This is a genomic window from Burkholderia sp. HI2714, from assembly GCF_002223085.1.
In the GTDB taxonomy this organism is placed as follows: Bacteria; Pseudomonadota; Gammaproteobacteria; order Burkholderiales; family Burkholderiaceae; genus Burkholderia; species Burkholderia lata_D.
This window is the reverse complement of record NZ_NKFM01000008.1, coordinates 1-54,999: the sequence shown is the minus strand read 5'-3', so window position 1 is coordinate 54,999 and position 54,999 is coordinate 1. Positions and strand designations below refer to the sequence as shown.

The following is a 54,999-nucleotide window of genomic DNA, read 5'->3' as shown; positions in this document are numbered from 1 at the left end:
TACAGCCCGGAGCTCAATCGCATCGAGAAACTGTGGCACAAGATGAAATATGAGTGGCTGGCCTTCAAGGCGCGTGACATCCAAACCCTTGAAGAAGACGTCGATACGGTCCTTCAAGGATTCGGATCAAATTATAGATTTACTTTCTGTTGAGAGCTTAAACGGCAGGGCCACGCACGAGGCAAACGGCCGCAGCTTTTTTGCGCCTGGAGTTCGCTGGAATACGACAGCAATCGGCTACGAGGCGATCATGACGCAGACAGGCATGCGCCGTAAGGACATTCCAAAGGCATTTTCGCTCTTAGTGGCCCAAGAGTTAGCCCGAGCGACCGATGCTGATGACGATCGCGAGCAGGACAAAAGCAAACGCTATCGCATCCTTGGGTTGTATTCGATGTCGAACCAGACCGTCGTACACATTGAATGACTTAGTGCGGGCCGAGTGCGCCAGCCCGCGCACCGACGCAGCCGGATTGACCGGCACGACTTGGCCGGTCACCAGCCAATCGAACAGGCGGCGGGGCCGCCAGGCGCTGCTCGACCGTCGGCGCAGCGTGCGTCGCCATCTGCCGCTCGATCCACGGCGACGTGCATCGGCTGCACGGCCGCAATCGACGACACGCCTATCTCGCTGCACCAGGTCAGAAAGTCACTGGCCGCGCGTAGGCACGGCGGGTGTGCGGGTTGCGGATCGCCGACGCGAAAAAACTCGAGAAAGCGCACCGCGGCACGCACGCCGGCGACTGTCACGAGCGCGGGTAAGGCAACGCTGCTGACTGAGACGGGCAGGCTCATGCCTAGAACACCTTGTTCCCGTCAATGACGTGGCCCGCTGCCTTCAGTTCACGAGCCAAGGCCAGCTTCCAGCCGCCCCCTTCGTCCATCCTTTCCCAGACCACGCCGACGTAATCGCTGGGGAGCTCAAGCTCGCCGCGCTTCAGCGCACATACCTTGTCACGACCGAGACGGCCGATGAAGTACCCAAGCTCCAGCAGCACATTCTGCCGCGCACGGGGCTTCAGCTCGTCCTCTTTGACACTGCGGCCCAGATCGTCCGGCGTCAGCAGCACCACGGCGAAGCCCACTTCGCTGTTGGCTTCGAACTTCTCAATAATCGTGCCGCCCTGGTTCGGTTGCTCGTGCAGGATGATGGGCTCAAAGTCCATCTCCTTCAGAAAGCGGGCGACCATCTCGCGCGCCTCGCCGTCATGGCCGTGGACCACAAACACGCGTCGTGAGAGTGCCGACGTTTCCGGACCTGTAAGCGCTGGCAAGGATGCCGTCGCATGCTGCGCATCTGCCAGATCTTCCCGCAACACGCGCTGCGCGGCCTCGAGAAGCGCAATTGATCGCCCAATGTTCTTGGCCAACTCATCCGGGTAGTACTCGTGGATTGGACGGAGGCCGAAAAAGCCGCCACCCTGCGCCGGAACAACAAGACGCGCCGCGCCTTGGAAGCGCCGATAGGCGGGGGTATTGCGGCCGAAGATCCGCTCCAGGGTATCGGCGATATCAGACTGGAGACCTTCGAGCGATGGCGGATTTCCTTTCGACGCAGTCTGGACGTCAAAAGCACGGAGGTTAGCAATCCGCTCGTCGAGGCGAGCGATCCCGCGTTCGATTTCCTCTTGTGAGAACTGGCCCACGACAGCTCCTAATCTATATGCAATAAAGGACATTATCGGACATATAGAACTCGAGGCATTGTGGCTCGACGAAGCGGTAGTGCTTCGCGAGTACGCACTAACCGTCCTTGGTCATCCGCGCTAGCGCCTGGCCTACCGTTTCGCCGGGACGGCGGCCAAGCAGTTCGCGAGCGTTGGCCCTCGTGATGAACAGTGGAATGACATCGAGAGGGCCAATCTCGTCTATGAGCTTTGGTCCAGGAGCGTCAGACCGATCGGCGAGGGTGTCGCGATTTGCTATCTCCTCCCGGGCACTCAAAGCGTTGTCCGCGAGCACGTGGCTTGCGTTGGCTTCGCCGCCACATGGCTTGGTGCTGAGATTGACGTCTGATTGCTTCTCGTTCCTGTCTGCGATCATAGTCGTCCCAATTTGTTCTGGTGGGCAGTTTTGCAGCCAGCCGCCGACCCGAAATCAACCTCACCATGCAAGTTATCAGGGGTAATGCCATCCAACATACGGGCCAACTCTAGCTCCGCGCGCCACTGGTCATAGTTGCTTTGCAAGGCCATCCAGAAGCGCGCAGAACTGAATCCTGAGCGCTCGAGGCGCATCGCCAGATCGGGACTGATGCTGGCGCGGCCGTCGAGCACGCGCGAAAGCATCGAACGCGACACCCTGAGCCGTTTGGCGGCACTGGCTACATCAAGGCCGAGGCGACGGCAAATATCCTCGCGCAGCAACTCGCCGGGGTGCGGATGATTTTTCACGACCATGCCTTGTCGGCCTCCTTCTCCGAAATAACGCCCTGGCACTTCGAAGGTTCTGCATACTGCTGTAACGCTTGGCGTACGGCCGTCATTGCCTCTCTGAAATCCGAGCGCGTCGCCCGGCCCGTTTCGGCCTGGTAGAAGACGACCACGAATAGGTTTGCAACGGCCTCTGCCATTTGAGATAGATCCTTAGCGGCGTGCCGATCTATGAATTCTAGGGCCGCGAGTTGCATTGCCGTGTGATGGATAACGTCCCGAGCTTCGGTATCATGCATGGTTGCCATACTTCACCTCTCAAGCAGGTGTTGTTGTGGAAGTGCCGGCCGGTTGCCGCCGGCCGGTGCGCTTTCTAGGTTTCCTCTCGCGAGGAACGATCCTGGTTCACGAACGCGGCTACTTCGTCATTCATCGGGTTCTGCTGCTGGTGCCGATCGTTGCCGGCGCCGAGACTGTCGCCGGCGAAGCTCGCCGTGTCCGCGCCAGCTGAGTCCCGGTAATCCGGGCCTCCACGGATTGCCGCCGCGATCCTTCCGCCCGTGGTTTGGCCGATGCGTTCCTTCGCCGAGTCCATCATCGACGCGGCCTTGTCTTTTGCGACCTGGCCGGTGCCTTTCGCGAGGTTGCTCCCCATGTCGGCCGCGAAACGGCCTGCGTTGCTCATGAACGAGCTGAAACCGCCGCTGCCACCGCCGCTGCCGCCCGACGAGCTGCTGGCGCCGCCGCCGAGGCTGCCACTACCGCCACTACCACCACCGAGGCCGCCGGAGCCGCCACCACCGCTGCCACTGAACATGCCAGATCCTTCGGCCATGTTTTGTTGCGCGCTCTGGAAGGCAGCCTTGAGCGCAGATGCGCCGCCGGCGGCGCTCGTGGCACCGGCAATTACTGCCGAACCTGCCGATGCTGCAGCGCCAGCCGTCATAGAAGCCGCAGCCATTAACGAGCCAACGCCAACACCACCGATCGAGCCAACACCGCCAACGCCAACGATGCCTGCGATCCTCGGCGGTATCTTGTTTGTGAGATACATCAGTACAAATGCAGCGATGAGCATGACCGCCATTTCCTTGAGGGCAATGCCGGCGGACATACTGGAGTAGTACTCGTTGATGAAAGTCTTGCCGATGCCGATGAGCAAGAGCATTACCATGAGCTCCGCACCTATCGCCAAGACGTGCTTGTAAAAGCTGATAGCGATATCCGAGGTCCAGCGCGATCCCCCGAAGCCGAGGAAGAACACCCCACCGTAGATCACGATCCAGGCCGATACGAAGACCAGGAGCAAATTGACACCGACGATCGTCAGGACAACCATCACGACCAACGCCATGAGAAGCCCGACGACACTGTCGATGGGTGACCAGGCAGAAGACTGGTCGAGCGCCTTGGCAAAAATGTCGTAGCCGATTTGTACGATGCCGCCAGGTGTAAAGTCGGTTGCTTGGCCGATGGCCTTTGCCCCGATCATCCACATCGATTTGACGATGGCATCTCCGATCGCCGGGACGTTGTACAGAATCCACCAGAAGAAGCCGAGCGTACCGAAAAACCGAATTGACTCGGCAAAGAACTCTTGAATGTCAGCGCGGCGCATCGCCATCATTCCGTACGTCCACACCATGCTGATGAGCGCCAGCCCCCAGAAGAGCCACGATCCGTAACTCACCATGACGTTGCCCCACGCGCCGGCCGCGGTTTGGTACTTTCCCATTACCGAATCAACGACGTTCGCATTCATCGGTGCGGCAAGGGCAGTTGCAACGTGAAGGAAGATCATTGAACCGAGCACAATCAGCTTGCCGCTTTTGAAATACATGGCTCTCATGGCATGGCCCTCATTGATTCTTCTTCGATTGTTGAGAAGGTGCATCACCCCACGTCCAGTTCTTTGGCGGAGAGCTGACGACATTGCTGCCTTCGCGCAATTGCACGACGGAGGCCGCCTGTTTCGCGTCGACCGAAGCCACCTTGTCATCACACCCGGCGAGCGTTGCAAGGGACACGAACGCAAAAATAGCTACTTTCATTTCCGCATCCTTATTCGAAAGTCCAGCTCTTGGGAACGGAGCGCGTGATGTTGCTGCCATCGCGCAATTGAGCACCAGCGGCGGCCTGTTGAGCCTCGCGATCTGCAACGATCTGCGCACGCGTTGCGGCAGCAGCCTGTTGTGCGACGAGCAGTCCACGAAGTTGGAGAAGTTGATTCGTTTGAGCGCTGGCGAGCTGATTGGCTGCCTGGATGGCCTGCAATTGCCCCTGTGCGCTCGAGGCTTGCGCCTGTAACGAACGCAGGTTTGCCGCGTCCGTGACCAGCGTTTGTTGCTGCTGATCGACGCCCTTCAGCACGGCGTCGTTTGCACGCTTTTGAGCTTCCGAGCCGTTCACTTGCGCATCGACCAGAGCTTGCCGCTGGGCGTCCGTGCAGCCAGTCGCGGTGAAACATGGGGACGACCGGTAGTACGCCACGTCCTGATATCGCGACAGATACGCGTCGATGTTGCCGGCCTGGTTCTTGTAGTAATTCAGCATGTCCTGCGCTTGCAGGAGCTTGTTGATCGTGCCGTTCACCTGATCCCACACGTAGGCCGCCGGCGCCAGCGTGTTCTGAAGCATGTTCTGGTACTGCTGCAACTGCGTTGTGTATTGCTCGATTTGCTTCTGAACCGATTGCACGTTGTTTATCGCGCTGATCGTTGTCTGCATGACGTTCGTGACGTCGATCACCGGGATACCGCCAGCATCGGCCGGTTGCGAAAAGATGCAGGAGATCGCGAATGCGACCGTTGTCGTTTTAGCGGCTAAAATTTTCTTCGTCATGACGATAGTCCTTCGGTATGTGGCCCCAGGAACATCGAGTAGCTTCGCCACGATAGCTACCGGTAGGTGACCAGAGCGACACCGATGCCCGGCCTCATTTTTTTTGATGTCACGGTGTCAGCACACTCGACCGTCTATGGACTGCCTAGCGTCTATGCCTTGTCGGCTCTCTGCCTCATCGCGAGCGACCTTTCTGTTTTGTCGAACCGTCCAGAGACGACAACTCACCGCCGCGGCTCTCCACGACTTCGCGGCGCATCCTTGCTAGCTCGATCTCCTGGCGTTCTGGTGGTTGCGAATTGAAACGATCGATCCGCTGTCGCAATGCGTCTGGCAAGTTCTGCCAAGCCTTACCTTGGTCTCCAAAGCCGTTTGCTCGCACCTTCCGACGATTCGCGGCCGCTTTGAATCGGCTAACTGCCTGTTGTGCAGCATGCTCGACCTGTCGACGCGCTGGATCGCCTGCGATCGGCTGCTTGACCGAGTGACGGCTTACCGCTCGATCGCTACCTTTGATCGACAGCACTTCGAGTTGAGACATCGTGCGCAGACGATTCCGGGCCTGTGGAGGAGGTGCCTGGCCAACAGACTTCACCGCCGGACGACTGACCCGCGCAGGTTGACGGGCCGTCACGTACTGTTGGCGCAACCGCTCCATCGATGGATCATCGAACGTGATGGAAAACCGCATATCAATGGCCGCTCGAATGACGCGCGCTTTGAATTCCGCGCTGCCAGCGACCGTGATGCGATCGCCGTATCGCTCGACCGCCAGCCGTAGAGCCTGCTGCACACCCGCTTGGCCTGCCTGTGCAGATACCTGCAAGCGGTCGCCATCATCCCGCACGGCGCTACTGCCGGCTCGATAGATGATCGTTCCGGTCTTGGTGATGTTGTCGATTACGGGCACATGGCCAGGCTGCGACCGTCCCTCGGCCTTTATCGTATGGCCTTGTAGGCCCTGGGCAGCCTCCCTGGCACGCAGCGCCGTCAGGGCCTCTGCGTTACCTTGCAAAGCCTCTTGCTTGAGCCAGTCGGCCCATGTATGCCGGCGGTGCTGCTCGTAGAGGCGCTGGCACTCGACCCGATGCTGCGTGTAGATTGCTTCCAGCTCCGATTTCAGGACACCGCTCGCTTGGGCATACAGCACCTTTTTCGTCAGGCGGCCGCCGCCCAACAGCTTGATTGCCGCGCGCCGAGTCTGCCCTTTCCTCTTGGCGTTCTCAATCTGCTTTTCCTTCTGACGGCGCAGCTCGACCAAGGCAGCCGCGCGCTCGGTCGTCGCACGCTGCTGGGCAATCTGATATTTCGCGTACAACTCCACGGTGTTGACACGCAGCCGTATAGGATCCTTTTGGTACTGGCGCTTCGACGAGACATCGGCCCGCCGCATCGGCAAGGACTCGAATGGACCATACCGGCCTTCCAGCTTCACTTTTGAGAAGTCGCGACCCAACGTGCTTGCCTTGATCTGCGTACCGTTACCGGCCTCGATCACCAGCCCGTTCCCTTTTGCCCGGATTTCCAGCCCGTTGGCACGCATGGCGTGGTGCAGTTCAGCCCAGCTCCGCGCACCTCGAATTTCTTCCAGGCACTCGCGCTTGATCCAGCCGACCAGGCTTTCGATGCCGGAATGTCTTTCCATGTCGGCTGCCCGCGACTCGGCACCACGCCGACGCGGTGCGTGGTTGTCGCATTGCAGTCCGTAGCCCCGCTCGAGCACGTCGCACAGCTCGGCCAACGTCCGGTGTGGGTAATACGGTTCATGAATGGTGTTCCGCGTCGGGTGAATCTTGTTGATGGCGATGTGTATGTGCAGGTTGTCGGTGTCGTGATGCACGGCACTGACGCGCTGGTGATCGCTAAACCCGAGGCCCGCACATATCCGGGCCTCGATAGCTTCCAGCGTCGCAGCATCGGGCTGCTCGCCGGCGCGGAAGCTGACCAGGAGGTGATAGGTCTTGTCGCTCTTCGCCCTCGTGTTCGCCTGCTGGGTGGCGAGTACCTCAGTGACCGCGTCCCGAACCGAATGGGCCGCGCAATTCGTCAGCCGCACCTCCCCAATTCGGTGCTCCTTGGCCTGGTCTGCCGTGATGTACTTCACCAAGCCCGCGAAATCACTTTTGCCGAGGGAACGCATGGGAACGTGCTTGGCAATCATGGCTCGGCCCTTGGCCGCACTACTTTTTCCATGATGCGGCTCATCTCATCCCGTAACGTTTCGATCTTGGACAACAACGCATGGATCGTGGCCGGAGTGAACCCCGCCACGCGGGCATCATTCGTCAGCCAGAGTTTCAAGAGGCCTCCAAGACGACCCAAGTCGCCATTCACGCGAACCATCTCGCGCACCTGCGCGGCGTCGATCACGCCTTGGATGCGATAGCCCATCCCGACCAAGCGCAGATAGGTCGATGCGCTGTGTCCACCCGCATTCGCCAGCGCCTCAATTTCGGCACGTTCTTCCGGCAAGCAGTAGACCTTGATCGGCGAGCAACCCTTCCGGGTCACGTTCTTCGCTTTGACTTCCACAGGTTTCCTCATCACTCGTTGCTGGCTCTGCCGACTTGAGTCGCAGAGCAGGATTTCCGTTGAGCACCGAAGGTGCGAATAAGGAAAGTGAAGTAGGAACGCCGGCTTGTCGGTGGGACTACTTCACACATCCTGCCCGCTAAACCCATCTGTTTTTCTATGCATAGACTTGCAAAACGCTGCAATTGCCTTTGCATTTCCTAGGTCGAATCTGCGAAGAACGCTGTTTCTCGCTGGAACAGCCGGTCCTTTCCGGTAAGACGCCAGGGATGGACGATGCCGCGCGCCCTTCGCTCTTTCTAACGATCGTCGCGAATCTCTGAACCAGCGTCGAGAATTTGAGCGACTGCTTCGATAGGGAAATACACACGACGCCCGATGTACACCTTGTGGGCGTTGAGAAATCGTGCCCATTCGCTCGTCGGCTTTAGCAACGCCATTCGCAGGCCCTCCGGCTTGCGACTCAGGGTTGTCGCAAGTTGCTCCAGCGTCATGACCGCGCCGTACTGCTCTTTCAGGATGTCGAATGTTGTACGCACACACTTGGCCAGACTGGGGTTGATTGATGTCGATATGTGAATTCTTGGGTAAGCAGGGATAGAATTAAAGCGCGAGTAACTAGGGGTTTTCTTACTAGGACTTAAAGACCTATGGCACGACCTGCGAGGACTGATTCAGAGAGGAAGCGAGGCGGAATGCGTGCGGCCGCACTACTGCACGCACTCGCTCGTCACGTCGGCGCCGAGAATCCATATCAGTTCGCCACGCGTTTCGACGCTCGGATGAACAGCACTACGCACACGTCTGGCAAGTGGCGATTGAATTTCGCAGGCGGTCAAGCCTTGTCGATCAATCAGCTCAAGCTGCTATCTCAATTTGACGCCAGAGCTAACTTGTTGCACGAACACGGCCCGGCCGATCTATGGATTGCGTTGTGGGGCGATGTGCATGATCTTTGGCAACTCTGTAGGTCCCGCCTTTGCCGCATGGGGCCGAGTCTTGATGACCGGATCTGGTCAGAGGTCGCCGGCGAATTCGCCGACGAGAAAGCGTTCGATGAGACGCTTGCAGATTTCGAGGGTGAGGTTTTGTTGGCGGAGGCCAACCAAGCGCTGCTTCCGTTGCGTTACCTTTCCGAGGCCGTGGCGTTGCATCGCTTGTTTCAGACCATGAGCACACTAGCCTTGCTCAGTTTCGACGGCGCGGGAACTTACCGTTGCGTGCGCATTTGTCTCGACAACGCCAACGTGGCGGCTGAACTATCGCACCACGGCATATTGGAGAGCATGCGAGACGAGCTGGCTGCTATCGTGACGCGACCGGAGGCTGCAGTACCTGCTGAAGATCGGTGGGAAGCCCTGAGGTCGAGGCTCGATTGGATTGGCTAGCCGTGAGAAATTTTAGCGGCTAAAAAACCAGCATGTTCTTGCATGCGTAAGTCGAGACCCGATCTCTCAGTCAGCGTCAGATCAGGTCTGAGATTGCTTCGCCGTCCCTTCATCAAGGGCCGTGATCGACTCGAAGCGGCCACTGGGTGACCGGCTTACATGCAGCGTTCCGAGCGCATGGCGTTCATCGTTTAATCAGCCCACTGCGCGTCTTTCAGCCAGTTTGTTGGCAAAAGATTGGGGAGCGTCAGACGGCCGGCGTCACGAAATCGTCCCGCATCCTGAACGCAGCGGAAGAACCGCTCTCGACAAGAACATCGAGCACATACAGGATCGCCTCGCGCAGGGCTGGATCGCGCTTGAGTTCCAGCGGCCGTGCGTATACATGCCGCTGGAGAAGAACTTCGAGCATGAAGACGGTGTTGGACTCGCGCAGCATGTCGGCGGGATTTCCGCGCCTGAGCGCGTTCGCGACGCGCACGAACGCTGCGGGCATGGAACGCTCGCCGATGTGGTAGAGGAAGCGGACGTAGCTGTCCAGCACGATCCAGACAGGCGGCAGCGCATCGAAGAGCGCGTCGACGTTGTGGGCGTGGCCTTCAAGGCTTCGCCAGTGACGGACGTTGTCCTTCCACCACGAGGTCAGGAAGATCGTCGAGAGCATCTCACTGCCGTGCGGATGCTCCGTGTCCAGATGCGCGAGCCACTTGGCGCGCTTGACCCGCTCGGCAAACAGGTTCCATAGGAACCAGTAATGCGGCGTATTGGGGTTGCTGTCCTCGCTGCTTGTGAACCCCTGGATGACGTTGTGGACCTCGCGCGGATGCCGGTCAACGGCCTCGAGGATCGGCTGAAGGACTTGCTCGGCATCGGCGTCTGACGCGCGCATCACAAATTGCTGAATGCGGTCGGATATGGCCTGCTCCCTGTGAAAATCCCTGTCGCGCCGGTCGGGAGAACGATCGTGCTCATGGTTCCAGCACTCCACGAGGTCTTCGCTGGCGCGCCGGTGTGCGGCCACGGCCAGAGGCTCGTTAGGAACCTGGCCTAGGATCGCGAGGACCTTCGCGTGCGCCTCGGCTCCGAATATCTCGGTGATGTCGAACCTGACGTGCGCATCTTCGGCAATTTCCCCTTCGGTCCAGAACCACCGGCGGACGTCTTCGGCCGCGGCGGCAGAGATCGTGTCCGGCGTGCGTCGCTTGTCGTAACGCTTCTTCTCGTCGATGTTCCAATCGCGGTCGGCAAGAGCGGCCTCGGTTGCGATGGCATTGACGGCGCGAAGGGCAAGAGCGGGGTTCGCGGCCCATACTTTGTCGTTCATGCCCCAGATGGCGTACCAGCGGACCTCTTCGATCGGATGGGTTAGCGCGGCAATAAAGGCCTGGCGCACGCGCGGCGTCTGGGCTTCCGTCAGGGGCTTGGAGAGCAGCAGCGGCACGACGAAGGCACAGGGGCGATCAGCCAGCATCGAAAACCGCTGCACGCGGTCGATGGTTCCCCACTGGTCCGCGTGTCTGGAGATTTCGGAGCAGGTGACGTCGATGCACCACGCCTTCTCTTCCGGCAACATCTCGTCCCAATGATCGCGGACGCAGACGGCAGCCACAAATCCCGGAGCGTTGCGGCTGTTGTCGGGATGTTCCGCAGTGCGGTCCATGCCCTTGGCACTTGCCAGCTTCTCCCGCCACCGCGCAGGGTCCGCAGAGCCGGCTTCGCGCTGGAAGATCTGGAGGCCCCACATGTAAACACCCAGACGGGCATTCATCTCGCCCATCTTCTTCGCGCTCTCGTCAATGAGTTGCTGAACTTCCGGAGCCGCAGGCTTGGGTTCGAGGCGGATGCAATTCTTCGGCGGCCCCTCGCCGTCCGCTGCCGATGTTTCGCCCGCTGCGGGCTGATCGAGGGCCACGTCGTACTGGCGGAAGTCCATCCGGTGAAGGGCGAGCTGCCATGTGAGGTCGTGCTTGTTGCGTTTGTCCGGCGCGGGCAGTGCCGCGATGTAGCGGTCGATGATGGCGTGAGCCCGCGGGGCCAGAGGACCGAGTTGCAGGTTTGCGATGGCCACTTCAAGGTCGTGCTTGCGGTGCGGCAGCGCGTTCGACTTCTTCCGCTCCTCTTCGTAGATCTTGTTTTCGGCGCGGAGAGTCGGGAACAATCCCGTGAGGCTCGAAGTCTGGTGCTCGCCGGCCATGCGGCTGCGATCGATCTCGATGTAGTCCTGCACCGACAGCAACACCAGAAGGGCCTCGCCTGACCGGTGAGGATGGGCGGTCGCCACGCTTGCGACGACGGCTGCGAGCGCGGAGGAATCGCTGCGCTGGAGGATTTCGAGGAGTACCGCGTCGAGCCCCTCGGGATGGGATTCGGCATAGTCGAGCAACCACTTCTCGAAGGCCATCAGCAGCGACTGGAGCGAATAAGGCCCGACGCTCATCCCGCGATAGAGGCCCCAGAGACGCGGGTTCACCCATTGCTTCCGAGTGGTCCCGTTGGCAAACGTGAGCTCGACTTCCCAAGCAGCTTCAAGGGGGGCATCGAGACGCGGATGCGCGTACCACTCGGCACTGTGGTTGAAGACTTGGATCAGGAAGTCGAGGCCCTTTCTCGGATGGTTCGTGAGCAGATTGATCCACGGCCCCCGGAAGGCACTGGCAGGGAAGAAATCATGGCGCAGGTGTTCCTTGATGCCGAAGCAAAGGTCAACGTCGATGGATGAGCGGCCATAGGGTTCCGCGCGTAAATATTCCTCCGTGGCGAGGAAGGTATCCAGTGCGACGGAGATCAAGAGGTCCGGCAGATCGCGCGCGGCGGGCGCACCGTCGAGGCCCGCAAGGAGGATGTCGCGGAATTCCTCGGCGACGGGATCGCGTCGGCGCCTCTCCCTGACCTGCCCGCGCAGGACGGCTTCGAAGCGCGCGGGGTTGGCCTTCGGGATCTTCGCAATCACCTTCAGAATGCGTTTGCGCGTGTCTCCGCCCCTGTAATGGTCAAACAGCGGTAGGAGCCAATGGGCAATGCCGGCAACATGGTCGGCCCCGTCGATGTCCGGTGCCCACCAACTGACGCCGCGGACGGCATCCTCGATCAATGCGAGAAGCAGCGGCGCGTCTTCCGGTCCAAAGCTGCCGATGTTGCGATGAACCAGCCCCACGACGGTTGCCCAGACCGTGCCTTCCGGCACACTCAGTATCGAGCTGTGGCCGCGCACGTCGGCAAGCCACGCGGGCGACGTTACGCAAGCAACGCGCAGGAGGTGGATGACCCGCTTGAGGATGGCGCGGTCATTGGCGAGCAGTTCGGCCTCGTGCCGCGTCAGGAATTCGGAGGCGGACGGTGCCTTCAGCAGCGACACCAGCGTGTCGTCGCGGAACTGGGCGGGCACGTCGGCTTGCGCGATGGCCGCGCTGAACAGCCGGTCTGCTGCGGGTGCGTCGCGGTCGACCAGTTCGGCAACCCACTTCCGGTAAGAGCGGCGCACCGCAGGGTGAGGCCCTATCGCTGACGACAGAGAATTGAACGACGTCTCATCCGTGAGGTGCTGTTCCTCGATCCATTGCAGGATGGCCCAATCCTCGAGGACGTCGTGCGCCGTCGCGACGAGCAGAGCGTTGCTGTCCGGCGAAACGACGAGGGAATCTTGCTTCAGGAGGGCGATGGCCGCGGCATTGAGTCCTGTCGCAGGCACGTAATCTGAAAGCGCGCGCGCCCTGCGCACCGCCAGTTCCTGCAAGGCCTCTTCGCGCAGGCGCGGCATGCCATCGGCCGGATTCTGGTCCGCGCGCACGATCTGCCGCCAGAAGACGGCCCGGAAATCACGCTCGTTCTCCGGTAGCGGACGTCCCGCGCCCCACGGAATCTGCAATGCCTTGTCGATGAAGTACGGGTTACGCAGGATATCGCGGAGTGCGGGGTTGGCAAGCGGCACTGCCAACGACGGAAAGGCGGCTTGGATCTCCTGCAATTCGGTGTCGTCGAGCGGCGGAACCTCGATGACGGCGTGATCAATGCCCGCGGGTCGAAGGAAGCTGGCCTGCACCTGCTCCACGGAATAGTCGCGGCAGGTCATGACGATGCCGAGGCCGTCGTCGCCCTGGGCGAGCGTCATGAGGTCGCTGAAGGCGTCGCGCGTTGGCTTTTCGAGCAGGCGTTCGACGCTCTCGATGACGAGCACCTTGCGGCCCTGCGCGCCGATGATGGCTTGAAGCTCGGTGGTGCGCGCCGGAATCTGGCTGTTGTGTAGCGTCTCGTCGATGTGAGCGACGGCGAATTCTTCGACCCGGAACCCGAAGGCGAAGAATTCGCGTGAGAGAAAAGACACCGCCTCCTTGCCGATGACGGATTTGCCGCTACCGGCCGGACCGGTGATCAGGACCACCTGCTTCGCGTCGATGGCCGCAAGCACCTTCTGGACGATGCCAGTGCGTCGCAGGTGGAAGGCAGGCCCGATTGTGGTGCGGATCTTCCGCAGGACGAATTCCGTGTGGTTTTTCAGTGCCGTCAGTACGCGCTGCTCGTTCGCGCCTACCTCGCCGTACGCCTGGACGAGGGCGGCCGGAAGGTCGGCGCGTTTCAGGCTCCGCGCGGCCGGTGCGGCCTCGCTGGCGAAGGTCAGGAGAGCGTCCCACGCAGACGTTGCGCTGGCGACGGGATCTGGATCGGTAGCCTTGAGGGCGAGCAGCGTCTTTGTGTGCGCCTCGGTCTGGCGGGTAGATGTGTGCAGGTCGAGGCTCAGGGCGTGCAGTACGCGCAGGAAGGGCCACAGGTCTTTGGCGGTGACGGGCGTTCCTTCCAGTGCGCTGGCGATCTGACAGAGCTCGTTGCACTGGTGGACGGACTTCTTCGAAATAAACCCGTCGAGAGATAGCCGCCGTTGGAACTCTTCGCCGTCGGCCGCGCCCCGCGCGCAGTCGAGCAGGCCGACGAAATTTTCGAGAAGCGTATTCGTGCCGCGCAGAGTGACGAGGACGAAGCGATCGTGCTCGGGATTGAACGGGTCGGCCTTCTTGAAGTCTTTCCAGAAATCGCCAATCGCCTTCTTGCATTCCTCGTCGGCGGCACTGATGGTGAAGCTACGCTTCACCTGACCGACGAGCCGTGCGGCCGGTGCGCCTGCACGCGCGCAGACAATGAGGAAATCGTCGGTGTTGAAGCCGAGATGCTCGGTCTGGAAATGGACTTCGGTGACGCCTCTGTCAGTCAGGATCGGTGGGATGCTTCGGACGAGGAGCTGGGCCAGCCAGTACGCCGCGACGTGCTGCTCGAAGAACACACCCTCGCCGCCGGTGGAGATCGGACTTGAAACTCGCTTCTGGCTCTGGTCATCCATTCAATCCACCATATGTTTCACCGTTTCGCTAGTCGGGGAAAGCCGTTCAAAGCCTAGCTTGATGATGACCTCATGCGAGCGGTTACACGGCCCGCCGGATGGGCCAGCAGATTAGTGTAACAAGAACGCTGGATGTCATTGGTTTGGTGGTGCTCCTACTGAGAATCCGGTCTTGGCCGAACTGAGTCAGACGATCTGACGCAGTCTGTTTGGTCTAGTCCAGCCTTATACACTTGACAGATGAGGGACAAGAGCCAATGAACTGCCGTAGCCAAGTTTGCGCCTCAGACGCGTGACGAGACATCGATCCCTCAAGTGTCAAGTAACACGGATGAGTTGACGGCGATGCCGACCGCAATACCGGCCAATCCCTGGCGTTCAACATCGAACGCGAGAAATTAGGACTCGCTCGGACAAGCCCCCCAGCACTTATCCCCAGGCTGGAGGCCCCTTCCTACTTGTTGAATACATGGAAGGCTATTTGAAAAACTACTTGCCCACGCTCACTCACGGTCGAGATCGATTTCAAATCAGACACTTGGAAGTCTTTCGAGCGCCCTCCGTATCGGTGTTTCAGCGCTGCCGTATCGGCGCTTCAGCGCAAGCGTATCGGTGTTTCAGCGCGCGCTTCGTTGTGCAAACACCTGCCGCACGAACTCCCACAACTGGTTGCGCCTGTTGACGTTGATATCGGTGTTTCAGCGTGGATAAGTTGCGCCGTCCACAGACCTATCCACACAAGAATCACTGCGACGCCGAGAGCGGGATAATGTGAGGAGGACTAGGAAACAAGCTCAGCCCATCCCTCCCGGGCGATACCTTTGCTGCCGGGTACAACATGCACACGTCCTTCAGACAGCGATTGAATTCCGCGCGGAAGTGCGCCATACCCTGCGGCGTGAGGGCGTAGCCAGCGCCAAACTGCATGCGCAATGCTTCCCATGGAATTATCCGCACCCTCCCTCGCAAAATAAACATTCGCCACGTAAGCCAGAGGTACAGGTCGATAGCCAATGGCGCACGCAGAGCATGCAGAACACGCAGGTCGAACGGCACCGCGTAGTCCATGCACTCTCGGTAGAATGCTTCCGACAGCGTCACAGTGCTCTCCCACATTGATTGCTCGTGTGGCCTGTTAGGGTTCCAGAGCAGCATCCCGCTGTCGGAAAGACTGACGTTTTTGTAGGCGAAGTCATCTCCGTGGTTAGCCTTCAACGTTACGAACGTGCTGAACAATTTCGTCGCCTGAATCTTCAGCCGCGTGGTGTCGCCGCGGCGGCCGCCGCTGTTTGATAGCCCGAGTTTTCCGGCGAACTCGTTGAGGCTTCGACCAAGTGTCAGCTCGCGCGATTTGGTCCGCTTGGCCTCGCGCGTCAACCAGGCGGAGATAAGCCGAGGAAATTTTCCATATGGCAGACCGATCTCGGGATCGACCAGCATCGTGACGGTAGCGATGCCGTTGTCGCATCTGAAATGCGCACCATCAACCTTTTTATGAGGCATGGACGCCCAGATCATCGCTCGCGCCATGTAACCGATTTGCCCTGATGCGGCAGCGTCTTCTTCCTGAATCGCCAGCGCCGTGGAAATCAGGCTGGAAACCTTCGTCGAGCTGGATTTCGGCGGACCACTTCGCGCGTCCACTTCGCCACCCAGCTCGTGCAGAGTGACTTGAGAGTCGTCCACGGATCACCTCCGGCTATCCGTGGTAGCGGCGGTATTTTGAGATTGCACCGTCTGCCGCGCCGTGCTCTGACGATGTCGTGCCACTTGTTCCGCTTTCGTTGGCCGACCTCGACGCGATCGTTGCAACTCGGCAACATCGCAAGCTGTCGGTGCCGTCCCTCCTTCGACATGGGCGGCAAGCCAGCTCTCGACGTCCTCGAGACGCCAGAGCAACCGCTTGGTGTTCGGCAGGCGGCAAATCGGCGGAAGGGACTGCGGATTGCGAGTAGCGTCGCTGCGGATGCTTGCGACAGACTTATGGAGGTAGTTGGAAAGTTGCTCTACGGTGAGCAGAGATTTCATGGGCGAACCACTCCGATCCCGGCTGGTCGATGACCAGCCAAGTTCGGATGAGTCCGCGGTTCCGTACCTTGCCCAGATGGACGAAGACTTTACGCTTATCGCTACTTGCCCAAATTAGCAGCGAGCACTTGTACGGCGGGGTTGTCCCCCATGTTCGCCTCGCTCTCCAAGCTATGCTGTCCCGTTAGTTTCCAGCCTCATCCTGACCGGCGGAAGTCATAAACCTGGCGATTGCCTTCGGCATCCTTTCTGGCTCACCCACCAATCCGCTTATGGCGGGGGCTGCTGAACAGTCCGTGGCTCCACGCTTTGTGGACAAGGTCCAGTTTGCTAGACCCCTTGCCCTTTGCTTTTGTCTCGTAGCCGTTCTGTACGTCTTCAGCGCGATTACCAAGGATCGTACCCGCAATTTGCTGCAATGTCATGCACGCGGTGCGGGGTAAGCGGTGCAACCCTGGCACAAATTTGGCACACATGGTGTGGCAAAACCTGCTTCCAAATGCAAAACAACGCACTACATCGCAAGACGTAGTGCGTTGTTTCTAAAGGAAAACTTGGTGGAGCGGAGGAGGATCGAACTCCCGACCTTCGCATTGCGAACGCGACGCTCTCCCAGCTGAGCTACCGCCCCAACGGTCAACCATCATACACACGCATTTCCGCGCTTGGCAATAGGGGTTGAATCGTCCCTGAAACCTTATTTTGACGGCGCGCCAGCCAGCACCCATTCGACCACCGAACGCACGTCGGCGTCGCTCATGCGCGGGTGCGCGGGCATCGGAATGGCGCCCCAGACGCCCGAGCCGCCCTCCTTCACCTTCTTCGACAGCTTGGCCACGGCCTGCGGATCGGACTTGTAGCGGGCGGCGATATCCTTGAACGACGGGCCGACGAGCTTGCGGTCGACCGCGTGGCAGCCCATGCATGCGTTGCCGCGCGCGACCTTCAGGCCGTCGCCGACGTCCGCGTGCGCGACGCCCAGCGCGCCAACCACGAGCACCGCGGCCGCGGCGCCCTGCACCATCCACTGTTTCATCTGCTTCATCTGCATGTTCTTCATTGCGACGGGGCCTTCGGGTTGCCCGGGTGCACGTTCGACGAATTCGAGATCGGCGCGGGCGGCTGCAGCGGCGCGGACTGCACCGACGCGTCGGGCACGGCGCCCACCGTCGCGGTATCCGCCGGTGCGGCGGCCTGCGCACCGGACGCGCCGCTCGCGGGCGACGCGTTCTGCAGCGCCTGCGCGTCCTGCGGCTTCACGTACTGGAACACCTTCACGACCTTCTCGACGCCCGGCACCTGGCTGGCGGCTTCCGCGCCGCGATTGCCCTCGTCGACCGTCACGAGCCCCATCAGGTAAAGGTTGCCGCGTTCGGCGACGACCTTGTAGTAGTTCGACGAGATGCCCTTCGTCGCGATCAGCTCGGACTTCACGCGCCCTTCGAGGTACGAGTCGTTCGCGCGCGACGACAGCGACGACGCCGGCTCGACCGACAGCTCGTTGACGATGCCGTTCACGTTGTTGATGCCGCGCACGATTTCCTCGGCGCGCTGCTTCGATGCATCGTTCGGCACTTCGCCCGTCAGCAGCACGCGGCGGTTGAACACCGTCACGTTCACGTGCGACTGGTCGGGCAGCCCGTTGTTGATCTGCGTGAGCGACTTGACCTGGATCTCGCGATCTTCCGTCTGCGCGCCGAGCGTCCGGCGATCGGTCGCGATCAGCGCGCCGCCGCCGGCCGCTGCGCCCACGACCCCGAGCACACAACCTTGCAGCGACACGGCGAGACCCGCCGTCAACGTAGCGAGCAGCGTGGTTCTGACGAGCGTCTGTTTGACGCGGCTTTGATTCATCGACGGCTCTCCTTCGTTCAATCCTCACCCAGCAGCATCGCGTCGATGCCGTCGCACAGGCAGTGGATGGTCAGCAGATGGACTTCGTGGATGCGCGCCGCGCGAACGGCGGGCACGCTGATCGGAATATCGGTATCGGACAGCGCGGCGGCGACCGCATGGCCATCGCCGCCCGTCAGCGCGACGACGGTCATCTCGCGCTCGTGCGCTTCGTCGATCGCCGCCAGCACGCGCGGCGACGCGCCGGCCGGATCGAGCACCAGCAGGATGTCGCCGGTCTGGCCGAGCACGCGCACCTGCTGCGCGAACAGCTGATCGGCGGACACCGCGCCCGCGAGGCCGCCCTGCGACGCATCGGTGGCCAGCGCGATCGCGGGCAGGCCCGGGCGCTCGCGCTCGAAGCCGCCGACGAGCGACACGGCGAGGTAATGCGCGGCGGCGGCCGACGGGCCGTCACCGCACGCGACAATCTTGTTGCCGTTCGCCAGCGCGGCGAACATCGCATCGACCGCGGCTGCGATCGGCAGCGACAGCGCGTCGGCCGCTTCGGCGTGAAGCGCGGCACTGTCGCGGAAATGTTGCTGAATACGTTCGACTGACATCGATTCCTGGTGAACTGGGCGCGTGGCACGCATCGCGCGACATCGTGGGTGCGGCGAGTTTACCGTACTCCGGCACCCTCTCCGGGGGTCCGGCAAGAACTCTTTACATCTCGTCACAGCTCGCCGCTACGCATCGTCGGTACGAAATGCGTCGCGCAGCCACGCGAGCCGGCCAGCCTCGAACGCGACGACGTCGAAGCGGCACGCGGCGCCGGCGCCGTGGCGCGCCCAGAACTGGAGCGCGGCCGCCACCAGGCGACGCCGCTTGCGCCAGCCGACGCTCGCGGCCGCGCCGCCATGCCGGACGCTGCGCCGCGCGCGCACCTCGACGAACACGAGCATGCCGTCGGGCTCGCGCATCACGAGATCGAGCTCGCCACCGCGCATCGTCACGTTCGCCGCGACGAACACGAGGCCACGACGTTCGAGAAACTGCCGCGCACGCAGCTCGAACGCCGCGCCGACCGGTTTGGATCGCGCCGCATCCGAAAAGTTGTCGCCGGCGCGCGCCAAACCACACCCGTCGCCCGGCCGGGCCGGCGCCGCGTGGCACAATGCCGTCCTTGTTCCGCTTGCGCCGCGATTGCGCGCATTGCCTGCCATGACTGCCCTCCTCGAACTCGCGCACACGCAGCACTACCCGGACGCCGCGCTCTACGTGGTCGCCACGCCGATCGGCAACACCGCCGACATCACGCTGCGCGCGCTGCACGTGCTCGGCCTCGCCGACCGCATCGCGGCCGAAGACACCCGCAATACGGGCCAGCTGCTCGCCCGCTACGGGATCTCGAAACCGCTCCTCGCCGTGCACGAGCACAACGAACGCGAAGCCGCACAACGCGTAATCGAACTGCTGCGCGGCGGCGAACGCGTGGCCTATGTATCGGACGCCGGCACGCCCGGCATCTCGGACCCCGGCGCGCGGCTCGTCGACGCGGTGCGCGCCGCCGGCTTCGCGGTGATCCCGCTGCCGGGCGCGAGCGCGGCCGTGACCGCGCTGAGCGTGGCCGGCGACTGGGCCGGCGCGTTCACGTTCGCGGGCTTCCTGCCGCCGAAGGCGAAGCAACGCGCGACCGCGCTGCAGGCGCTGGTATCGCACCCGTATGCGCTGGTGTTCTACGAGGCCCCGCACCGGATCGCCGAAACCGTCGCCGCACTCGCCGACGCATTCGGCCCCGCGCGCCGGCTGCTGATCGCGCGCGAGCTCACCAAGCTACACGAGCAGTTGTTCCAGGGCACCCTGGCCGAAGGACAGACCTGGCTCGCCGGTGATGCGAACCGGCAGCGCGGCGAGTTCGTGCTGGTGGTCGAAGGCGCACCGGCGACGAGCGGCGAAGCCGACGACACCGCGCACGACGCGCTGCTCAAGCTGCTGCTGGAAGAGGTGCCGGTGAAGAGCGCGGCCAAGCTCGCGGCCGCGCTGACGGGCGCGTCGCGCAACACGCTGTATGCGCGTGCGCTCGTACTGAAGGACGAAAGCTGACGCGCGAGGCGACCGGCACCGGGAAGCCGGCGCCGGCATCGCGCCGCGCAGGAAAGACAAAGGGCTGCCCTCGGGCAGCCCTTTTGCATGAGCGGTCGAGCCGCTGCGTTACTTCGCCGAGACCGACGCGAACATTTCGTCGCGAGCCTCGCGCGCTTCCTGCGGCGACAGCCCTTCGATCTTCACGCGGCCCGTGCCGGCGTGCACGAGGCCGATCAGCTTCGCGGCCGCATACGACAGGTCGAGCACGCGGCCGCGCTTGTACGGCCCGCGATCGTTGACCTTCACGACGACCCACTTGCCGGTCGACGAATTCGTCACCTTGATGTACGACGACAGCGGCAGCGTGCGGTGTGCGGCGGTGAGTGCGTTCATGTTGAAGCGCTCGCCGTTCGCGGTGCGGCGGCCGTGGAAATCCCGCCCGTACCACGATGCGCGGCCCGTCTGGCGGAAATCGGACACATCCTTGCCGTCGATCGGCTCGGCGTCCGCCAGCGACGACTTCTTCGCGTCCTTGCTGTCGGCAGCCGGCATCGACGCCAGCGCGGAATCAAAACTGAGTTGCTGCTTGTCGTCGTCCGCCTTCGCGGCAGCGGCCGTCTTGTCGACCGCTTTCTTCTGGTTCGCGCTGCTGGTGGTCTGGCTGGGTGGCACCGCACAGCCCGTCAGCGCAAAAAACAATGCAATGGTCCCGAATCGACTCGGAAAACGTAAATTCATCGACGTGTCGCCTTCTGGTTCGGGCCGCTCCTTCATCACGCTGCTTCACAGCGCAGACACGCGGCCCGGACGGCAAATGCGTGCACGCCCCGCTCGGATGCGAGCAGGCGGCTAGCATGGGCGCGGCTTTCGTCTAGGCCGCAACCGTCCTGATTAGTTTTCACGTCTGGCGCAACCTGTCCCCAACAGCCTGACCAGACCCCACATGCCGCCATCGAACATGGCTTCACGTTCGCGCGCGTCGAAACGACCGACTCACAGGAACGGCGGCACAGGCCTCATCCGGCGGCGCGGCAGCAGGGCCGCAGGCGGGCGCGCAGCACCCGGCCGGACAAGACGTGAGCACCGAAAGCTCGGTGCTGGATACACCGCCGGACTCCCCGGCGGCTGATGCTTGACGGTGCCTCCGACGCCCCTTTTTAACGGGGCCGAAACACCAGCGAATTGCGTGAAATTCACGCGCAATGGGGCGCATTATACATAAACCAAAACCTTGTCTCGAAAAGCGCCCGTCGGGGACCATTGATTCTCACTATGGCCGTAACAATCGACATGCTCCTGGAATGCCCGGAGGCGGGTACCGCGACACGCGTCGTGCGACCGGCAAGCGGCACGCGCGACCGGTACAATCGCTCCTTTTAGCCGCCGGTGCCTCCATGAAAGTCACGCTCATTCCGGTCACGCCGTTCCAGCAGAACTGCTCGCTGCTCGTCTGCGAGAAGACGGGCCGCGCCGCCGTCGTCGATCCGGGCGGCGATCTCGACCGGATCGAACAGGAAGTCGCGCGGCAGAACGTGCAGGTCGAGAAGGTGCTGCTCACGCACGGGCACATCGATCACTGCGCGGGCGCGAAGACGCTCGCGACGCATTACGGCGTACCGATCGAGGGGCCGCAGGAAGAAGAGCGCTTCTGGATCGAGAAGCTGCCGATGCAGAGCGAACGCTTCGGCTTTCCGGCCGCCGAAACCTTCGAGCCGGATCACTGGCTGAACGACGGTGATACCGTGCGGTTCGGCGACGAAACGCTCGAGGTCTATCACTGCCCGGGCCACACGCCCGGCCACGTCGTGTTCTTCAGCCGCGCGCATCGCGTCGCGATCGTCGGCGACGTGCTGTTCGCCGGCTCGATCGGCCGCACCGATTTCCCGCGCGGCAACCACGAGGATCTCGTCCGGTCGATCAAGGAGAAGCTGTGGCCGCTCGGCGACGACGTGACGTTCGTGCCGGGCCACGGCCCGGTGTCGACGTTCGGCGACGAGCGCCGCACGAACCCGTTCGTGTCCGACAAGGTATTCGGATGAACCAGACCGCCATCCCGGAAATCTACGTCAGCACCGATGTCGAGGCCGACGGCCCGATTCCCGGCCCGCATTCGATGCTGAGCTTTGCCTCGGCCGCCTATACCGAGGACAAGCAGCTGATCGCGACGTTCTCGGCCAATCTCGAAACGCTGCCGGGCGCGCAGGCGCACCCGGTGCAGGAAGCGTGGTGGAAGACCGAGCCCGAAGCATGGGCCGCGTGCCGAAAGGACCTGCAGGCGCCCGAAGCGGCGCTGCTCGCGTACGTCGACTGGGTCGAGGCGCTGCCCGGCAAGCCGGTGTTCGTCGCGATGCCGGCCGGCTTCGACTTCACGTTCATGTTCTGGTACATGATGCGCTTCGCGGGCCGCTGCCCGTTCTCGTGGTCGGCGCTCGACATCAAGACGCTCGCGTTCGCGATGACGGGCCTGCCGTACCGGAAGGCGATCAAGCCGCGCTTTCCGAAGCACTGGTTCGACGACCATCCGCATACGCACGTCGCGCTCGACGACGCGATCGAGCAAGGCGCGCTGTTCTGCAACATGCTGGCCGACCTGCGCCGCCAGCAGGCTGCGCTCGCCGGCCTCGCGGTGTCGGACACCGATCGGTCGGAACACGCAGGCGCGGGACAAAATCCCACGGATCCGCGAGCAAATTAGCGAATCTCGCTCAACAACGCGACGCCAGATTGCCTTTCCTTTCCCGGCCCTCTAACATTCAGCATGTTGTAGCTGCCGCATGGAGGCGCAGGTGACGCTCGATTCCTTTTCGCAAAAAATCCTTCGCCTGTTGCAACTCGACGCGCGCCGTTCGGTCCAGGAAATCTCGGACCAGGTCGGCCTGTCGAGCACGCCGTGCTGGCGCCGCATCAAGGACATGGAACAGTCGGGCGTGATCCAGCGCTACACGGCGCTGCTCGATCGCGAGAAGCTCGGCCTGCACGTCTGCGCGCTCGCGCACGTGCACCTGACCCGCCACAACGAAGGCGGCGTCGAGCAGTTCGAGCGCGAGATCTCGACCTGCCCGGAAGTCACCGAGTGCTACAGCACGACCGGCGAAGCCGATTACATCCTCAAGATCGTCGCGCCGGACATCAAGGCCTACGACGTGTTCCTGCACGAACGCATCTTCAAGATCCCCGCCGTGTCGCAGGTGCGCACGAGCGTCGTGCTGCGCGAGATCAAGTTCGACACGCAACTGCCGCTGTAACGCGCAGGCACGCGCCGGCGGACTTCCCTCTCGTGTGCCCGCGGCGGGTCACGCCTGCGCGGGCACCGTGCGCGTGAAGCCGATCCGGCGCGCGCCGAACTCGCGCTTCAGCGCGTCGGCGTCGAGCCGGCCGGCCAGCGCCGCGTCGGTGTCGTGCGGATCGCAGGCAAGCGTCACGTCGATCTCGAGCCCCGTACTCAGGTAATGCAGGTTGATGGCCGCCGCATGCAGCCCGCGCTGCGCGAGCGCGGCCTCGAGCCGTGCCACGATCTCGCCGCGTGGTGGCAGTGCGAGCGCCGGGCGGCGCGCCGCGTCGTTCTCCGGGTCGACGTGAATCAGCGCGTCGAGCACGCGCGGGTCGGTCAATACGCGCGCACGCGCGGTCTCGGCGATGTAATGCCCTTCGGAGACGGAGATTTTCGGATCGACGAGGATGTGCGCGTCGACGAGCGCGGCATCGCCCATCTTGCGCGTGCGCAGGTCGTGCACGTCGCGCACGCCCGGCGTCGCCGCGAGCAGCGCGCGGATCTCGGCCGTATCGGTCGTATCGAGCGCGCGGTCGGAGAGGTCCTGCAATGCGTCATAGCCGAACGTCCAGCCCATGCGCGCGACCATGAAGCCGACGATCGCCGCCGCGATCGGGTCGAGCAGCCGCACGCCGGCCAGGCTGCCGACGATGCCGATCGCGACGACGAGCGACGATGCGGCGTCCGAACGCGCATGCCATGCGTTCGCGACGAGCATCGCCGAGCGGACACGCCGCGCTTCGCGCAGCATGTAGCGAAACAGCGCCTCTTTCGACACGAGCACCGTCAGCGCGACGAGCAGCGCGGAAAAATGGACCGCCGGAATGTTTTCGAGATTAACGAGACGGTCGCCGGCCCGCCATAGCATGCCGACGCCGACCGCAATCAGGATAGCGCCGAGAAACAGCGAGGCGACGGTCTCGTAGCGGCTGTGGCCGTAATTGTGGTCGGCATCCGGCGATGCGCCGCTATGCCGATTCGCAACCAGCACGACAAAATCCGAGATCAAATCGGAAATCGAATGCACCCCGTCGGCAATCAATGCCTGCGAATGTGCAATCGTGCCAACGACGATCTGAAATGTCGCAAGCACGACATTCAGCACAATACTGACGAACGTGCTCTTGCGCGCAACCGCGTGCTTATCTGTGCTCTGCGCGTCGCCGGAAAACGTGGACATGAAATATGAGATATCGGTGTGCGAAACCCGATTCTATCAAGGGCGCCCCGCGAACTCCGCCAATACCCACAAATTTCTTATTTAAATCAATCGCTTATGCGAACGGGTCGCATTTCCATTCACACCGGATTATTACATTTTCATGACGGCGCCATGTGGCTGGCGGCCGCTGAAAACAAAAAAGCCGCGCTCCTCAACGGACACGCGGCTCTTTTGAAGCGCAGGCTACTTAAACGGACGTTTAAATCGCAAACTGTTCGCGGTTCTTGCCGGCGATCCAGCGCGGCGGCTTGCCGCGGCCCGACCACGTCGCGCCCGTTTCCGGATCGCGATATTTCGCGGCGACGCCTGCGCGCGGACGGCCAACCTTGCCTGCCTTCGCGCGGCTGAGACCGAGTTCGGCGAGCGAAAAGCCGTAGTCGGCAATTTTCTGCTTCACGTCATTCAGCACTTCAGCGTATTCACGCGACTTTGCTTCTTCGATTTGCTTCTCCAGCTTCTCCCGCTGGGCCAGCAGGTCCTTGTAAGAAGACATAGTTTCCCTTTCTATCTGACCAATGGCGCCGGTCTGCAGCCAGCTCACCATTCTTGAAATATATGTGCCTCGGATTTTCGAAGGCAGAGATTAGCACAAAAAAGATTTGATAGAAGCGAGATTCATGAAAATCCCGAGATCAATTGGAATTCACACGTGTCATTTTGACCGGTCGCGGCCTTTTCTCAAATTTTTACGTTCCTACACAGAGATTAGGACATTAGCGATTGTCTATAAGGTCTATCAACATACGCAATTACCCTGCATTTGAAAAATAGAAGCTTTCATCGGACGACAGTTTTACGAAAATCGGATGGCGCGACTCGCTAAACGGCAAAGCGCGGACCGGCCGGTATCCGCGACGTCACGTCACATCCCGCGCGCACGCAATCAGCCGCTCGCGCAATTCGCCCGTATCGGCCAATGGCGTATCAAACGGCGTACGCACGCGGCGGCCGTCATGTCGCCAGTCGGCGCCGTGGCGATCGACACCGAGCAATTCGAGCCCGTCTCGGCGCGCAGCGCCGGCATCGTACGCGTCCCATAACGCCTGCTCCTCGTCGAACGCGAGCGGCGGCAGCGCATCGAGATGCGTGCCGTCGACCCAGCCCATGCGCCCGAACCCGCCGATATAGCGCAGCCGCTCGACGTCGAGCGCCCAGAACGTGAAATCGCCGAGCGCGAGATAGCGCGCGGCGTCCGGCTCATAACGACCGTAGCGCGCGGTGACGTGCGGATCGTCGCCGAGCGGCACGAACCGGCCGAGCAGCGTCGCGCGCTCGGCGTTCAGCACGTCGCCGTCGGGCGCGTCGACGACGAGGAAGCCCGCGCGCGGATCGGCGGCCAGATTGCGCGTGTGCTCCGCGAGGCCGCTCACGAGGATCACGGGACGATGGCTTGCATCGGGTGCAAACGGGACGACCGTCGGATACGGGAAACCCTGCGGATCGCGCGAATGGGTGGCGAGCGTGCCGAGCGCGCAGCGGTGCAGCAGATGCACGGTGAGAGCGGGATCGATGTTCAAGAGGACTCCTGCGGTCGAAAGGCGGCGCGCCGGGCACGCCATGCGCTTCGATGTTACCCGCGGGCGCGGCGCGCCGCGCATCGGTCGAACGGCCTATGCAGCGATACGGCCGAACGCGGGTCACCGGGAAATCGCCGGATCATCGGCCGAACGGCCAACGCCCGGCAGGATCGTAAGCGGTTCGATAGAATCTGACGGATCCGACGGGCGCCGCGTGCGCCCGTGCATTTCTTTTGATGAGCGTCACCGTGTCCGAATCCTCCTCCCCCGAATCGTCGTCCCCGTTCGCCGCGCCGCCCGACGCGCATCGCGTGCTGTCGCTACCGGCCCGCCAGCGGGCGCGCGCGGCGTCGATGGCGCTGTTCTTCGTCGCCGGCATGATGTTCGCGTCGTGGGGCGTGCACGTGCCGACCGTGCGCGACAAGTTCGCGCTGAGCCCCGGGCTGCTGTCGATCGCGCTGTTCGCGGTCGCCGTCGGCTCGATTACCGCGATGCTGACCATCGCGCGCTGGATCGCGCGCGTCGGCTCGCGCACCGCGTGCCTCGCGGGCGGGCTCGTGATGTCGGCCTGCGCGGCGCTGATCCTCGTCGTGCCCGACTATCCGTTGCTGCTGGCCGTGCTCGCGCTGTTCGGCTTCTCGATGGCGACGCTCGACGTCGCGATGAACGCCGAGGCCAGCGCGGTCGAAATTGCGATCGGCAGGCCGATCATGTCGTCGCTGCACGGCATGTTCAGCATCGGCGGGATGGCGGGGGCGGCCGCCGGCGGCGCGCTGCTGTCGGCCGGCATGGCGCCGGCCGTGCATCTCGCGCTCGCGGCGGCGACCAGCGCGACGGTGCTGGTGATCGCCAGCCCGGCCGTGCTGCCGCATGTGCCGCACCACGAGCACGCGCACGGCGGCGGCAACCGCTGGCGCTCGCCGGCGTTGTGGATGCTCGGCGGCATCGCGCTCGTCGCGCTGATCGCCGAAGGCGCGATGTACGACTGGGCGACGGTCTACATGCGCGACGTCGTCGTGGCGAGCCCCGCGCTCGCCAGCGCCGCCTATGCCGCGTTCTCGGGCGGGATGGCCATCGCGCGCTTCGCGGGCGACGCCGTGCGCGCCCGCTTCGGCGCGCCGCAGCTCGTGTTCGCGAGCGCGTCGCTCGCCTGCGCGGGGATGATCGGCGCGCTGCTGCTGCCGTATTCGGCCACGGTGCTGACCGGCTTCACGCTGATGGGCCTCGGCCTCGCGAACATGATGCCGGTGCTGTTCGCGGCCGCCGCCCGCGTGAAAGGCATCCATGCGGCCGAAGGGCTCGCGCACGTGGCCGGGCTCGCGTATTTCGGCATGCTGTTCGGTCCGGTCGTGATCGGCGCCGTCGCGCAGGCGTCGAACCTGACGATCGGGCTGTCCGTCGTCGCGCTGTGCGCGGCGCTCGTCGCGGCCGTCGCGCCGAAGGTGCTCGCGCGGCTGAAGATCTGACGGGGCGCGGCAGGCGCCGGCCCCAAAAGAAAGCGCGCATGCGTTGCCGCATGCGCGCTTTCACCCCTTCTGTTGACCGCTTGTATCGTTACATCTTCACTTCGTCGAGCAGCGACTTCTTGCCGCCCTTGTAGTTGTACAGCGAGATCACGCCGTGCTGCAGGTCGCCCTTCGAGTCGAAGGTCGTCGTGCCGATCACGCCCGAGTAGTTCGTCGCCGGCATCGCGGCGAGGATCTTCGCCGGATCCGTCGAGTTCGAGCGCTTCATCGCATCGACGATGATGTACACGGCGTCATACGTGAACGGTGCGTAGATCTGGATCGGCTGGCCGAAGCGCTTCTCGTACTTCGACTTGAACGCCGCGCCGCCCGACATCTTCTCGAGCGAAGCACCGGCTTCCGAACACACCACGTTGTCGGTCGCGTCGCCGGCCAGGTCGGCCAGCTTTTCCGTGCACACGCCGTCGCCCGCGAGGATCTTCGCGCGCAGGCCGAGCTGCTTCGCCTGCTTCGCGAACGGGCCGCCCGTTGCGTCCATGCCGCCGTACATGATCGCGTCCGGATTCTCGCCCTTGATCTTGGTCAGAATCGCGCGGAAGTCGACCGCCTTGTCGTTCGTCGCGTCATGCGACATCACCTTCAGGCCGAGCGCCTTGGCCTTCTTCTCGAACTCGTTCGCGAGACCCTGGCCGTACGCGGTCGAATCGTCGACCACGGCCACGCTCTTGATGCCCTTCGAGTGCGCGTAGTTGGCGAGTGCCGGGCCCTGCTGCGCATCGGTGGCCACCACGCGGTACGTGGTCTTGAAGCCCTGCTGCGTGTAGGCCGGGTTGGTCGCCGACGGCGAGATCTGCACGATGCCCGCATCGCTGTAGATCTTCGAGGCCGGGATCGACGTGCCCGAGTTCAGGTGGCCGACCACCGCGACGACCTTGTCGTCGACGAGCTTCTGCGCAACCTGCGTGGCCTGCCGCGGGTCGGCCGCGTCATCCTGCGGGTCGAGTTGCAGCGTGATTTTCTGGCCGCCGACCGTGAGACCCTTGGCGTTGATCTCTTCAACCGCGAGACGTGCGCCGTTTTCGTTGTCCTTGCCCAGGTGTGCAATGCCGCCCGTCAAGGGCGCGACGTGGCCGATCTTGACGACTTGATCGGCCGCTGCGTTGCCCGCAGCTGCAGCGCACAGCATCGCGGCCGCGGTGATCGGCAACAGCTTTTGCATCTTGATATTCATGTAAGTCTCCAGTTTCGGTCCCAATAAAACGCCATCGCCCGGTGCCCCGCTGCCATCCCTGTGTTTGCAATCACTGGACGATTCGCCGGTTGCATCGTTCATGCACTTGGCCTCAAGCACGTGAAAACCGCCGCTTTTAGCGGCCGCCCGTCCGTACTTGCGCGCAAGTGTAGGTGATCAAATTAATTTGTGGGACTTTTTTGGGGTAGTGGTAACACTACCGATATGCACGCTTTGGAATGACGACTCGAATATCGCCGCGAGCCCCGCCGGATAAGGGTTTCCGCTAATTCCAGGTGGCTTGTTGAAAGGTCGTTTTAAAACATTCCGGGGGCATTTCGATTCGGTATTTTGTGCCCGTGATCATTGAATGAAACGCGCGTGACAACGCGCGTTTCGTCGTCCGATATGAACGATTCAGGCAGCCGCCGCACGCCATTCGCCATCGAGCGCGGCGACGAGCTGCGACGTCGTCAGCGCATCGCCGCGCCGTCGTGCGAGCGGTGCGCCCTGCCCGGCCCACAGCGACAGGTAGTCGCCGTCGTTCGCGCGCGCAGCGGCCTGGCGCAGCGGCTGCGTCAGCGCGTTCTGCACCGGGTACGGCGCGGCGTCGGCCACGCGTTCGCCGAGCCGGGCCATCAACGTGTTGCGCAGCCCGCGTGCGTGGCGGCCGGTGATGGCGCGCGTGACCTGCGTCGACGTGTCGGCGCTCGCAAGCAGGCGCGCCTTCCAGTCGGCCGCGATCGCGCTTTCCGTGCAGGTGAGGAACGCGGTGCCGAGTTGTGCGCCCTGCGCACCGAGCGCCAGCGCGGCCGCGATCCCGCGGCCGTCCATGATGCCGCCCGCGGCGAGCACGGGCAGGCCGGTCGCGTCGACCAGTTGCGGCACGAGCGCGAACGTGCCGATCAGCGCATCGTCGGCGGAACCGATGAACGTGCCGCGATGGCCGCCCGCCTCGGCACCCTGCGCGGACAGCGCGTCGGCACCGGCCGCCTGCCAGGCGAGGCCCTCGGCCACGTGCGTCGCCGTGCCGATCACGTAGGTGCCGGCCGCCTTCAGGCGCGCGACGTCGGCTGCATCGAGCACGCCGAACGTGAAGCTCGCAACGGGCACGCGCAACGCCACGAGTGCATCGAGCTGCGCGCGGAAGTCGGGCGCGTAGCGCGCGGGCGCGGTGCCCGGCGGCAACCCGAACGCGGCATTCAGCGGATCGATCGCGGCGAGCGCGCGGGCGACGGTCGCCGCGTCGGGCGCGACGTCGGGCGCGACGTCGGGCAGCACGAACAGGTTGATCGCGAACGGGCGATCGGTCGCCGCGCGGATGGCTTCGACTTCGGTCGCGAGACGCTCGGGGGCGAATGCGCCGGCGCCGAGACTGCCGAGCGCGCCGGCATTCGAGGCGGCGGCGACCATCGCGGTCGTGGTCGCGCCGACCATCGGCGCCTGCACGAGCGGCAGGCGCAGGCCGAAGCGTTCGGAAAAGGGTGTGGAAAACGAGCGGGCAGACATGGCGAATCCTTCGATGACGATGCGCGAAAGCGCTTTGTAAAGGCCGACACATCGACTCTATCGAAGCGGCGCAGCGCCGAAAAATGAATAATCGAGATCGAAACGATCGCTGCGTGAGAAGCGCTCGCATGCGCTGCAGCATCGGACGATCGGTGGCACACTAGGCCGCCCTCTTTTCACCCCCGGGGCGCCTCGCGCACCCCGTTCGCCAGGAGTTCAGAACGTGACAGCCCAATGGATCGACATCCCGACCGGTAACGACAGCTTCGGCGGCTATCTCGCACTGCCCAAGCGCGGCACCGGCCCTGCCGTCATCATCATCCAGGAGATCTTCGGCGTGAACGCGCACATCCGCGCGGTCGCCGACCAGTACGCGTCCGACGGCTTCGTCGCGCTCGCGCCGGACGTGTTCTGGCGCACGCAGCCGCGCGTCGAGCTGACCTACGAAGGCGCGGATCGCGACAAGGGCATCGAGCTGATGAAAAAGACCGACGTGGGTCTCGCGGTCGCGGACATCGGCGCGGCAGCCGACGCCTTGCGCGCGCGCCCCGAAGTGGCCGGCAAGGTCGCCGCGATCGGCTACTGCTTCGGCGGCCAGCTCGCGTACCGCGCGGCCGCGACCGGCAAGATCGACGCGGCCGTGGCCTACTACGGCGGCGGCATCCAGAACGCGCTCGATCTGGCCGGCCAGATCAAGCAGCCGATCCTGTTCCACTACGCGGAAAACGACCACGCGATCCCGCCTGCGGCGGTCGACCAGGTGAAGGCCGCATTCGCCGGCCACGGCAACGCGTCGTTCCACATGTACCCGGGCGCCGAGCACGGCTTCAACTGCACGGACCGCGCGTCGTACAACCAGCGCGCGTCGGCGCTCGCGCACGGCCGCACGCTGACCTTCCTCGCCGAGCACCTCTAAAAACGGCCGGCCGCGGGCCCCGTACACCGGGCCCGCGTTATGCTGCTGTCATCGCCACGAGTCACAACGGGGATGACAGCGATGCACTCGGACTATCTCGCGCACGACGCGATCAGCCTTGCCACACTGGTACGCGAACGCAAGGCGAGCCCGCGCGAACTGCTCGACGCCGCGATCGGCCAGGCCGAAGCGGTCAACGGCGCGATCAACGCGATCGTGCTGCAGGACTACGACGCCGCGCGCCAGCGTGCGGCCGCCACACCCGACGGCGGCGCCGACGCGCCGTTCGCCGGCGTTCCCTATCTCGTGAAGGATCTCGGCGCGGCGGTCGCCGGGCTGCCGCTGTCGATGGGCAGCCGGCACTACCGGTATTTCGTGCCCGCCGACGATTCGCCGGTGATCGCGCGCAGCCGCGCGGCCGGTCTCAACGTGTTCGGCAAGACCAACACGTCGGAGATCGGCCAGATGCCGTACACGGAACCCGAACTGTTCGGCGCGTGCCGCAACCCGTGGAATCTCGATCACACGCCCGGCGGCTCGAGCGGCGGTGCGGCGGCGGCCGTCGCGGCCGGCATCGTGCCGATCGCGCATGCGTCCGACGGCGGCGGCTCGATCCGCATTCCGGCGTCGTGCTGCGGGCTGTTCGGCCTGAAGCCGAGCCGCAACCCGGTACTCGTCGACCTGCCGTCGAACGGCGAGCTGGTCGTCCAGCATGCGGTCACGCGCAGCGTGCGCGACAGCGCGCTGCTGCTCGACGTGACGACCGGCCAGACCTTGCCGGCCGGCGCGCCCGGCACGTTCCTCGGCGAGCTCGACACGCCGCCCGGCCCGCTGCGGATCGGCCTCGTGCTCGACCCGATGCTCGCGCCGGCGCTCGCCGACGACACGCGCGCGGCGCTCGACGACGCGGCCGCGCTGCTCGAATCGCTCGGCCACCATGTCGAGCCGGCGACGCTGCACGTCAACTACGCGCGCGCCGCCGAAACCTTCCTCACGTTGTGGGCGACGATCGCCGAGGAGATGGTGCTCGGCGCGCGTGCGCTGACCGGCCGCACGCCGAAGCGCGGCGAATTCGAGGCCGCGACGTGGGCGATGGCCGTGGTCGGCCGGCGCCTCGCGCGCACGCGCCTGCCGGACGTGCTCGAATGGCAGCGCCAGCTCACCGTGCAGGTGGCCGGCCTCGTGTCGCGCTACGACGCGATCCTGTGCGCGTCGCTCGCGGGCCCGCCGGTGAAGATCGGCGAATTGCAGCCGACGCCGTTCGAAGCGGCGCAGATGAAGGTGCTCGCCGCGCTGCCGGTGAAGCCGCTGCTGAAGGAAATGCTCGCGAAGTCGTCGGAAAAGGCGTTCACGTGGGCCGGCTGCACCGAGCTGTTCAACCTGACCGGCCAGCCGGCGATGTCGGTGCCGCTCTACTGGAACGCGCGCGGGCTGCCGATCGGCGTGCAGTTCGCCGCGCGTCACGCCGACGACGCGCTGCTGCTCCGGCTCGCCCGGCAGCTCGAACAGGCGCGGCCGTGGTTCGAGCGCCGCCCGCCGCTGATGCAGGCGCAGCGCTGACGCACGCGGCCGCGCGCCGCCGTCATCGAAAAAAAAGCCCCGCCGGCACAACCGGCGGGGCTTTGACGCATGCAATCGCGTGAGCGCGCTTACATGACGAGCCGTTCACAGATCGTCCGCGTCGCGGCCGCCGTGTTCAGCGTATAGAAATGCAGACCCGGCACGCCCGCGTCGACCAGACGCTGGCACAGGCTCGTGACGACGTCCGCGCCGAACGCGCGGATCGACTCGCGATCGTCGCCGAAACTCTCGAGCCGGCGTGCGATCCAGCGCGGCACTTCGGCGCCGCACATCTCGGAGAAACGCATCAGCTGCGAGAAGTTCGTGATCGGCATGATGCCCGGCACGATCGGCACCTCCACGCCCAGCTTGCGCGCATCGTCGACGAAGCGGAAATACGCATCGGCGTTGAAGAAGTACTGCGTGATCGCGGAATTCGCGCCGGCTTTCACCTTGCGCGCGAAATTCTCGAGATCGGCCTTCGGCGAGCGCGCCTGCGGGTGGTACTCCGGATAGCCGGCAACCTCGATGTGGAACCAGTCGCCGTGCTCGGCGCGGATGAAGCTCACGAGCTCCGACGCATAGCGCAGTTCGCCGACTTCGCCCATCCCCGACGGCAGGTCGCCACGCAGCGCGACGATGTGGCGGATCCCGTACGAGCGGTACTGGTCGAGGATCGCGCGCAGGCTGTCGCGCGACGAACCGATGCACGACAGGTGCGGTGCGGCCTCGAGGCCGTCCTTCTGCATGTCGAGCACCGTATCGAGCGTGCCCTGCTGCGTCGAACCGCCGGCGCCGAACGTGCAGGACACGAATTTCGGCTTCAGCGGCAGCAGTTGCGCACGCGTGGCGCGCAGCTTCTCGACGCCTTCCGCCGTCTTCGGCGGGAAGAATTCAAACGAGAGTTCGATCGTTTTCATGATTCTGAGGGAACAGGCCCATGCCTCAGCCGATGTCGCGCTGACCGAAGATCAGGGCGGACAGCAGCCACGACACGATGCTGTACAGGATCGAACCGAAGAACGCGGACCAGAAGCCCGACACCTCGAAGCCCTTCAGCAGCGACGACGCGAACCAGAAGCACAACGCGTTTACGACGAGGATGAACACCCCGAGCGTGACGATCGTGACGGGCAGCGTCAGCAGGATCAGCACCGGGCGGATCACCGTGTTGATCAGGCCGAGCACGACCGCGATGATCAGCGCCGTGCCGAAGCTCTTGATGTGGATCGACGGCACGAGGTACGTGATGATCAGCAGCGCGAGCGCGTTGATGACCCAGGTGAGGATGACGCTCATGGAGTGCTCCGGTTCGGTTGTCGATCGGTACGATCAGTGGCCGCCGCCGGCTGCCGCGGGTGCCCGAAGGCGCGCCGCGGCAGCCGGCGATCCCGCGCCGTGCCGCCGTACCGGGTGCGCGCCAGCGACGCGCGCACGGCACCGCGGCAGCGGCGCAGCGGATCAGTAGCGGTAGTGGTTCGGCTTGAACGGGCCGTCCTTCTGCACGCCGATGTACGAAGCCTGCTCGTCCGACAGCACGGACAGGTTCGCGCCGATGCGCGCCAGGTGCAGGCGCGCGACCTTTTCATCGAGGTGCTTCGGCAGCACGTACACCTTGTTCTCGTACTCGTTGCCGCGCACGAACAGCTCGATCTGCGCGAGCGTCTGGTTCGCGAACGAGTTCGACATCACGAACGACGGGTGGCCGGTCGCGCAGCCGAGGTTCACGAGGCGGCCTTCCGCCAGCAGGATCACGCGCTTGCCGTCCGGGAAGATGATGTGGTCGACCTGCGGCTTGATGTTTTCCCACTGGTACTGGCGCGTCGACGCGACGTCGATTTCCGAGTCGAAGTGACCGATGTTGCAGACGATCGCGTTGTGACGCATCGCCTTCATGTGATCGTGGTTGATCACGTGGTAGTTGCCGGTCGCCGTCACGAAGATGTCGGCCTTGTCGGCCGCGTATTCCATCGTCACGACGCGGTAGCCTTCCATCGCCGCCTGCAGTGCGCAGATCGGGTCGATTTCGGTGACCCACACGGTCGCGCCCAGGCCGCGCAGCGATTGCGCGCAGCCCTTGCCCACGTCGCCGTAGCCCGCGACGACCGCGACCTTGCCCGCGATCATCACGTCGGTCGCGCGCTTGATGCCGTCGACCAGCGATTCACGGCAGCCGTACAGGTTGTCGAACTTCGACTTCGTGACCGAATCGTTCACGTTGAACGCCGGGAACGGCAGGCGGCCGTCCTTTTCCATCTGGTACAGGCGGTGCACGCCGGTCGTGGTTTCTTCGGTCACGCCCTTGATGTGCGCGAGGCGCGTCGAGTACCAGGTCGGGTCGGCGTCGAGGTGCTGCGCGATCGACTTGTACAGCGCGACTTCTTCCTCGTTGGTCGGCTTTGCGATCACCGAACGGTCCTTCTCGGCCTTCGCGCCGAGGATCAGCAGCAGCGTTGCGTCGCCGCCGTCGTCCAGGATCATGTTCGCGAATTCGCCGTTCGGCCATTCGAAGATGCGGTGCGAGAACTCCCAGTATTCGTCGAGCGATTCGCCCTTGAACGCGAACACCGGCGTGCCGGCTTCGACGATCGCGGCAGCGGCGTGGTCCTGCGTCGAGAAGATGTTGCACGAGGCCCAGCGGACGTCCGCGCCGAGCGCCTTCAGCGTCTCGATCAGCACGCCCGTCTGGATCGTCATGTGCAGCGAACCGGCAATGCGCGCGCCCTTCAGCGGCTGCTGCGCCTTGTATTCGTCGCGGATCTGCACGAGGCCCGGCATTTCGGTCTCGGCGATGTTCAGTTCCTTGCGGCCCCAGCCGGCCAGCGCCATGTCGGCGACGACGTAATCGTTGGTAGCTTTGGAATCGATAATGGCGTTCATCACGCCCTCCTTTCTAAAAAGTTTCTAGATTGGTGACGTGAGCGCCGTTCAGGAAGCGGGGCCGACGCGGTTGTGCCGCACGACTGCTTGGTGAAGCCTTCCGAGCCTGGCGGACACTGGAGGTCCGTCGCAACGCTCCTCGGAAAGCGGAGAGGATTGTAGCAAATCGGCGCGCAGAATGCGCAAGCATGCACACACACGGCGCGCACCCGGCACCAGCGCGCGGCGCCGGCGCGCGCGGCCGTCAGGAAAGGGTCAGGACTCCGCGCCGACCCACGCCTGTTCGCGCAGCCGTGCGCGCAGGCGCGCGACCGCCTGGCTGTGCAGCTGGCACACGCGCGATTCGCTCACTTCGAGCACCGCGCCGATCTCGCGCAGATTCAGACCCCGTTCGTAGTACAGCGACATCAGCAGCTTCTCGCGCTCCGGCAGCCGCTCGATCGCCTCGACGAGCGCTTCGCGCAGGTGCTCGTCGAGCAGCGCCGACAGCGGATCGGCGTGATCGACGCGGTAGCGGTCGAGGAACGGCTCGTCGTCGGCCGCGCGGTCGAAATCCTCGTAATAGATCAGCTGGCTGCCGTGCAGGTCCTGCAGCATCCCCTGGTATTCGTCGAGCGGCATGTTCAGGTGCTGCGCGATCTCGGTCTCGCTCGCCGAGCGGCCGAGATGCTGCTCGACCTGGTGCACCGCGTGCTCGACCTCGCGCGACGTCTTGCGCAGGCTGCGCGGCAGCCAGTCGTTGCTGCGCAGCTCGTCGAGCATCGCACCGCGGATACGCTGCGTCGCGTAGGTCTCGAACTGCGCGCCCTGGTCTTCCTTGTAGCGCCCGGCCGCGTCCATCAGGCCGATCATGCCGGCCTGGATCAGGTCGTCGAGGTCGACGCTCGCCGGCATCTTCGCGACGAGCTGCAGCCCGAGGCGTCGCACGAGCGGCGCATATTGCGCGAGCACGTCGGCCTGGGACATCTTTCCTTGAGCGTTGTACATCATGGCTCTCTCCTTCCGGTGGCGCTCACGCGGCGTGTGCCGCGCCCGCCTCATACGACGGCTTGCCGCCCGCGTGCACGGCGCGGCCCGCACCCGGACGCGGGCGCATCGGCCAGTACAGCAGGTCGGCGGCAATCTGCCGGTAATCGCGCGCGGCGGCCGACGACGGGAACGCGTCGACCGCGGCACGCGTCAGTTCGCGCGCATGCTCGACGAGCGGATCGGCGCTCACGCAGCCCGCGTCGGCGATCGACACCGTCAGGTAGCGGCTCGCGACGCCCGCGAGGTTGTCGAACGCCGTCTTCGCGTCCGCGTGGCTGCCGACGTGATTGGTCAGCACGCGGAACTGCGCGAACGCGTGCGCGAAATGCAGCCGCTTCATGCACGCATACGCCTCGGTGATCGCCTGCGCGGCGACCCGCGTGACGACCAGCACGTCGTGCGCTTCGCGCGCGAGCGCCGAGAACGAACCGTCGGCGCCGAGCTGCGCGTCGACGAGGACGATGTCGGCCGGCCCGTCGATGAAATCGCTCAGCTGCGCGTCGGTGTAGCCGGTGCGCGCGAGCCGCGCCGCGGCGCACAGGCCGAAGCCGGCCGCGACCCGCGCGCGCTCGCCGTCGCGCAGCCACGCGCCCGCCAGCGTCGCGCTGGCCGAATGCACGTCGGCACGCTCGTCGACGACGAGCACATCCTTGCCGAGCGACGCGAGCGCCGCCGCCAGGTTCACGACGGTGGACGTGCAGCCGACACCCGCCGGCCCGCCCGCCACCGCGACGATGCGTGACGCGCGCCCGGCCAGCAGGCGCCGCAGCCCTTCGGCCTGGTCGATGATTTGTTTATCCAAATCGCACCTCGTGCAGCTCGGCGGTGGAACGTGCGGTCAGTGCGGAAAGCAGCGTCGGCATGTCCTCGTCTTGCGGCACGAAGGGCGAGCCGTCGCGCGGTACACAGAACGCGCTCTTCAGCAGGAATTTGGTCGACGCGACGTACAGGTTCTCCGGCACTTTCTGGCCGGTCGACACGTAATGGATCGGCAGCTTGTAGCGGATCACCGTGTCGAGCACGCCGCCGAGGTGGGTCGCCTCGTCGAGCTTCGTGAGGATGCAGCCGGCCAGGTCCGGATGCTCGCCCGCGCTGCGGTACGCCTGCACGACTTCGTTGAGCGTGTCGCCGTGGCTGGTCGCGTTGAGCAGCAGCAGGCGCTGCACCGGCGCGTTCGCCCCGTGCAGCATCGCGATCTGGTCGGATACCGCGCGGTCGCGCTGGCTCATGCCGATCGTGTCGATCAGCACGATGTGCTTGTTGCGCAGCTCGGACAGCGCGAGCGCGAGGTCGCCCGCATCCTTCACCGCGTGCACGGGCACACCGAGGATCTTGCCGAAGATGCGCAGCTGCTCGTGGCCGCCGATCCGGTAGCTGTCGGTGGTCAGCAGCGCGACCTTGCTCGCGCCGAAGCGCATCACGCAGCGTGCGGCCAGCTTCGCGGTGGTGGTCGTCTTGCCGACGCCCGTCGGCCCCATCAGCGCGAACACGCCGCCGCGCTCCATCAGCGCATCTTCGCTGTCGAGCACCGGCAGGTTCGACGCGAGTACCGACTGCGCCCACTCGGCGGCCTGTTCGAGGGTCTGCGCGCCGTCGCCGGCCGGCATGTTGTCGACCAGCATCCGCACGAGCTGCGCGGAGAAACCGGCCGCGAACAGGTGCTTCGTCAGCGCGCCATGCACGGCGCTGCGACGCTGGCGGTCGTGCCACATCAGGCTGTCGAACTGCTCTGCCATCATCCCGCGCAGTTCGCCGAGCTCCTGCATCACCGTATCGTTGACGATCCGCTCGATGCGCGACTTCACGGCGTCGGCCACCACGGCGGCCGCGTCGGCGGACAGGCGCGTGCGCTCGGCCGCCTTCGCGGCATGCGCCGCGCTCGGGTTCGTGTCCGCCGCGCGGATGGCGGCGGCCGGCATCCGGCGTTCGGCGTCGCGCACGATGTCGCGTGCCCAGTTGGGCGGCGTCGCGCTCGCGGCGGCCTGCGAGGCAGGCGCGCTCGCTTGCGGCGCGGCGGGCGTCGCCTGCGCACGCGCCATCAGCGCGTCGCGCTGCTGCGTCAGGCGCTTCGCGTGCTCGACGAGCCACGGCGCGGGTTCGGAGGCGGCGGCCGGCGTGGGAGCGGCGGAAGACGGCGCTGCCGTAGCCGGCGCGTCCTCGTCGAATGCCGAAGGTTGCGCCGTCGCCTCGTCCGCGTCGGCGCTTGCACCGAACACCGACGAGAACACGTCCGGCAGCCCGCCTTCGCCCGCTGCATACGGATTGACCGTCGGGCGGCCCAGCGCCGCGCCCGGGCGCGACACGATGCCCGGCACGGCGGCGGCCGGCACGGATTCCGGCGTGCGCGACGCGGCGATGCGCGGACGCGCCGCGGCCGGCGGCGTCACGGCGGCCAGGTCCGAATCTGCCAGGGCGACGATTTCCACGCTGCCGTCATCGAGCGTGCGGTTCGACAGCACGACCGCGTCGGCGCCGAGCGCCTCGCGCACCAGACGAAGTGCGTCGCGGCTCGTTGCGCCGGTGAATTTGCGAATGTTCAAGCGGAACCCCCGATGACGTTAACGACTTTGATCGTGCGTGTGTCCGGCACTTCGGCATACGACAGCACTTTCAATTGCGGCAGGCTGCGGCGCAGGAAACGCGCGAGCATCGCGCGCAGCGCGTGCTGCACCAGCAGCACGGGCGGCAGCCCGAGATTCTGTTGACGCAGCATCGCCTGTTGCGTGCCGGTCAGAAGGTTGTGCGCGAGGCCGGGTTCGAGGCCCGGGTTCGCGCCGGTGGCGAGCGCCTGCGACAGCACGCGCTCGAGATTCGAGTCGAGGCCCATCACCTGCATCTCGCCGGCCCCCGGATACCACTGCTGCGTGATCGCGCGGCCGAGCGCGAGCCGCACCGCGGCCGTGATCTCGAACGCATCGCCGCGGCCCGCGTGTTCGGACACCGCTTCGAGGATCGTGCGCATGTCGCGGATCGGCACGCCTTCCTCGAGCAGGTTCTGCAGCACTTTCTGCAGCGTGGTGAGCGAGATCGTCTTCGGCACGAGGTCCTCGACGAGCGACGGCGCATCCTTGCCGGTGCGCTCGACGAGCGACTGCACTTCCTGGCGGCCGAGCAGCTCGGCCGCGTGCTGGACGACCAGATGGTTCAGGTGCGTCGCGACGACCGTGCTCGCGTCGACCACCGTGTAGCCGTACACCTGCGCCTGTTCGCGCATCGCGACGTCGATCCACACGGCCGGCAGCCCGAACGCGGGATCCTGCGTGACGGCGCCCGGCAGCGCGGCCGTCACCTGGCCGGGGTTGATCGCGAGCCACTGGCCCGGGAACACTTCGCCGACGCCGATCTCGACGCCCTTCAGCGCGATCCGGTACGCGTTCGGTCGCAGCTCGAGGTTGTCGCGGATATGGATCACCGGCGGCAGGAAGCCGATTTCCTGCGCGAATTTCTTGCGGATGCTCTTGATGCGCTTGAGCAGTTCGCCGTCGCTGTTCTTGTCGACGAGCGGGATCAGGCGGTAGCCGACTTCCAGCCCGAGCGGGTCGATCAGCTGCACGTCGTCCCAGGTCGCCTCGTGGCTGTCCGACGGCAGCGCCGCGGGCGGCGCGATGTCGGTCAGGTCGCCGGCCGCCTTGCGGGCCGCCGCGCGCTTGGTCTGCGTGCGGGCCAGCCAGATCGCGCCGCCGCCGAGTGCGAGGAACGCGAAGTGCGGCATGCCCGGGATCAGGCCCATCAGCACGATGATCGCGCCGGTGATGTTCAGCACGCGCGGGTTCGTGAACAGCTGGCCGGTGATCTGCGTGCCGATGTCCTCGTCGGTCGCGACGCGCGACACGATCACGCCGGCCGCGGTCGAGATCACGAGCGACGGGATCTGCGCGACGAGGCCGTCGCCGATCGTCAGCAGCGTGTAGTTCGTGCCGGCGGCCGCGAACGTCATGTCGTGCTGGACCATCCCGACGATCAGCCCGCCGATCACGTTGATCGCCATGATGATCAGGCCGGCGATCGCATCGCCGCGCACGAACTTCGACGCGCCGTCCATCGACCCGTAGAACTCGGCTTCCTGCGACACGGCGAGGCGCCGCTTGCGCGCCTGCTCTTCGTTGATGAGGCCCGCGTTCAGGTCGGCGTCGATCGCCATCTGCTTGCCGGGCATCGCGTCGAGCGTGAAGCGCGCGGACACTTCGGCGATCCGGCCCGCGCCCTTCGTGATCACCATGAAGTTGATGATCATCAGGATCACGAACACGACGATGCCGACCGCGAAGTTGCCGCCGACCAGGAAGTGGCCGAACGCCTCGATCACCTGGCCGGCCGCGTCCGGGCCCGTGTGGCCTTCGAGCAGCACGACGCGCGTCGATGCGACGTTCAGCGACAGGCGCAACAGCGTCGAGAACAGCAGCACGCTCGGGAACGCCGCGAAGTCGAGCGGCTTCATCGTGTACATGCTGACGAGCAGCACCATCACGGACAGCGCGATGTTGAACGTGAACAGCAGATCCAGCAGCATCGGCGGCAGCGGCAGGATCATCATCCCCAGGATCATGCAGATGAGGATCGGGCCCGCGAGCGCGCGCAGGTTCGTGCCCGCGAACGGGTTCGGGCGCTTCGCGAACAGGCCGGTGGTCGGGGTGCTCATGCTGCGGTCCCTTGCTTGCCGAGGGTGTCCTCGGCTTCTTCACGTTCGTCGTCGGCGGCGACCGACGTCCCCTTGTCGAGTTCGGCCGGCACCTCCAGATCGACCGGCATCGCCGGGAACGCACCGCCTTCCGAACGGAAGCGCTTGAGCTGGTAGACCCACGCGAGCACTTCGGCGACGGCCGAGTACAGCGAGCCGGGAATCTCGCGTTCGAGTTCGACGTTGTGATACAGCGCACGCGCGAGCGGCGGCGCTTCGAGCAGCGGCACGTTGTGTTCGGCCGCGAGTTCGCGGATGCGCGCGGCGACGAGGTTCACGCCCTTCGCGACGACCTTCGGCGCGCGCATCTCGCCGTCCGTGTATTGCAGCGCGACTGCGAAGTGCGTCGGGTTCGTCACGACCACGTCGGCCTTCGGCACGGCCGCCATCATCCGGCGGCGCGCGATCGCGCGCTGCTGCTGGCGGATCCGCCCCTTCACGTGCGGATCGCCTTCGTTCTCGCGATGCTCGCGCTTCACTTCTTCCTTCGTCATGCGCAACTTCTTGTCGTACTGCCAGATTTGGTAAGGCACATCGAGTGCGGCGACCACCAGCATCCCGGCGACCGTCGTGCCGCAGCACACGGCGATCAGGTGCAGCGCATCGGGCAGCGCCACGCCGAGCGGCTGCGTCGCGAGGGCGAGCAGCTCGTCCTTGCTGCGCCAGATCGCGATGCCGCCGATGCCGCCGACGACCAGCGTCTTCGCGAACGACATCCCGAGCTGGATCGGCCCCTGGATCGAGAAGATCCGGCCGAGGCCCGAGATCGGGTTCAGGCGGTCGAACTTCAGCTCGAACGTCTTCGACGAGATCAGCCAGCCGCCGAGCGCCATCGGCGCGAGCAGCGCGGCGACACCGGTGAGCGCGAGGATCGGCAGCAGCGCGGCGAAGCCTTCGAGGCTCGCGCTGCCGGCCGCCGACAGCATCCGGTTCGTGTCGAACGCGGTCGCGCGATCGAACGTGAACGCGCCGCGCAGCATCGCCTGCAGATGCCCGCCCGACGGGCCCGCGAGCAGCCACGCGCCGTAGAACCCGGCCGCGAGCAGCGCGAACGAAGCCAGCTCGCGCGAACGCGCGACCTGCCCCTCCTCACGTGCCTTCTCGCGGCGCCTGGGAGTGGCGGCTTCGGTCTTGTCGAGATCGCTCTCGTCTGCCACGGGGCCTCCAGTCGGGTACGGCGGAATGCCGCTTTCCAGTGACACCGATTATTCATGGAGGCGTCAAACGCCGATCGGTCGAGCAAAGCCGGGAAAGGGGGGTATTTCGGGGAATCGGGCGAGCCGGCGCGAACGGGGCTGGACGGGAGACGGAACGGTGTGCGGCGCGGCGGAAAAACGTGCCGATCGTTGCGATCGCAAGGTGTCGGCTCCGGACGAAGCGACGACGACGTGAAGCGGGGAAAAGGCGAGGAAACGGTGAGGCAGCGAAGCGTTGCCGCGGCTGCGACGCGAAATCGGGCCCCGACGCGGCGGCGTCGCGCGTCGGGGCAGGCGTCGGTCAGGCCGCCACGATCGGGTCGGCGCCGAAGCGGTTCGGACCTTCGGTGCCGCGCGAGCACATCCACACGAGCAGCAGGATGCCGCCGACGATCGGGATCAGCGCGAGCAGCAGGAACCAGCCCGAGCGGCCCGTATCGTGCAGCCGGCGTACGCTGACCGCGATGCTCGGAATGATCAGCGCCAGCGAAACCAGGCCGATCACGACGAGCAGCAGCAGCGTGATCAGGCCGGCGTCGCGGCCGGCCGCGCCGATGATCTGCGCGGCGATCGACAGCGCACAGGTCAGCAGCGCGAAATACCAGTATTCGGCACGACGCGCACGGCCTTCGAATGTCGCGTATTTATTGAGTGCGGAACGAACGGCTTCGGAAAAATTCATTTTATTACCCTCCTGTTTTATATAGACGACCCCGGAAACAACGCCGGCATTATATGTTTGAATTTCGCCGCGCTCCATCTCTTTTCACGTACCGGCCAGGGCGCACCGGGCCGTTTCGCCCGCCCGTACGGCGCCGGCACGGCGCGGGAATGGCTGCAACAGCGGAATGCCGCGCCATCGGCTTGCATGCCGCGTCATTTTAATACTCTTGAAGACCTGACAGAAACGACAGCCCCGGATAATCCAGCATTTGATTACATCCGAATGAAATCGGTTGCAATCGATAATCGGCCGCCCGTGTACCGCATTCGATTAACCGGCCGGCATTACGCGGGCATGCAAAGCGCGCTACGCTTCGCCATCACTTACCGCTTCCGGTCGAACCGCACCATGCTCCGTCATCCGCTCGTTCCGTTGCTGTCGCTTGCCTGCGCGCTGACCGCCGGCTGCGCGGGCACGCCGGCTCCGCCGCCCGGCGCGCAGGCGCCTGACGCGCCGCACCCCGGCACGATCGCCCTGCACCATGCGTGGAACGGATCGACGCAAACCCTGCGCGCGCAGGATTTCCCCGCGAGCTTCACCTTGCGCTGCGTCGACACGCGCGGCGAGCCGGCGGAACGCGCCCGCGCGGCCTGGTGCGTGCCGGTCGTCGAGATCGAATCGGTGTCGGTCGATGCCGTCGGGCGCCCGGTCGCGCCAGCCGATGCCGTCCGGATCGAAAGCACCGCGTACGGGCCCGGCCACCGCGTCCTCGACCACACGCGCCTGATGCGCGACGGCCGGCCACCGGCCTAGCGCCCGTTCCGGCCGCTCACGGGCTTGCGCAGCCCCTGACGCCGGTTCGCCGGCTCACCGGTTCATGCCTGCAACGGGCTACCCGCCTCCTAGCCGGCCGCCGCGCGCTGCAGCGCGTCGAGATCGAGCTTCTTCATCGTCATCACCTGCGCCATCACGCGCTCCGCACGCGCCGGATCGCCCGTCATCAGCTCGCTCATCTGCGCCGGCACGACCTGCCACGACACGCCGAAGCGGTCGCGCAGCCAGCCGCACTGCTGCGCACGCTCGTCGCCGCCTTCCGACAGGCGCGCCCAGTAGCGGTCGATTTCGTCCTGGTCCCGGCAATTGACGACGAACGACACGGCCGGCGTGATCTGGAACACGGGGCCGCCGTTCAGCGCGACGAATGCCTGCCCGTCGAGCTCGAACGCGACGGTCATCACCGCGCCCTCCGCGCTGCCGGACGCGTGCGCGCCGGCCTTGCCGTAGCGCGCGACGTGCACGATGCGCGCGTTGTCGAACACCGATACGTAGAAACCGGCGGCCGCCTCGGCGTCGCGGTCGAACCACAGGAACGGCGTGATGCGTTGTATGCGCGGGGTCATGGCGCTGCCTCCTCGATGTCGTGCCGGCACGGGTGCCGGTATTACATCGTAGGCGCTGTGCCCGCGCGCGGAGGCCCGCCGGTCGGACCCGTCGTGCCGCGCACGGCCGTCGAATGAAAAAGGGGGCGATCGCTCGCCCCCTTGGTCCTGCATCCCGTCGTGCCGCGTCAGAACGCGACGAAAGGCGCCGGGCCGCCGCTCGCGGTCTTGTCCATCCCGAAGTAGATCGTCCGGTTGTAGAAGTGCGGCATGCCGATATCGAGCCAGCCGGACGAACCGAACGGGCCAGCGATGTCGTTGAACGCGAACGTCGACGGGTTCGAGAACAGCGAATCCGCGTTCGCGACGGGCATCGTCACCGTGCCGCTTACGCCGTTCTGGCCGGTCAGCGTCGCCGAGTAGCTGGCCGGCGGCGATGCCGGGCAGTAGAACTGCGTATTCTTCGGGCAGGTCACCGACGTGGTCGTCGAATCGTTGAAGAAATACGCGTTCGAACCCGTATCGAAGAACGCGGTCACATTGCGCCCCTGGAACGTCGCGCTGACGTCGCCCGTCGTGGTCGACGTCATCACGGTCTTCCCGGTCAGGTCGGGCAGGCCGAACGTCAGCGTCCCGGTTGCGCTGGCCTGCCCGCTGTCCGAAATTTTCGGCATGCTAACGCTCACCCCGCTGCTGTCGGCGAAGCGATGCACCGGGTTGGCCACCTGCTGCGCCACCGGCACGAGCGCGACCGTGCAGCTCGCGTTGTCACCGTTCGGGCAGGCGTAGTAGTTGTTGTTCGTCGACGTCGACGTGGCGCAGGTGGTGCCGCAGTCGACCGGTGCCGGCCCGATGCCGAGGATCCCGTTCGCGCCGAGCGCGCTCGCCGAGTTGGCCGACGCGCCGCCGTTCGTGCACGAGCTCGGCACGTTCGTCGTGCCGAGGTCGCCGATGATCTGCACGGGCAGCGAACTCGCCTGCTCGGAGCCGATCGACAGGTCGACCGTGCGCACGGACCCCCACGTATAGCTCGACACGAACTTGCCGCACTCGGCGACCGGCGCGCCGCCGCTCGTCACCTGCGGGAGGTTGCCGAGCACGCCCGACACGGCGCTGCCGACGAGCCGCAGCCCGTAGGACGCGGTATCGACGAGCACGTTGTTGACCACCTGGCAGTTCGACGTGCCCGGCACGCAGACCTTCAGGCTGACGGTCGGGATGTTGATCACGTTCGCGACGCCGGCGTTGACGGTGATGACGGCCGTGTTCCCGGAATTGCCGTCCGAGCCGCCGTTACCGTTGTTGCCGCCGTTGCCGTTGTTGCCGGAACTGCTGCCGCCGCCGTCTCCGCCGCCGCATGCCGTCATGAGGACGGCCGTCGCCGCCGCGAGGCCCAGCACGCCGAGCCAGCGCTTGAATGTACGAGGAATTTTCAAGATCGCTCTCCCGCTGTCACTGGATGTCGGTGCCGGTCAGGCCGGCAGGCAGCGCCGCCGGCAGCCACGCCTGGCCCGAGAAGGCGCCCATGTGGCCGCCTGTCCGGATCACGAGGCCGCTGGTGTCGACGGACACGGGCGCGCGCCAGCCGCGCGCCTTGTGCGCCGCCTGGACGCCTGCGGTGTACTGCGGGAAATAGCTGCCGAGCAGCGACGCGAGATCCGGCATCGTCGGCCCTTGCCACGCGAGGCCGAACACGCTGCCGGCGGCCGACGTGTATTCGTGGATGACGGTGCCCGATCCGAGCGTGATCTCGCGGACGGTATAGGCGGCCGTGCTCGTCTGCATGCCGTCTGCCGAACGCATCGCGCGCAGCAAGGCGCGCACGGTTGCGGCCCGATCGTCCGCCGGCGGCGACATCGGCGCGCCGCCCAGTTCCGCGTATGCGTGGACGCTCCACAGCACACCCATTGCAGCCGTCGCGTGCGCGACGGCCCAGCCCAAGCGTTTCAGCTTCACGTTCCCCCCCAGGGACTGGCTTCGTTGCCGGCGGTGCGGCCATCGCGCCCGCGCCACCTGCCAACGTATGAAATCGTATGAATGACGCTACGTTGCTGCTGACGCGTAGTATGCCTGCTGAGTGTGTCGAAGTGTCAATTTGACGCAGGATCACTCTGCGCCACGCGGGAGCCGCGTGCGCGTGAAGCAGTGGGGGGACGGTGTGACGCGTGCATCGGGCGCCGCCGCGACAGGCGGCGCGCCGATGCCCGTGGCAGGGTCAGAAGCCCAGGCTGGCGAGCAGGTCGTCCACCTGCCCCTGGTCCTGGACCACGTCGGTTTTGCCTTCCGGCGCGATCTGCGGGCCGTTCAGCAGCGACTCGGGGCTACCGGTCGAGCTGATCTGCTCGGCCGCGAGCGCAGCCGCGGTGGCCGCGAACTGCTCGCGCCGCTCGGGCGCGATGTTCTCGACGAGCACCGTGAGGAGCTGCTGCTCGATCAGGTAGACCATGTCCATGATCTTCTTGATCACCTGCCCGGTCAGGTCCTGGAAATCCTGCGCGAGCATGATCTCGAGCAGTTGCGCGCTGGTTGCCGAAGCCGACTCGGGCAGCGTGCGCAGGAACGTGCGCGTATCGTCCATCAGCTCGCGCACTTCCGCGTGCTCGATCGGTGCCGCGTACCACTGCGCCCAGCGCGCGTCGAGCGCCTCGGCCTCGTTCTGGATGCGCTCCTGCATCGGCTTCGCGACCTCGATCGCGTTCAGCACGCGCTCGGCGGCCTGCTCGGTCATCGTCGCGACGTAGCGCAGCCGGTCGCGCGCATCGGGCACGGCTTCCGCCGCCCGCTCGACATGCTTGTCGAGCCCGAGCTCGCGCATCGAATCGCGCAGCGCACGCGTGACGTGGCCGATGCGCGCGAGGATGCGGTCGCTCGCGAAATCGGCGCCTTCGGCCTGGCCGTCGGCGCTGAACCCGGCGCCGGTCAGCGCGGCATGGATCGGCTCGTTCACGTCAGCTCCCGGTCTTCGCCATCTTGTCGATGATCTTGTTCAGCTTCTCGTCGAGCGTCGCGGCCGTAAACGGTTTCACGACGTAGCCGCTCGCGCCGGCCTGCGCGGCCGCGATGATGTTCTCCTTCTTCGACTCGGCCGTGACCATCAGCACCGGCAGGTGCGTGAGCGTCGCGTCCGCGCGGATTTCCTTCAGCATCGCGAGGCCGTCGAGGTTCGGCATGTTCCAGTCGGAGATCACGAAGTCGAAACCGCCGCCGCGCAGCCGCGCCAGGCCGGCCGCGCCGTCCTCGGCCTCGTCGACGTTCGAATAGCCCAGTTCCTTGAGCAGGTTGCGGACGATCCGGCGCATCGTCGGGAAATCGTCCACCACCAGGATTTTCATGCTCTTGTCCATCGTCGTTCCTTTCCAGATTCGTTTCCGTCGGGACGCGTATCGTGGCACGCGCCCCGTGACATTCCATTCAAACGCGCTGCACGCGGTCGCCCATCGTCGCCAGGCGCGCCATCACGCGACGGCTCATCTCGGCGAGCGGCACGATCTCGTCCGCGCCGCCGAGCGCGATCGCCTCGCGCGGCATCCCGAACACGATGCAGCTTGCTTCATCCTGCGCGAACGTGTGAGCGCCCGCGCGTTTCATTTCCAGCAGGCCGGCCGCGCCGTCGCGGCCCATCCCGGTCAGGATCACCCCGATCGCGTTCTTGCCCGCGTGCGTCGCCGCCGAGCGGAACAGCACGTCGACCGACGGGCGGTGCCGGTTCACCGGCGGCTCGTCCGACAGTTGCGCAATATAGTTCGCCCCGCTTCTCGCCAGCAACAGGTGCGCGTGGCCCGGCGCAATATACGCGTGGCCCGGCAGCACCCGCTCGCCGTGCTCGGCTTCCTTCACCGCGATCCGGCACAGGCCGTTCAGCCGCTGCGCGAACGACTTCGTGAAGCCCGGCGGCATGTGCTGCGCGATCAGCACGGCCGGCGCATCCGGCGGCAGCGGCGTCAGCACTTCGCGGATCGCCTCGGTGCCGCCCGTCGACGCGCCGATGATGATCAGCTTCTCGGTACTGACGAGCGGGTTGTTGATCATCGGCGCGGCCGGGTGGCTGTCCGCCGTGCGCGCGACGGCCTGCGGCTGCGGCGCCTGGCGCACGCGCGCCCGCGACGCCGCGCGGATCTTGTCGGCGAGCTTTTCCGCGTAGTCGAGCATCCCGTCGCGAATCCCGACGCGCGGCTTCGTGACGAAATCGACCGCGCCGAGTTCGAGCGCGCGCAGCGTGATTTCCGAGCCGCGCTCGGTCAGCGACGACACCATCACGACCGGCATCGGCCGCAGGCGCATCAGCTTCTCGAGGAAGTCGAGCCCGTCCATGCGCGGCATTTCGACGTCGAGCGTGAGCACGTCGGGGTTGTGCTGCTTGATGAGCTCGCGCGCGACGAGCGGATCGGGCGCGGTCGCGCACACCGTCATGTCGGGCTGGCTGTTGATGATCTCGGTCATCAGGCTGCGGATCAGCGCCGAATCGTCGACGCACAACACTTTGATCTTCTGCACTGCGGTCATGCCTCCTGCTTTCTTGATAGGTTCGCCGCCCGCACGCCGCCGGCCGGCGCCGCGCTGCGCGCGCCGAACAGCTCGATGCGCGGCCGCGCCGGCTGCGGCGGGGCCGGACGCTTCGCCGCGAACAGCTCGACCTGCGGACGCGGCCGTGCGGTGCGGGCGCGATCGGCCTCGCGGGCGAGCGCGGCTTCGCGCTCGGTGACGCCCGGCACCTGCAGCCGCAGCTTCTTCACCGCCGCGCGCCCCGTGGCCGCCATGAACGCGACCTTGCGCGGGTGCACACCCTGCAGGTCTTCCGCCGTGATGCGGATGCGTTCGAGCGCCAGGTAGCGGCGCACGAAATCCGCGTTGCGGTCGCCGATGTTGATCGTCGTCATCCCGGCCAGCACGGCGGCGCCCCCGAACACCTTCGCCTCGAAGCGTTCGCGGCGCCCGCCGGCCTTGATCATCTCGTTGATCAGCACTTCCATCGCATACGCGCCGTAGCGCATCGATTCCGACGCGGCCGCGCCCGGATCGGCGCCGTCGTCGGGCAGCATGAAGTGGTTCATCCCGCCGATGCCCGCGTACGGGTCGTGCAGGCACGCGGCAACGCACGAGCCGAGCACGGTCATCAGCACCATGTCCTCGGACGTCGTGTAGAACTCGTTCGGCAGCAGTTTCACGCCGGGACGGCCGAAGTGGTTGTCGAAGTAGCGATTGGTGGCGATCGGCAGGGCGCTCATCCGCGCTCTCCCAGAGCTGATGCGGCGCCCGCGGCATGCATGCGCGCGGGAGACGGCATCGCGGACGCCTGCGCGCCCCGCGGCCGCGTGCCCTGTGCGGCGTCGCGGGTCAGTTCGTACACCGTCTGCCCGCGCAGCCGGAAGGCCTGCGTGACATACGTGAAGTTCTCCGAATGGCCGGCGAACAGCAGCCCGCCCGGCTTCACGAGCGGCTCGAAGCGCGACAGCACCTGCCCCTGCGTCGGCTTGTCGAAATAGATCATCACGTTGCGGCAGAAGATCGCGTCGAACGGCTTCGCGATCCCGTAATCCGCATCGGTCAGGTTCAGCTGCTCGAAGCGGATCATCGCGCGCAGCTCGGGGCGCACCTTCACGCGGCCGGCCTGCGCGCCCGTGCCCTTCAGGAAGAAGCGCTTGAGCCGCTCCGGCGCCAGGTGCTTGACCTGGTCGTACGTGTAGATGCCGGCTTCGGCCTTCGCGAGCACCTGCGTGTCGAGGTCGGTCGCGAGGATCGACGCGCCGCGCGCGGCCGATTCGCCGAGCGCCTCGATCAGCGTGATCGCGATCGAGTAAGGCTCTTCGCCGGTCGACGCCGCCGAGCACCAGACCGAGACCGGCGCCGGCCGCCCCTTCACGAAATCCGACAGGATCGGGAAATGGTGCGACTCGCGGAAGAACGCGGTCAGGTTCGTCGTCAGCGCATTGGTGAACGCTTCCCACTCGAGCGGATCGTCTTCCTGCTCGAGCAGGTCGAGGTAGTCGCGGAACGTGTCGAGGCCGCGTGCCCGCAAGCGGCGCGCGAGACGGCTGTACGCCATGTCGCGCTTGTGCTCGGACAGCGAGATTCCCGCGCGTTGATGGATCAGCGCGCGAATGCGTGCGAAATCCGCGCTGGTGAACGCGAAGTCGCGCCCCGGCTCGCCCGCGCGAGGCGAGGCATCCGGTACATCGGGTCGAAACGGCGCGCGCGCGTGCGGCATGGTTTAGAAGGTCTCCCAATCGTCGTCGGACGTGCCGGCCGTGGCCGCCGCCGGCTTCTCGCCGTTCAGCGCCGGGCGCACGAGTGCGGGCTTCGCGGCCGGCTTGTCGGCCGGTGCGGCGGTTTTCGCGAGACGCGGCCCGTAGCCGCCCGCGGCCATGCCGCGGGAAGCCGGTGCCTCCTTCTGCGCGTGCGCGCCGGCATCGGCCGCGCGCTTCGGTTCGTGACCCGCGCCCGACGCAGCCGCGGCGGCGGCACGCGTCGCCGGCGCAGCACGCCGTGCCGGTTGTGCGGCGGCCTGCGGGGACGGCAGCGCGGCGACCGGCGCCGCGTCGAAACGCGGCTCCGACGTCAGCGCCGGCGCGGGCTCATGCGCGACCGGCCGCGCGACACCGCGCGACGGCGCGAGCGCGATGCCGCCCATCACGCGCCAGCCCGACACGATCGCCTTCATCTGGCGCGTCTGCTCCTCGAGCGATGCAGCCGCGGCGGCCGCCTGCTCGACGAGCGCGGCGTTCTGCTGCGTGACCGAATCCATCTGGCCGACCGCGCGGTTGACCTGCTCGATGCCGGTCGACTGCTCGTCCGACGCGGCGCTGATCTCGCCCATGATGTCGGTCACGCGGCGCACGGCCTGCACGATCTCGTCCATCGTCGAGCCGGCGCGCGACACAAGCGCCGACCCGCTTTCGACCTTCTCGGCCGAATCGCCGATCAACTGCTTGATTTCCTTCGCGGCGCTCGCGCTGCGCTGCGCGAGCGAGCGCACCTCGCCCGCGACCACCGCGAAGCCGCGGCCCTGTTCGCCCGCACGCGCGGCTTCGACCGCCGCGTTCAGCGCGAGGATGTTGGTCTGGAACGCGATGCCTTCGATCGTGCCGATGATGTCAACGACCTTGCCCGAGCTCGCCGCGATGTCCTGCATCGTCGATACGACCTGGCCGACCACCTCGCCGCCCTGCGTCGCGATGTCCGATGCGTTCACCGCGAGCTGGCTGGCCTGCCGCGCGTTTTCCGCGTTCTGCCGCACGGTGCCCGTCAGCTGCTCCATGCTCGACGCGGTTTCCTGCAGCGACGCGGCCTGCTCCTCGGTGCGCTGCGACAGGTCGGTGTTGCCGGTCGAGATCTCGCGCGCGCCGACGTCGATCGACTCGGTACCGCGATGCACGGCCTGCACCATCGTCGTGACGGCGTCCTGCATCCGCTTGATGCCGCCGAACAGGCGGCCGATCTCGTTGGTGCTGAATACGTTGACCGGCTGCGTGAGGTCGCCGCCGGCGATGCGCTCGAAGTGCGCGATCGCGTCTTCCAGCGGCTGCACGATCAGCCCGCGCAGCACGAAGCGGATCGCGATCACGACGACGAACGCAATCGCGATGCCGGCCGCGATCAGCCCGATCATCAGCGAGATCTGCGATTGCGTCGTGGCCTGGCGATCTTCCGCGCGCTTCTGCAGCGAGGCGACCACGGCCGCCGCGGCCTGGTCGTACGCGACGAACATCGGGCTGATCTTGGTATCGGCGACCGCGTGGTACGCGGCCATGTCGCCCGCGCGCGCGGCCGCGAATTCGGGCTCGACGCCTTCCTTCACGATCGTCGTGTAGCGGGTGGTCAGGTCGTCGACGAGCGCCTGCTCGACGCCGAGCTTCGGCGTCGCCTGGAACGCCTGCCAGTTCTGGTTCGACTTCGCGTACAGCTCCTGCGCGCGATCGAGCACCTTGGCCGCTTCGGCCGTGTTGCCGGCTTCCGTCAACGAGCGGAAGCGGTCGAGCGACACGCGCGCGCGCAGCAGGTACGACGAGGTATCGTCGAGCGAGTGGATTGCCGGCAGGTCGACGTGCGCGATCGCGTCGAGCGAGCGGCTCGCGTGATTCAGCGCGACCAGGCCGAGCCCGCCGACGGCTGCGGCCAGCGCCACGAGGATGAGTCCGACCGCCGTGAGCGTCGTGCGGATCGACCAGTTATGCAACATTGCAGATTCTCCCGAAATTCCTGCGCGCGCGGCGCGCTTACCCGCCGAGCGTCTCGATCAGCGCCATTTCACGGCTCGACATCAGCTTCTCGATGTCCATCAGGATCAGCATCCGGCCGTCGACCGTGCCGAGGCCCGTCAGGTACTCGGTCGTCAGCGTCGCGCCGAATTCCGGCGCCGGCATGATCTGGTCGGTCTGCAGCGTCAGCACGTCCGACACGCCGTCGACCACCATCCCGACCACGCGATGCGCGACGTTCAGGATGATCACGACGGTCTGGTGGTCGTACTCGACGCGGCCGAGATGGAACTTGATCCGCATGTCGACGATCGGCACGATGATCCCGCGCAGGTTGATCACGCCCTTGATGAATTCCGGCGCGTTCGCGATGCGCGTGACACTGTCGTAGCCGCGGATTTCCTGCACCTTCAGGATGTCGATCCCGTATTCCTCGTCGCCGAGCGTGAACACGAGGAACTCCTGGCCCGTCGCGTCGCCTTGTTCCGCGTCGCGGCGGCTCGTAGCCGCGTTCGCCGCGGCCGGATTGATCATTTGGACTTCAGCAGACACGTTTGCCCCCAATCGGTTGAATGGCGAGTGACATCAGAACATCGCGAGCTCGGCGCCGGCACGGGCGCCGTGCATCGCACGGGTTTCGCGGTTCAGCGCCGCGACGTCGACGATCAGTGCGACGCTGCCGTCGCCGAGGATGGTCGCCGCCGAGATGCCGTGCACCTTGCGGTAATTGGTTTCGAGGTTCTTCACGACCACCTGCTGCTGGCCGACCAGCTCGTCGATCAGCATCGCGAAGCGGCGCCCCTCGGTTTCCATGATCGTGACGATCCCTTGCGTCGGGTCGGTACGCGCGTCCTCGACCGAGAACACCTCGTGCAGCGCGACGAGCGGCAGGTATTCGCCGCGCACGCGCACCACGCGCTCGCCGTTGCCGACCGTGTAGATGTCGTCGTTCGACGGCTGCAGCGACTCCATCACGAAGTTCAGCGGCAGGATGAAGATCTCGTTGCCGACCTTCACCGACATCCCGTCGAGGATCGCGAGCGTCAGCGGCAGCACGATCCGCGTGGTCGTGCCGCGGCCGGCCACCGACGTGATTTCCACGTGGCCGCCCATCGACTGGATGTTGCGCTTCACGACGTCCATCCCGACACCGCGGCCCGACACGTCGGTGACCGTCTCGGCGGTCGAGAAGCCCGGTGCGAAGATCAGCTGCCAGACTTCGTCGTCGCTGATGTTGTCGGACACCTGCATGCCCTGCTTCGCGGCCTTCGCGAGGATGCGCTCGCGGTTCAGGCCCGCGCCGTCGTCGCTCACCTCGATCACGATGTTGCCGCCGTGATGCGCGGCCGACAGCACGAGCTGGCCGACCGCGTCCTTGCCGGCGGCCACGCGCTTGTCGACCGTCTCGATCCCGTGGTCGAGGCTGTTGCGCACGAGGTGGGTCAGCGGATCGATGATTCGTTCGATCAGGCTCTTGTCCAGCTCGGTCGCCTGGCCGAACGTCACCAGCTCGACCTGCTTGCCGAGCTTGCCGGCGAGATCGCGCACCAGACGCGGGAAGCGGCTGAACACGTAGTCCATCGGCATCATGCGGATCGACATCACGGCTTCCTGCAGGTCGCGCGCGTTGCGCTCGAGCTGCGCCATCCCGTTGAACAGGCGGTCGTGCAGCGCCGGATCGAACGCGCTCGCGGTTTCCGCGAGCATCGCCTGCGTGATCACGAGCTCGCCGACCAGGTTGATCAGCTGGTCGACCTTCTCGACACCGACGCGGATCGAGCTGCCTTCGGCGCCCGATGCCGCCGCGGCGGCCGGGCGGGCGCGCTTGTCGTCGTGATGCGCGGCGGCCTGCGGCGCGTGGTCGGCGTGCGCCGG

General features: G+C 65.4%; 53 protein-coding genes, 1 tRNA gene and 1 riboswitch. Of the genes, 10 read left to right on the top strand and 44 right to left on the bottom strand.

The genetic code is table 11. From position 1 onward, the window contains the following. Positions 1-250 precede the first annotated feature (250 nt). Positions 251-427, top strand: coding sequence for a hypothetical protein (locus CFB82_RS43700; RefSeq protein WP_218829059.1), 177 nt, complete (start codon positions 251-253; stop codon positions 425-427). A 68-nt stretch (positions 428-495) separates the two neighbouring features. Here the strand turns inward: CFB82_RS43700 and CFB82_RS01500 are convergent, their stop codons facing one another. The 10 genes from CFB82_RS01500 to CFB82_RS01450 form a co-directional block, all read right to left on the bottom strand. Then, positions 496-795: a hypothetical protein gene (locus CFB82_RS01500; RefSeq protein WP_306426958.1), complete on the bottom strand. Its 300-nt coding sequence runs from the start codon at positions 793-795 to the stop codon at positions 496-498. A gap of 2 nt (positions 796-797) precedes the next feature. Next, complete coding sequence (locus CFB82_RS01495) at positions 798-1,646, bottom strand: TIR domain-containing protein (protein WP_230382056.1); 849 nt, start codon at positions 1,644-1,646, stop codon at positions 798-800. 393 nt (positions 1,647-2,039) lie between these two features. Next, the gene (locus tag CFB82_RS01485; RefSeq protein WP_089483270.1) at positions 2,040-2,399 is read right to left on the bottom strand and encodes a HigA family addiction module antitoxin; all 360 of its coding nucleotides are present in this window, start codon (positions 2,397-2,399) and stop codon (positions 2,040-2,042) included. After that, positions 2,390-2,671: a type I toxin-antitoxin system ptaRNA1 family toxin gene (locus CFB82_RS01480; protein WP_256990267.1), complete on the bottom strand. Its 282-nt coding sequence runs from the start codon at positions 2,669-2,671 to the stop codon at positions 2,390-2,392. The genes CFB82_RS01485 and CFB82_RS01480 overlap by 10 nt, the downstream gene beginning before the upstream one ends. A 74-nt stretch (positions 2,672-2,745) precedes the next feature. Continuing rightward, complete coding sequence (gene trbL / locus CFB82_RS01475; protein ID WP_089483268.1) at positions 2,746-4,212, bottom strand: P-type conjugative transfer protein TrbL; 1,467 nt, start codon at positions 4,210-4,212, stop codon at positions 2,746-2,748. Between the two features lie 19 nt (positions 4,213-4,231). Continuing rightward, positions 4,232-4,423, bottom strand: coding sequence for a hypothetical protein (locus tag CFB82_RS01470; protein ID WP_089483267.1), 192 nt, complete (start codon positions 4,421-4,423; stop codon positions 4,232-4,234). A 10-nt stretch (positions 4,424-4,433) separates the two neighbouring features. Next, positions 4,434-5,213, bottom strand: a complete 780-nt coding sequence (gene trbJ, locus CFB82_RS01465) for a P-type conjugative transfer protein TrbJ (protein WP_089483266.1) — start codon at positions 5,211-5,213, stop codon at positions 4,434-4,436. Between the two features lie 175 nt (positions 5,214-5,388). After that, entirely contained in the window at positions 5,389-7,374 is a 1,986-nt protein-coding gene (gene traI, locus CFB82_RS01460; RefSeq protein WP_089483265.1) for a TraI/MobA(P) family conjugative relaxase, read from the bottom strand. Further along, positions 7,371-7,757, bottom strand: coding sequence for a conjugal transfer transcriptional regulator TraJ (gene traJ / locus CFB82_RS01455; RefSeq protein WP_089483264.1), 387 nt, complete (start codon positions 7,755-7,757; stop codon positions 7,371-7,373). Before traJ ends, traI begins: the two co-directional genes overlap by 4 nt. A gap of 287 nt (positions 7,758-8,044) precedes the next feature. Beyond that, complete coding sequence (locus tag CFB82_RS01450; RefSeq protein WP_089483263.1) at positions 8,045-8,284, bottom strand: hypothetical protein; 240 nt, start codon at positions 8,282-8,284, stop codon at positions 8,045-8,047. 156 nt (positions 8,285-8,440) lie between these two features. On the opposite strand from CFB82_RS01450, the gene CFB82_RS01445 reads away from it, so the two are divergent. After that, complete coding sequence (locus tag CFB82_RS01445; RefSeq protein WP_179255365.1) at positions 8,441-9,133, top strand: hypothetical protein; 693 nt, start codon at positions 8,441-8,443, stop codon at positions 9,131-9,133. A gap of 247 nt (positions 9,134-9,380) precedes the next feature. Here CFB82_RS01445 and CFB82_RS01440 read toward each other — a convergent pair whose 3' ends face one another. The 8 genes from CFB82_RS01440 to CFB82_RS01405 form a co-directional block, all read right to left on the bottom strand. After that, positions 9,381-14,462 (bottom strand): AAA family ATPase, encoded by a 5,082-nt coding sequence (locus tag CFB82_RS01440; RefSeq protein WP_089483261.1) that lies wholly within the window; start codon positions 14,460-14,462, stop codon positions 9,381-9,383. A 744-nt stretch (positions 14,463-15,206) separates the two neighbouring features. Continuing rightward, on the bottom strand, positions 15,207-16,148 hold the full coding sequence (locus tag CFB82_RS01435) for a replication protein RepA (RefSeq protein ID WP_059662346.1): 942 nt from the start codon (positions 16,146-16,148) through the stop codon (positions 15,207-15,209). Positions 16,149-16,151: 3 nt separating this feature from the next. Then, on the bottom strand, positions 16,152-16,490 hold the full coding sequence (locus CFB82_RS01430; protein WP_089483260.1) for a hypothetical protein: 339 nt from the start codon (positions 16,488-16,490) through the stop codon (positions 16,152-16,154). A gap of 555 nt (positions 16,491-17,045) precedes the next feature. Beyond that, a tRNA-Ala gene (locus tag CFB82_RS01425) sits at positions 17,046-17,121 on the bottom strand. Positions 17,122-17,187: 66 nt separating this feature from the next. Continuing rightward, on the bottom strand, positions 17,188-17,550 hold the full coding sequence (locus CFB82_RS01420) for a c-type cytochrome (RefSeq protein WP_089444765.1): 363 nt from the start codon (positions 17,548-17,550) through the stop codon (positions 17,188-17,190). Then, entirely contained in the window at positions 17,547-18,344 is a 798-nt protein-coding gene (locus tag CFB82_RS01415; RefSeq protein WP_089483259.1) for a BON domain-containing protein, read from the bottom strand. The genes CFB82_RS01420 and CFB82_RS01415 overlap by 4 nt, the downstream gene beginning before the upstream one ends. A gap of 17 nt (positions 18,345-18,361) precedes the next feature. Continuing rightward, the gene (locus CFB82_RS01410) at positions 18,362-18,946 is read right to left on the bottom strand and encodes an SIS domain-containing protein (RefSeq protein WP_069246887.1); all 585 of its coding nucleotides are present in this window, start codon (positions 18,944-18,946) and stop codon (positions 18,362-18,364) included. 126 nt (positions 18,947-19,072) lie between these two features. Beyond that, positions 19,073-19,501, bottom strand: coding sequence for a YraN family protein (locus tag CFB82_RS01405; protein WP_179255366.1), 429 nt, complete (start codon positions 19,499-19,501; stop codon positions 19,073-19,075). Between the two features lie 46 nt (positions 19,502-19,547). Between CFB82_RS01405 and rsmI the strand changes: the two genes are divergently transcribed. Continuing rightward, entirely contained in the window at positions 19,548-20,429 is an 882-nt protein-coding gene (rsmI, locus tag CFB82_RS01400; RefSeq protein WP_089444762.1) for a 16S rRNA (cytidine(1402)-2'-O)-methyltransferase, read from the top strand. 108 nt (positions 20,430-20,537) lie between these two features. Here the strand turns inward: rsmI and CFB82_RS01395 are convergent, their stop codons facing one another. Further along, positions 20,538-21,149, bottom strand: coding sequence for a septal ring lytic transglycosylase RlpA family protein (locus tag CFB82_RS01395; RefSeq protein ID WP_069249200.1), 612 nt, complete (start codon positions 21,147-21,149; stop codon positions 20,538-20,540). Between the two features lie 656 nt (positions 21,150-21,805). Between CFB82_RS01395 and CFB82_RS01390 the strand changes: the two genes are divergently transcribed. From CFB82_RS01390 to CFB82_RS01380, 3 genes are all read left to right on the top strand, one after another. Next, positions 21,806-22,450 (top strand): MBL fold metallo-hydrolase, encoded by a 645-nt coding sequence (locus CFB82_RS01390; protein WP_069246884.1) that lies wholly within the window; start codon positions 21,806-21,808, stop codon positions 22,448-22,450. Then, positions 22,447-23,106, top strand: a complete 660-nt coding sequence (locus CFB82_RS01385) for an exonuclease (RefSeq protein WP_069246883.1) — start codon at positions 22,447-22,449, stop codon at positions 23,104-23,106. Before CFB82_RS01390 ends, CFB82_RS01385 begins: the two co-directional genes overlap by 4 nt. 79 nt (positions 23,107-23,185) lie before the next feature. After that, a complete protein-coding gene (locus CFB82_RS01380) occupies positions 23,186-23,656 on the top strand; it encodes an Lrp/AsnC family transcriptional regulator (RefSeq protein ID WP_011882933.1) in 471 nt (156 codons plus the stop codon). Between the two features lie 48 nt (positions 23,657-23,704). Here CFB82_RS01380 and CFB82_RS01375 read toward each other — a convergent pair whose 3' ends face one another. From CFB82_RS01375 to CFB82_RS01365, 3 genes are all read right to left on the bottom strand, one after another. Continuing rightward, a complete protein-coding gene (locus tag CFB82_RS01375) occupies positions 23,705-24,862 on the bottom strand; it encodes a cation diffusion facilitator family transporter (protein ID WP_089444761.1) in 1,158 nt (385 codons plus the stop codon). Positions 24,863-25,103: 241 nt separating this feature from the next. Next, positions 25,104-25,397, bottom strand: a complete 294-nt coding sequence (locus CFB82_RS01370) for an H-NS histone family protein (RefSeq protein ID WP_006491875.1) — start codon at positions 25,395-25,397, stop codon at positions 25,104-25,106. Positions 25,398-25,761: 364 nt separating this feature from the next. After that, positions 25,762-26,421, bottom strand: a complete 660-nt coding sequence (locus tag CFB82_RS01365; protein WP_069246881.1) for a HugZ family pyridoxamine 5'-phosphate oxidase — start codon at positions 26,419-26,421, stop codon at positions 25,762-25,764. Between the two features lie 236 nt (positions 26,422-26,657). Here CFB82_RS01365 and CFB82_RS01360 point away from each other — a divergent pair, with 236 nt between their 5' ends. Next, positions 26,658-27,887: an MFS transporter gene (locus CFB82_RS01360; protein ID WP_069246880.1), complete on the top strand. Its 1,230-nt coding sequence runs from the start codon at positions 26,658-26,660 to the stop codon at positions 27,885-27,887. 88 nt (positions 27,888-27,975) lie between these two features. On the opposite strand, the gene CFB82_RS01355 is transcribed toward CFB82_RS01360, so the two are convergent. Both CFB82_RS01355 and CFB82_RS01350 read right to left on the bottom strand, forming a co-directional pair. Then, positions 27,976-29,118 (bottom strand): branched-chain amino acid ABC transporter substrate-binding protein, encoded by a 1,143-nt coding sequence (locus CFB82_RS01355; protein ID WP_089444759.1) that lies wholly within the window; start codon positions 29,116-29,118, stop codon positions 27,976-27,978. Positions 29,119-29,535: 417 nt separating this feature from the next. After that, positions 29,536-30,627 carry an NAD(P)H-dependent flavin oxidoreductase gene (locus CFB82_RS01350; RefSeq protein ID WP_089483257.1) on the bottom strand — a complete coding sequence of 364 codons (1,092 nt, stop codon included), beginning with the start codon at positions 30,625-30,627 and terminating at the stop codon, positions 29,536-29,538. 223 nt (positions 30,628-30,850) lie between these two features. On the opposite strand from CFB82_RS01350, the gene CFB82_RS01345 reads away from it, so the two are divergent. Then, on the top strand, positions 30,851-31,543 hold the full coding sequence (locus CFB82_RS01345; protein ID WP_089483256.1) for a dienelactone hydrolase family protein: 693 nt from the start codon (positions 30,851-30,853) through the stop codon (positions 31,541-31,543). A gap of 81 nt (positions 31,544-31,624) precedes the next feature. Then, the gene (locus tag CFB82_RS01340) at positions 31,625-33,103 is read left to right on the top strand and encodes an amidase (RefSeq protein WP_089483271.1); all 1,479 of its coding nucleotides are present in this window, start codon (positions 31,625-31,627) and stop codon (positions 33,101-33,103) included. 89 nt (positions 33,104-33,192) lie between these two features. Here the strand turns inward: CFB82_RS01340 and metF are convergent, their stop codons facing one another. The 9 genes from metF to CFB82_RS01295 all read right to left on the bottom strand — a co-directional run bounded on the left by metF (position 33,193) and on the right by CFB82_RS01295 (position 43,568). Continuing rightward, positions 33,193-34,023, bottom strand: a complete 831-nt coding sequence (gene metF / locus CFB82_RS01335; RefSeq protein WP_069246875.1) for a methylenetetrahydrofolate reductase [NAD(P)H] — start codon at positions 34,021-34,023, stop codon at positions 33,193-33,195. 25 nt (positions 34,024-34,048) lie between these two features. Beyond that, positions 34,049-34,402, bottom strand: coding sequence for a phage holin family protein (locus CFB82_RS01330; RefSeq protein WP_006477367.1), 354 nt, complete (start codon positions 34,400-34,402; stop codon positions 34,049-34,051). 162 nt (positions 34,403-34,564) lie between these two features. Next, a complete protein-coding gene (ahcY, locus tag CFB82_RS01325; protein WP_089444756.1) occupies positions 34,565-35,983 on the bottom strand; it encodes an adenosylhomocysteinase in 1,419 nt (472 codons plus the stop codon). 32 nt (positions 35,984-36,015) lie between these two features. Further along, positions 36,016-36,130: riboswitch (S-adenosyl-L-homocysteine riboswitch) on the bottom strand. A gap of 108 nt (positions 36,131-36,238) precedes the next feature. Then, positions 36,239-36,973: an RNA polymerase sigma factor FliA gene (locus CFB82_RS01320; RefSeq protein WP_006484033.1), complete on the bottom strand. Its 735-nt coding sequence runs from the start codon at positions 36,971-36,973 to the stop codon at positions 36,239-36,241. Positions 36,974-36,995: 22 nt separating this feature from the next. Further along, entirely contained in the window at positions 36,996-37,814 is an 819-nt protein-coding gene (locus CFB82_RS01315) for a nucleotide-binding protein (RefSeq protein WP_069246873.1), read from the bottom strand. Beyond that, complete coding sequence (flhF, locus tag CFB82_RS01310; protein WP_089483255.1) at positions 37,807-39,552, bottom strand: flagellar biosynthesis protein FlhF; 1,746 nt, start codon at positions 39,550-39,552, stop codon at positions 37,807-37,809. Before flhF ends, CFB82_RS01315 begins: the two co-directional genes overlap by 8 nt. Next, positions 39,549-41,651, bottom strand: coding sequence for a flagellar biosynthesis protein FlhA (flhA, locus tag CFB82_RS01305; protein WP_069246871.1), 2,103 nt, complete (start codon positions 41,649-41,651; stop codon positions 39,549-39,551). Before flhA ends, flhF begins: the two co-directional genes overlap by 4 nt. Continuing rightward, positions 41,648-42,847: a flagellar biosynthesis protein FlhB gene (flhB, locus tag CFB82_RS01300; RefSeq protein ID WP_069246870.1), complete on the bottom strand. Its 1,200-nt coding sequence runs from the start codon at positions 42,845-42,847 to the stop codon at positions 41,648-41,650. Before flhB ends, flhA begins: the two co-directional genes overlap by 4 nt. Before the next feature lie 340 nt (positions 42,848-43,187). Continuing rightward, positions 43,188-43,568 carry a DUF805 domain-containing protein gene (locus CFB82_RS01295; protein WP_089483254.1) on the bottom strand — a complete coding sequence of 127 codons (381 nt, stop codon included), beginning with the start codon at positions 43,566-43,568 and terminating at the stop codon, positions 43,188-43,190. A 57-nt stretch (positions 43,569-43,625) separates the two neighbouring features. On the opposite strand from CFB82_RS01295, the gene CFB82_RS41880 reads away from it, so the two are divergent. Then, on the top strand, positions 43,626-44,363 hold the full coding sequence (locus tag CFB82_RS41880; RefSeq protein WP_143750863.1) for a hypothetical protein: 738 nt from the start codon (positions 43,626-43,628) through the stop codon (positions 44,361-44,363). Between the two features lie 89 nt (positions 44,364-44,452). On the opposite strand, the gene CFB82_RS01285 is transcribed toward CFB82_RS41880, so the two are convergent. The 11 genes from CFB82_RS01285 to CFB82_RS01235 all read right to left on the bottom strand — a co-directional run. Continuing rightward, the gene (locus CFB82_RS01285) at positions 44,453-44,950 is read right to left on the bottom strand and encodes a VOC family protein (protein WP_089483252.1); all 498 of its coding nucleotides are present in this window, start codon (positions 44,948-44,950) and stop codon (positions 44,453-44,455) included. A gap of 167 nt (positions 44,951-45,117) precedes the next feature. Beyond that, positions 45,118-46,365, bottom strand: a complete 1,248-nt coding sequence (locus CFB82_RS01280) for a DUF3443 family protein (RefSeq protein WP_089483251.1) — start codon at positions 46,363-46,365, stop codon at positions 45,118-45,120. A gap of 16 nt (positions 46,366-46,381) precedes the next feature. Then, positions 46,382-46,885, bottom strand: coding sequence for a DUF2844 domain-containing protein (locus CFB82_RS01275; protein WP_089483250.1), 504 nt, complete (start codon positions 46,883-46,885; stop codon positions 46,382-46,384). 259 nt (positions 46,886-47,144) lie between these two features. Then, complete coding sequence (gene cheZ, locus CFB82_RS01270) at positions 47,145-47,876, bottom strand: protein phosphatase CheZ (RefSeq protein ID WP_089483249.1); 732 nt, start codon at positions 47,874-47,876, stop codon at positions 47,145-47,147. A 1-nt stretch (position 47,877) separates the two neighbouring features. Next, positions 47,878-48,273 (bottom strand): chemotaxis response regulator CheY, encoded by a 396-nt coding sequence (cheY, locus tag CFB82_RS01265; RefSeq protein ID WP_039346818.1) that lies wholly within the window; start codon positions 48,271-48,273, stop codon positions 47,878-47,880. Between the two features lie 67 nt (positions 48,274-48,340). Next, on the bottom strand, positions 48,341-49,432 hold the full coding sequence (locus CFB82_RS01260; RefSeq protein WP_089483248.1) for a protein-glutamate methylesterase/protein-glutamine glutaminase: 1,092 nt from the start codon (positions 49,430-49,432) through the stop codon (positions 48,341-48,343). Next, a complete protein-coding gene (gene cheD / locus CFB82_RS01255; RefSeq protein WP_039346822.1) occupies positions 49,429-50,154 on the bottom strand; it encodes a chemoreceptor glutamine deamidase CheD in 726 nt (241 codons plus the stop codon). Before cheD ends, CFB82_RS01260 begins: the two co-directional genes overlap by 4 nt. Then, a complete protein-coding gene (locus tag CFB82_RS01250) occupies positions 50,151-51,134 on the bottom strand; it encodes a CheR family methyltransferase (RefSeq protein ID WP_069246861.1) in 984 nt (327 codons plus the stop codon). Before CFB82_RS01250 ends, cheD begins: the two co-directional genes overlap by 4 nt. Positions 51,135-51,137: 3 nt before the next feature. Further along, the gene (locus CFB82_RS01245) at positions 51,138-53,105 is read right to left on the bottom strand and encodes a methyl-accepting chemotaxis protein (RefSeq protein ID WP_089483247.1); all 1,968 of its coding nucleotides are present in this window, start codon (positions 53,103-53,105) and stop codon (positions 51,138-51,140) included. A 37-nt stretch (positions 53,106-53,142) separates the two neighbouring features. Continuing rightward, a complete protein-coding gene (gene cheW / locus CFB82_RS01240; protein ID WP_043185043.1) occupies positions 53,143-53,658 on the bottom strand; it encodes a chemotaxis protein CheW in 516 nt (171 codons plus the stop codon). A 51-nt stretch (positions 53,659-53,709) separates the two neighbouring features. Then, positions 53,710-54,999, bottom strand: a 1,290-nt coding sequence (locus tag CFB82_RS01235) for a chemotaxis protein CheW (protein ID WP_179255364.1), incomplete at its 5' end; no start/stop codon positions are given.

Coding starts and splice junctions, on each gene's coding strand:
- CFB82_RS43700 (WP_218829059.1), top strand. CDS start 251: ATGACGCAGACAGGCATGCGCCGTAAGGACATTCCAAAGGCATTTTCG.
- CFB82_RS01500 (WP_306426958.1), bottom strand. CDS start 795: ATGAGCCTGCCCGTCTCAGTCAGCAGCGTTGCCTTACCCGCGCTCGTG.
- CFB82_RS01485 (WP_089483270.1), bottom strand. CDS start 2,399: ATGGTCGTGAAAAATCATCCGCACCCCGGCGAGTTGCTGCGCGAGGAT.
- CFB82_RS01480 (WP_256990267.1), bottom strand. CDS start 2,671: ATGCATGATACCGAAGCTCGGGACGTTATCCATCACACGGCAATGCAA.
- trbL (WP_089483268.1), bottom strand. CDS start 4,212: ATGTATTTCAAAAGCGGCAAGCTGATTGTGCTCGGTTCAATGATCTTC.
- CFB82_RS01470 (WP_089483267.1), bottom strand. CDS start 4,423: ATGAAAGTAGCTATTTTTGCGTTCGTGTCCCTTGCAACGCTCGCCGGG.
- trbJ (WP_089483266.1), bottom strand. CDS start 5,213: ATGACGAAGAAAATTTTAGCCGCTAAAACGACAACGGTCGCATTCGCG.
- traI (WP_089483265.1), bottom strand. CDS start 7,374: ATGATTGCCAAGCACGTTCCCATGCGTTCCCTCGGCAAAAGTGATTTC.
- traJ (WP_089483264.1), bottom strand. CDS start 7,757: ATGAGGAAACCTGTGGAAGTCAAAGCGAAGAACGTGACCCGGAAGGGT.
- CFB82_RS01445 (WP_179255365.1), top strand. CDS start 8,441: ATGCGTGCGGCCGCACTACTGCACGCACTCGCTCGTCACGTCGGCGCC.
- CFB82_RS01440 (WP_089483261.1), bottom strand. CDS start 14,462: ATGGATGACCAGAGCCAGAAGCGAGTTTCAAGTCCGATCTCCACCGGC.
- CFB82_RS01430 (WP_089483260.1), bottom strand. CDS start 16,490: ATGAAATCTCTGCTCACCGTAGAGCAACTTTCCAACTACCTCCATAAG.
- CFB82_RS01420 (WP_089444765.1), bottom strand. CDS start 17,550: ATGAAGAACATGCAGATGAAGCAGATGAAACAGTGGATGGTGCAGGGC.
- CFB82_RS01415 (WP_089483259.1), bottom strand. CDS start 18,344: ATGAATCAAAGCCGCGTCAAACAGACGCTCGTCAGAACCACGCTGCTC.
- CFB82_RS01410 (WP_069246887.1), bottom strand. CDS start 18,946: ATGTCAGTCGAACGTATTCAGCAACATTTCCGCGACAGTGCCGCGCTT.
- rsmI (WP_089444762.1), top strand. CDS start 19,548: ATGACTGCCCTCCTCGAACTCGCGCACACGCAGCACTACCCGGACGCC.
- CFB82_RS01395 (WP_069249200.1), bottom strand. CDS start 21,149: ATGAATTTACGTTTTCCGAGTCGATTCGGGACCATTGCATTGTTTTTT.
- CFB82_RS01390 (WP_069246884.1), top strand. CDS start 21,806: ATGAAAGTCACGCTCATTCCGGTCACGCCGTTCCAGCAGAACTGCTCG.
- CFB82_RS01385 (WP_069246883.1), top strand. CDS start 22,447: ATGAACCAGACCGCCATCCCGGAAATCTACGTCAGCACCGATGTCGAG.
- CFB82_RS01380 (WP_011882933.1), top strand. CDS start 23,186: ATGGAGGCGCAGGTGACGCTCGATTCCTTTTCGCAAAAAATCCTTCGC.
- CFB82_RS01375 (WP_089444761.1), bottom strand. CDS start 24,862: ATGTCCACGTTTTCCGGCGACGCGCAGAGCACAGATAAGCACGCGGTT.
- CFB82_RS01370 (WP_006491875.1), bottom strand. CDS start 25,397: ATGTCTTCTTACAAGGACCTGCTGGCCCAGCGGGAGAAGCTGGAGAAG.
- CFB82_RS01360 (WP_069246880.1), top strand. CDS start 26,658: ATGAGCGTCACCGTGTCCGAATCCTCCTCCCCCGAATCGTCGTCCCCG.
- CFB82_RS01355 (WP_089444759.1), bottom strand. CDS start 29,118: ATGAATATCAAGATGCAAAAGCTGTTGCCGATCACCGCGGCCGCGATG.
- CFB82_RS01350 (WP_089483257.1), bottom strand. CDS start 30,627: ATGTCTGCCCGCTCGTTTTCCACACCCTTTTCCGAACGCTTCGGCCTG.
- CFB82_RS01340 (WP_089483271.1), top strand. CDS start 31,625: ATGCACTCGGACTATCTCGCGCACGACGCGATCAGCCTTGCCACACTG.
- metF (WP_069246875.1), bottom strand. CDS start 34,023: ATGAAAACGATCGAACTCTCGTTTGAATTCTTCCCGCCGAAGACGGCG.
- CFB82_RS01330 (WP_006477367.1), bottom strand. CDS start 34,402: ATGAGCGTCATCCTCACCTGGGTCATCAACGCGCTCGCGCTGCTGATC.
- ahcY (WP_089444756.1), bottom strand. CDS start 35,983: ATGAACGCCATTATCGATTCCAAAGCTACCAACGATTACGTCGTCGCC.
- CFB82_RS01320 (WP_006484033.1), bottom strand. CDS start 36,973: ATGATGTACAACGCTCAAGGAAAGATGTCCCAGGCCGACGTGCTCGCG.
- flhA (WP_069246871.1), bottom strand. CDS start 41,651: ATGAGCACCCCGACCACCGGCCTGTTCGCGAAGCGCCCGAACCCGTTC.
- CFB82_RS01295 (WP_089483254.1), bottom strand. CDS start 43,568: ATGAATTTTTCCGAAGCCGTTCGTTCCGCACTCAATAAATACGCGACA.
- CFB82_RS01285 (WP_089483252.1), bottom strand. CDS start 44,950: ATGACCCCGCGCATACAACGCATCACGCCGTTCCTGTGGTTCGACCGC.
- cheY (WP_039346818.1), bottom strand. CDS start 48,273: ATGGACAAGAGCATGAAAATCCTGGTGGTGGACGATTTCCCGACGATG.
- CFB82_RS01260 (WP_089483248.1), bottom strand. CDS start 49,432: ATGACCGCAGTGCAGAAGATCAAAGTGTTGTGCGTCGACGATTCGGCG.
- cheD (WP_039346822.1), bottom strand. CDS start 50,154: ATGAGCGCCCTGCCGATCGCCACCAATCGCTACTTCGACAACCACTTC.
- CFB82_RS01250 (WP_069246861.1), bottom strand. CDS start 51,134: ATGCCGCACGCGCGCGCGCCGTTTCGACCCGATGTACCGGATGCCTCG.
- CFB82_RS01245 (WP_089483247.1), bottom strand. CDS start 53,105: ATGTTGCATAACTGGTCGATCCGCACGACGCTCACGGCGGTCGGACTC.
- cheW (WP_043185043.1), bottom strand. CDS start 53,658: ATGATCAATCCGGCCGCGGCGAACGCGGCTACGAGCCGCCGCGACGCG.